Genomic DNA, 57,477 nt, shown 5'->3' on the forward strand with positions numbered 1-57,477 from the left:
CCAAAAACCAAGCCACTCCAAACCAAATGTTGAAAATACCATAAGCCGTAGCCCGCTGCTGGCTGCTGACTAAATGGGCAATGATTGCCCGCATGATCGACTCTTGGGCCCCCAGCCCAATCCCCCAAATTAACATTCCCAATAAAGAAAAGGCAAAACCGCCTAGAAACACAAGAGGGGGAAAAAGAAGGGATAAAAGCGTTGTGCCGATTAAGATGGATATGCCATAGCGATCGAAGAGATGACCGAAGAGGAAAGCCGAGAGTCCACCTATTCCCATGGCAGCAGCATAGAAAAGAGGGATCCATGACGAAGAGACAATGGCTTGTTTTTGAAAGTGATAGGCAATTAAGGGAAAATCCACATAGCCTGCCGCCAATAAACAAATAGCGGAAAGATACAGCCAATAAGACTTGCGAAAGTCACTCGAATCGAGAGAGGGATGAGCCACTTCCAGCTCTTGAGGCCTTGGGAAAAAAAATCGGGCCGCTGCCAACAACAAGAGAGAAAGAAGGGCGGGTATTAAAAGCCATTCAAATCCCCATGCGTAGCTGCCTTGGATAAATAAGATCCACGATATAAGCAAAGGGCCTAGAACAGCTCCTATTTGATCCATGGCTTCGTGCAATCCAAAACCCCAACCACGCCCTGTGGCATGGGTCGCATAAGACAGCATAGCGTCTTTAGAAGGACTGCGGATGGCTTTGCCAAACCTTTCGAGGATAATAAGTCCTGCCGCCGCAGGCCATGTTTGCGCAAACGCCAATAAGGGAACACTAAGCAGGTTAAGGGCGTATCCTATACCCGTCAATAGCCAGTATTTACCTGTTTTATCACTGAAGTATCCGGAAACTAAGCGCAAAGCATAGCCGATTAGTTCCCCTAGACCGGCTATTATACCGACAACTGTTGCCGATGCTCCTAAGAAGGCCAAATAAGGCCCTGTTATGCTTCTTGCCCCTTCATAGGTCATATCGGCAAAGAGACTGACGAGCCCCATCAACACCACAAACCGAATAGCTTTTTGTGTGGTTAAAGAAGAGGCTCGGTTTCCTAATTCTTTAGACATCCCTCTCGCCTTTAAATTTGCTAATGCGCTAATAAAAGCCTAGACATTCCAAGTTTTGAATAGTTCAAATTATCATTTATTTCAAGAGCCAGAGAAAAGCAAAGGCGCTTCAATGCATCGCTTTGCCTTTTATGATTCTTCTAGCCCTTTCAAATAATTGTAAATGCTGGCCCGAGAAAGTTTAAGATATTGGGCAACGGAAGGAATGGCATTTTTATAGTTAAAAATACCCTTTGCATATAGATATAGGACCATTTCTTTTTTTTGCTGCCGATTAAGATGGCTCAACGCCAAATGATGCTCATGCAAGTAATGCTGAATGAATTGCTGAATTTGTTCTTGGCTGTCCCCTCCAAAAAGCTCAATGGGATTTTCTCCTTCATCTTTCACGTTTAAAAAGACATTGAGAAGCTGGCGGGCTTCTTGAAAAAAACGCGTATCGACATTAAAACAAATTAAACCAATTGCTTCTTGTTGCTGGTCCCGAATCGTAATCGATGTGCATTTGAGCGGACGTCCATCCCAATTGCGTTTATAATAAGGCTCAAAATAAGCCGGAAACTGGCTTGTTTCAATCCGCAATTCCTGCAAAGGGGTAGGATCTCCTACTTTGCGCTGAGAAATATTATGGTAAAGAGCCACAATTTTTCCTGCTTTTAAATCATGGACGGCAACTTCCACAAAAGGATGAAAAAGCTTCACAAGTGCTTCAATCAGAGGCTGATAAATTCGAAGTTCTTGACTCAACTCTTGTTCTTTCATGCCCGGCCACTATTCTTTATTTTTAGATCAAAAGTATAATATAAACATCCTCTGAGAAGAAAGGAAAAAGGATTCTTTCCGAATAAGGATTCCTAAAGCGGCATGCCTTTTAGAAGCTCAATAAAGCTTTCTATAGGGGGATGCCTTGTTTTCGTCCGCGGGCTGATGACAGACATTTTATAATCCATTAAGGAGAAGGGAACCTGATATTCTTGAAGCCCTTTTCTTCCCCTAACCAAATAATCGGGAAGACAGCCAATTCCAACCCCTGCCTCTGTCAAGCTCCTAATGACTTCCCAACTTGAAAGCTCCGTGAAAATAGGCATGTCTTGCCCATAAAACTTTTGATAAGCCAACTTAATGTGATCCGTCTCTCGGCTCTTTTCATATAAAACAAACTGAAGTTGCTCGTTTTCTGTTTGCGAAAGAAGGGAAGATAGATAAAACCGATACATGCCCTGATCAATTTCTTGACAATCAAAAGCTGAAAAATCCTCTTGATTCAAAGCAATCCCAAAATCGACAGCCCCTTTTCTTATCCACTCTTTGATATCATTTGCCTCGCCGAGCTTAAACTTTATTTTCAAACGAGGCCAAAGCTTTCGGGCTTGAATGAGCCGATCGGGCAAAAAAGTGGAGGCAATACTCGGCTGGCAGGCAAAGTGGACTTGGCCTTGATAGACATCCTCAGTAAAAAGCGTTTGCTCAAGTTCGCGGATATGACGCAAAATTTCTTCGCCTTTTTCAAAAAGGATTTGGCCCTCTTCCGTCAATTTGAAGCGATGAGGATGATGGATAACCAATTCTTTACCGATCGCTCTTTCTAATTTAACAATTCCTTGGCTGATAGCGGACTGGCTTACAAAATTTTCTTTTGAAGAGGCCGAAAGGCTTCCCAACTTGACGGCATCGCAAAAATACTTAAGGTAAATTAAATTGAGAGGAAGCTTGAGCATGATTTCATCTAAAAAGTAAAAAGATTAATTTACTTATTCCTTAGAGGGTTTCTTAAGCCACTAATGACTGAGATGCGGGCTCTTTTCCAGTGGAAAAGAGCCCGCATCTCAGTCATTAGCAATCAGAGAATTGTTTCTTAAACTTAATAGAAGAGAAAGTTTTTTAGAAGAGCGAACATGACCAAGTATAGTTATACCAATGAAAATCACGCCAGATCATTTTTTAGATGACTGCTTGGATTTTTTAGCCTCTTTTCCTATGCAGCTAAAAAAACCAATGGCTGCGAAAAAGGCGTACGCCGACAAGTAAAAAATTTCTCATGCAGCATTCCACTTTAAACCCAATACACCCATCACAATGAGACCTATACAGACCAAACGCCATATATCGCTCGATTCCTGAAAGAAAAAAATGCCAGCCAAAGCGACTCCTAATGAACCAATTCCTGTCCAAACCGCATAAGCCGTCCCCATGGGAATAGTTTCTAAAGCTTGGGACAATAAGAAAAAACTCGCTGCCATCAGAGACAGTGTCAAAAGACTGGGGATAAGCTTTGAAAACCCCTCTGTATATCTCAATCCTATTGCCCATCCCACTTCCAGCAATCCTGCTAAAATCAACCAAATCCAAGCCATTTTACCTGTCCTTATTTTTTTGTTATTTCAAAAAAAAGTATCAAAAACACGCTTTTTTTAAGACTCGTTTCTTTATCTAATCCCTCTCCTAGTAACAAGCCTTTCTTTCAGAGACTATCGTCAGACTGTTAAGTGTCTGGATGCCCTCTTTTCCCTAAAAACCTCAGTCTCTCGCAATAAAAATTTATTTTCGGATTATTTTAATTAACAATAATAAATTAAAGTTAATTATTAATTTTACTAATCAATAAATAATTAGATAATAAAATTAATTAACTAACTGTTATAATTTAATTAGAGTTTATTATTGGTGTTTATATGCCTTTGCCTATATCTGACTCTACTCTTTCTCCTTCCCATCCCGTTATTTCTTCCGATGCCCCTGCTTTGGAGCAACCTCATAAGCAGGTGGAAATTAAAAACGGCCAACTAATCCTTCCCAATGGAGGATCTTATCAGGTCAGCAAACTGGTAATCGGGGGCAAACAAGTTGATTTAACAAAGGGATTGAGCGAATCGCAATTAAAAGCCATACAGACTTTCACCAATCAGCTTTTTAAGCAACTCAATGAATTGAATTTAAAAAGCAGAGACCTTCAAACGCTTACTTTTAAAGCTAAGCAAGAAAATATGGCAGAGGTCACAGCAAAATATAGTCAAGAATCCAAAACGCAAGCTGTTAATGTCAAACCATTTCAAAGTCAACTGGAAACAATAAAGCAGCAATTCGGATCGGCAGTCCAAAAAACAGAAAGAGAGGAATCATTATCCACAGAAGGCCCTCCCCCTTCTTCTCTACTCCACGAACCGACGCCCGATAAAGCAAACCGAATTGGTGTGCCTGTTATAAAAGCGGAGAGAACGGAGGAGGAAGAAGGCGAAGAGGACATTTCCTTGCCTTATGAAATCGTGGTTACAGGTCTGCCAGAGAACCCCTCCTTGCCCCATTCTCATTTAATAGGCGAAAAAGATCCAACTCAATCTAGTCAAATTTCGCATGCTTATGAAATAGATGGAAAAGTCATTGCCGAGCAAACCATTACACGCACAAATACGATTGACCAAGATATTCTTTTTTGTCAAAAAATGATCAAACATCTAACAGCTAAGCTAGAAGAGAGCAATCCTCCTTTAACAGAGCCTGAGCGCCAAAAGGTGCAAAATGATTTAGATTATTACGAGCAGGCTATGCAAAGGGCACAAAATTATCGCACGCAGGGAAAAGATTGGATTGGATCTAATGGTTTCCGAGATCTGATCGCCCATTCTCTCAGTTTTAATGATGCGGCGCGCGCTTATATTTCAGCGCCGGTCAATATGCGCTATCAAGAGTTGGATATTGAAGGAGAAAGGAAAGTCGGCTTCTATCGAATCGGGATCATGTCCGATATGCGGAACGGATGGGTCAGTTTAACCGATTTAAAAGCCATGAAAGACCAGCCGGAAAAAGTACAGGCCAAAATCAAAGAAATTCAGGAATATATCCTTCATCCCAAAGGCAAATCCACTCCCTTATCCGGAAATAAGCTGGAGTCGGCGCTTCATGCCCTTTATGAATTACAGACAATAGCCAATCATCCGGCTTATTTGGATAAAGTGATCGAAGAAAGAAGGCGTGCCATTGAACAGCAAATGATCCAGCTGATTGAAGGCCAAATCAGCCAAAATCCCGATAAAGCCTTAGAGGCCCTTAATGCGGGGCGGACATTTGATTTAGTCCATGTTTCTTTGCTCAACCAAAACAAGGTCGACTTAGATAAAACAGGCTGGATGCATAATGAACGCGTCGAAATGGAAGATATGAAGGAAATATTCGATGATTTCAAAGGGAAAAAATTAGTTTTTGACGGAAAAGGACCCTTTATTGATGGGGACACCATTCACTTATCCCATCAATTTGAAGGGCAGGGAATGGGAACCAAAGAAGTCGCCTTGAATACGTTTTTCTTTAATATATCCGTTCAGGGAAATGTACAAAATAAAGGGGCTCAATTAAGCATCAATACAGAACAACTTAACCATTTGCTGGAAGCGCATCCCCATATTTTAGATCAGTATCCTGAGATTAAAGAAGCCATCTTGAAAGGAAAGGAAACCGGTTATGATTTAGCCGAAGACTTTCTTTTTGCCCTTTTACAGGATAAATCCCTTTGCGCCTCGCTTGGCTGCCTAAGTGCAAAGGACCGCACGGGCTTTATCAGCGAGCGTTTAATGTTAAGGATGATGCAGCCACACTTGCCTAATCCTAAAGGCCGCAACCCCTTTGAAAAAGATATCTTTAAACCCGATAGCCCTGCCGTAAAAGTCGTCTCCGAAAACACCCCTCATTATCAAATTCTTAAAGTAAACCCTACATCCAAATTAAGGGGCTATAATATTTGGAATAAATTGGGAATTGCAACCGATTTGTTCTTTGCCGAAGTAACCCAAAAAGGGTCTCAAAAGAAAATTAAAGCCAAGCCGCTTACTCAAACGCTTCCTCTTGTTAAGAAGGCATTTTGAAAGGGGTAATGGTTTAAATCCAAATCTTTTCCCAAAAGCTAAGCCTGTATAAGTTTCATCTTTTGATCACTTCTTCATTCTTATTCCAAAATCAATTTTGTTGCGAAAACATGCTTGGCACGAGCGTGCAAGCGGACATTTAAAACCGGTTGCCGCTGGATTTCCATGTCTACAAAACCGGGACGATTCATAAAGTGCCCCTGTTCAGAAACTAAACGAACAGCGTCTGGAGCGATCATCTGATTGGCTAACAAATAAGCGGCCAATCCACCCTGCATAGACCCGGTAAAGGGATCTTCGGGCACTCCGACCAAGGGAGCAAATCCTCTGGCATGGACATGGTGTCTAGAATCGAAGGCATGAGGCGTCAAAGCGCAAAAAACAACAATCCCATCCCGCTTGGCAAATTCAATAGCCTTGGGAACATGAATGGTCATCTGTCCTAGTGTTTCTAAAGAGACCGCGCTAAAATAAAGATACTGATTCGTACGCTCCAGCATCAACGGTTTGGTCCAGTCAACGCATTCTCCAGGAATATCCAAAGCCTTTACAACTTCCTCCAATGAATAAGGAGCCGGTACCAAATCAATTTTAGGCGCATTAAAGGTATAGACAGGCTGCTCCAGATCGCTTAAATCCACTTCCATTGGTAATAGGCCGGCGTTGGTCTCTACGCGAAAGGCATACCTTTTTTTCTCCGTCATTCCCAACCTCTTCTCTTTTGCTAAGGCGCATAATGCCCCAATTGTCGCATGCCCGCAAAATTTAATTTCATTGCCGGGAGGAGTAAAAAAACGCAGCTTAAAATCCGCCTGCCGGCTAGGCAAAACAAAACCCGTTTCAGACAAATTCATTTCCTTTGCGATTTTTTTCATTTCCTCATCGCTTAATCTTTCGGCATTTAATACCGTTGCCGTTGGATTTCCTCCAAACAATTCGGCCGTAAAGGAATCGATATGGTGTAAGGAAAATTCTCTCATATACAACCTCTTTCATTGCTTATTAACCTGAGTTGCCTTCTTAAGGTTAAAAGGTTAGCTATTTTTATATTTTTTGTCAAATTTATACAAAATGTAAATATATATATAGCCAAAAGCTATTCAAATTAAGGTAGGCTTATTTCGCCCTTCTCTTTAAAATTGATGCCATTAAAGATGGAATAGGGGTTATATGTGGCGAGTGTTTCTTATGTATGCTCTTTTTGGCAGCATTTTTAGCGTCGGCAAGATAGGAGTGGCAGCCTCCCAGCCTTATTTTCTCACGGGAATGCGCATGTTCTTGGCCGGGGGGCTACTAATGGGCTATTACAGCTGGCGGCACGGCAAGAGGGTATTTTTTTCCAAGCAGGACTGGGTGCTGCTTGCTTTGGTCGCCTTCTTCAATGTTTTTATTACCAATGCCTTTGAATTTTGGGGGCTGCAATACATGAGTGCAGGCAAGACCTGTCTCATTTATAGTTTGTCGCCTTTTGCTGCCGCTTTCATTGCCTATTTTTTTGGGACGGAAAAGGTGTCCTTTAAAAAATGCTTAGGACTGGGAATTGGCATCCTCTCTTTTTGCCCTTTGATGCTGATCCCTTGGCTAGATGGCGGTCAAGACGTGCCATCCATGGAACTTTGGGCTGAAGGGGCCTTGACCATTTCTGCGATTACGGCAGTGATTGGATGGACCTTTGTCAAAAAGCTTACAGTAGAAAGAAAGATGCCTCATTCGATTGTTAATGGAGTGAGCTTTTTACTAGCCGGGGGCATGTGCTTGGCGACTTCACTTGCTATCGAGACATGGGATCCCCTGCCCGTTTTTGCTTGGACAGATTTTGCCATCAGTCTTTTTTACATTGTTGTCATTCACAATCTGATTTGCTATAGCATCTATGCGTCTGCTCTGCAGCGTTTTTCTGTGACCTTTATGGCCTTTGCCGGCTTAAGCAATCCCATATTCGCCGCTTTCTTTGGCTGGCTTTTTCTTGCAGAAAGCATCACAGCTGCATTTTGGCTGGCTTTTGCAGGCGTATTAGTTGGACTGTTCCTTTTTTATCAAGAAGAACAGCGGGCTATAGCCATCAATCAAGTTTAGCCGTTTCTAGTTCTCGAGGAGAATGCCATTGCCATAGGCCTGACGCATCCATTTTTTGAATGCATTTTAAATCAGGGAACGGCTTCCCTATGCCTTCTTGCAGGATTTGTAAGATTTGTAAAGTTCCCTCTACATGTTGGCTATCCTTTCCCATTTTATCGCGAACCATGACGCATTGAGGCAAGGGATGGCTTTGCCAAACCTGCTCGAGTCCCACGTGGAAAGCTAAATGGGCATGCTGATGCATGGGAAAGTCCACTAGCGTATCGCCAATTGTAACGATCAATGCTTCGGGAAAGCGGCGCAATTTATCCTCAATGTGCTTTTTAATAGTTAATCCCTTATTCGTCCTGCAAATCAAAAGAAAGTTGAATCCCCTATCGCCGCGCTTGGCCAATCCTGTTGAAATTTGCTTTTGTTCCACATGCAGTTCAGGCAGGAAAGAGGGCTGTTCACATGCCTGCCGAAACCAGGAAGAGGCCAAAGCGGCATGCCAAGGAGGATTAGACGTGTGGGTTTCAATTAAGGCCCCATTGCTAATCAGCCTAAAATCCGGATCCAGCCTTTGACGGATGGTCTCGGCAATTTGGCAAAATTCTTCGGGTGTTGCTGCTATACTTTGCCGTTTATTTTTCAGCTCTAATTCTTTGATTTCTGCTTGCAAAGAAACAGCAAGGGAAGACTGTTCATCCGTTCCATCCTGCAACACTTGTTTCAAGAAAGCCTGAAGGAGAAGCCTTCCAACTGCAAACGTTTGTTCAAGCGAATAGGTCTCTAATATTTCCCCCCCTCCCTTCTCTGTCATGCGTTGCCCGCCTAAAAGGCCATAAACAGCTGCTCGATTTTCTTTTAATTCTTGATCCAAAAAAGAACCAAAAACTTGACTAAGGGGAGTATTGCCGCGCCTCCACGGCTCTAAAGAGGGATCATTGAAAACAGGCGTACCGGAAATAAAAGCTGAGTCTATGGTTTGAGTTTGTAGAAGCGCTTTAATGGCAGAAAGAACTCTTGGATCGCCGACCGCTTCCGTACTGTCGCGTACAACCCCATCTACGTCTAAAATAAGAATGATCCGCTCAATGGGCCTTCCATCCCGAAAAGCCAGGGGGATAAATCCATTTTCCAATCGCAAGGCAGGAGGGAAAGTCTGCATCATAAAATGAATAAATAATTAAGGGTTTTTTAAAGGTTGGGAAATCAATTGAGCGATTAATCGGGCTGTGCGCTCGCCGGATTCAACAGCCGCCTCCATTGTTCCACCCACCTCAAATAGAATGGAAGTATGCTCTCCCGCAAAGAAGAGGGAATTGTCAATCGGAGCAAATAGCTTCCTTACTTTTTCTCCAGCCACTTCAACCAAAGAGCTCATGGCTTCTTCTTGCCCTGCCCCAATGCAAGAGTAAGATCCTTTTGCAAAGGGATCGTTCGGCCAGCTGTATCCGATTAAGCCCTTATAGCTGGCAAACGGCTGATCGGAGGCGAGGATGGGAGGAACCTCTATCTCAACTTCATAAGCACATTCAATAAAGGCAAAGTCTTGCTTCATTCTGGCTTTAAGCGACTCTTCTGTAAAATGCCCATATCCGCCAATGTAATAGAGGTTAAGTACATGTTCATTCCTGTTCATAAACGTGACAATGCGTCCATTCGTGTAGGCGCCTTTTTCTATATGCGAAGGCGAAACAGGCAGAATGACTTTGGCATTTGTTCCATATTCTACTCCCTCAATCGCCAATCGCCTGGAGGAAGGAATGACTTCTTCACCGATGCGCAAGGAGTCATAAACGGAGCATGGAAGGGCAAGGACCAAAAGATCTGCTTCAACCATATTTCCATTGGCAAAAGCCAGCCGATAAGCGCCAGACGCTGTTTTAGAAATAGTTTGAATAGAATGATTTAAATGAAGGCAGCTAGAAAGCTTATCGGCTAATTTTTCCGCAATTAAGCTATTCCCCCCTTCAACAACTAGTTGTTCAATAATGGGATTGGTTTCTTCCTTGCTTTGATGCGCAGCTGAAATTCCCCCCGTTAAAATGTGATAAAGCGTTTCAATATAGAGAGGGGACAGTTTTTCGGCAGGCGCTCCTTCATAGCCTGCCAACATAGTCCGGCAAATCTTATAAAGGGCATCTTCTTCTTTGAATAACGCCTGAAGGACCTCCTGCATGTTCTTGGCAGTTTGGCCGATGGATTGCAGCGCTGAGCCAAGCTCTTGGCGATCGAAGTGTCGGGCTTCCAGGATTTCTTTCATGTCCAAAATCTTTCCCTCTTCGACATAGCGAAGATGAGAAAGCAATTGTCTTCTCTCCGTTTTTAACCCCAGTTCTTCAATTAAGGCCAAGAGATGTTTGGCCTCCCCGCCATCGAGGATATTTTGGCCTCCCAGTTCTGCCAAATGTCCATCCACCTCAACAGTCAAAACACGCCCACCTACACGAGAGCGGGCCTCATAGAGGCCTACATGAAAGCCTTTTTCTTGGAGTCGGTAAGCAGCCGTTAATCCGGCCAAGCCAGCTCCGATGACGGCGACTTTGGGCTTTGATTCCGAATGAGCAAATAAAGAAGATGCTGTTAAGAGAGCCATAGTGAACAAGCACAATGAATTAAAAATCATAAAGTCAATCCGATTGAATGACAGAAAGCTTATTCATACTTGAATCGTCCTTTTCACGGCCATTCAAATCAAGCACCATAAGCGATCGCGCGGTTTATCGTCCATGCTCCTTTTCAATGACCGATTCTTAACCTGCGTTAGTAAGAAGCCATATTGAAATGCGGTGAATATGCATGCCTTTTCTAGCAGCTAAGAATAATAGACAGAAATTCTACACTAAATTGTCCTTGCTCTTGTATAGTCTATATAGGCTATTCAAGCCTATAAATTAGAGAAAGGCAATTGATCCATTGAATCGAGTTAAATATCTACTGTTTTTACTCATGGCAAAAAAAATATTCCGCTTTCTTCCTTTTCGCTCTTCCCGTTTATCCGCTCTTTTAATCGGGTTTGTCTTGGGAATCGCCAGTCAACGCATTCCCGAAGTCAAATCCTATACGGATCAAATTATGACTCAAATTGAAGATCATTTGGATTGGCATTATCTTCCCCTGCTTCTAAAAGGCAAAAAAAGCCGCTATATTAGCAAGGCGTCAATTTTCTAATAATTGCCACTCATGCCCCTGTTGATTGAGTAGACGATCAACAATAGGAGGTCCCCAAGAGCCTGCTTCATATTGAGGAATTTCGGAATCTGTAGAAGACTTCCAATAATCCAAAATAGGTGTAAGCAAGCGCCAGGCAGCCAGATGTTCCTCTGCTTGCGTATATAAGCTGTTATCCCCGTTTATACAATCATAGATCAGCTTTTCATAAGCTTCTGGAGAACGGGCTTTAAAATAAGCATCCGGGCAATAGCCAAATAAAATCGCTCTGACTTGCTTAACAAGAGTAGGGACTTTGGAAAGCGTGCGAAGGAAAATACCGGGGTTCGGCTGGATGCGAATGAAAAGCGCGTTAGAGGCTTGTTCCTTAAGACTAGCTTTCTTTTTAAAAATAATGGCGATTTCAGTTGTCTGTTTGGCAAGTCGTTTTCCACCGCGAATATAAAACGGGACTCCTTGCCAACGAGGATTGTCAATAAAGAGTTTGGCTGCCATAAAGGTTTCGGCAGTCGAAGTCTCAGATACGTCCGCTTCCTGTTTGTAGCCAGGAACGTTTTCTCCTCGAATTATTCCTGGGCCATATTGGCCACGAATGACGCTATGTTCCATTTCTTCTAATGTAAAGGGGCGGATAGCATTCAGCAGCTTAATTTTCTCTGCATGAATGTGATCGGAGCAAAGAAAGCGAGGGGGTTCCATCGCCACAATGGCGATAAGCTGCATTAAATGGTTTTGAAAAATATCGCGCAGCGCTCCTGTTTCTTCCCAAAAATGTGCCCGCGAGCCAATCCCGATCTCCTCGCTCAGTGTAATTTGAACATGGTCGATGTACTCAGCATTCCACATAGGTTCCAAAAGCCCGCTTTCAAACCTTAAAGTAAACAGGTTCTGTACCCCTTCTTTACCCAGATAGTGGTCGATTAAATAAACTTGGCTTTCATCTAGATAGCGCAACAGGTTTTGCTGCAGTTGGAAAGCCGATTCCAGATCGGTTCCAAAAGGCTTTTCAAAAATGATACGGGACCATTTTTCTTGGCCGTCGGGCTCATATAAAAGCCCATGCTCCTGTATTTTCTTAATAATGGTTGTAAAGTAGCGAGGAGAAGTGGCCAAATAGTAAAGGCGATTTCCAGGCACGCCTCTTTCCTTGTCGATTTGCTGCAGCAATTTTTGCAGGTTTGCATAGCCTTCATCTTGCTCCAAGTCTGCTTGATGATAAAATAAGCGCTCTTGGAAATCCTGCCAGAATAACTCTTCTTTAGGTTTTGCTCTAGAGAATTGATCGACCGCTTCTCCCATTAGCTTGCGAAAACTTTGATTGGTGTGTTCCTTCCTGGCAAAGCCGATAATGGCGGTCTGTTCGGAAAGATTGCCTTCATAAGCTAGATTGTAAAGGGCTGGCAATAGCTTGCGTGCAGTTAAATCTCCTGTGGCCCCAAAAATGACTATTGTGCAAGGAATTGGCTGCTGGCTTAAGCGGGCATAAACTTCATCTTCAATGGCTTGATTAGTTAAAAATTGAGCGGATGCCTGATTGAAAAAAAGACTGTTTCCCCCTACTAAAAATAATAGGAGAGATAATAACCTTCGTATAATTCCCGCACGACCACATACCATGAATATTTTCCTTTCTTAGCTTTCGATTATTCTTAAGTCTAATCAATTGAAGAGTTTCTTTGGTTTTTTATTTTTTTTACTATAAAAAGAAAATTTACTGCCGAAAGAGGAAAAAAAAGATAGACGAAAGAATTTAATCTTCATAATCATATAACTTTAAGGAAATCATGAATGTTTTAGGCATGAATAAAATTCTCAGCTGGATTTTAGCAGCTAACCTTTTATCCTTCCCTTTAGTTGCAGACGAGGGAGAAAATCTCAATAATGGATGTCTAGAGGAATGCCCGATTAGAGATTTTTATCTGATCACGCTTCCAAAATCGGGATCCCACCTTCTCATCAAAGCATTGGTCATGCTGACCGACCGCTATCCTTATGGCCTGCACCACTTAAGTCCCTTGCTTCCGGCCGTCAGCGATGAGCAATTTGAACAGGTCCTTCAGCTTTGCAAAGATGACAATCACTTTGCTTTCAACCATACAGGCGCTTTTGGAAATTTATTTGCGCATTTTTCGCAATCACATCCCGATTATTTAAAAATTTTGATGATCCGCGACCTGAGAGATGCTTTAGTTTCCTATGTCTATCACATTAGCCCCTCCTTGGAAGAGCAGTTTGGCTCATCTTTAAGTTTTGATGAGAAATTAGCGTTGGTATTAGATTTAGCCGGCTATGAAGTCGGAAAAGCATTTGAACGCGATGTGGTTGTTGCTATTGATTGGATGAGGGATCCCGATGTCTTAGTCAATCGCTTTGAAGACCTGGTCGGATCGATAGGCGGAGGCTCTTCGGAAAAACAGCAGGAGACGCTTTTTTCTCTATCTAAAGCCTTAGGAATAGCTCTACAAGACGACAAGCTTAGGGATATACAAGAACATCTCTTTGGAAATGATACGGGCCCAAAAGTTTCGGGGACTTTCCGCTCGGGGCAAATCGGCTCCTGGAAGTCGCACTTCCAGCCTCATCATATTGATCTTTTTAAGCAGTATTGGGGGCTGTACCAAATTCAAATGGGCTATCCTTTAGATTTTGAATAAATCCCCCTGCTTGCTTTATTTAAAACATTATTTTTCCTTCGTGATAGACAGAGCTTGTGCAAGCACAAACTCTGTCTGATCTTGCTATTTGAAAGGATTTAAGGAATCAAGCCTTCTTGGCGCAAATAATCTAGGATAAGCTCTACAGCATCTGATATGCTATAGCTAGCAGTATCGATGATCAATTCCGGATTTTGAGGTTCTTCATATGGGTCGCTAATTCCCGTGAACGCCGCCAGTTTACCTTCTCTAGCAAGTGCGTATAGTCCCTTGGTGTCCCTTCTTTCGCACTCTTCTAAAGGAGTCGAAAGATAAATTTCGATATAATTTCCCAAGCCGTTAATGAGCGATCTATTGTATTGGCGATCTGCTTCGTAAGGGGCAATTAAAGCACAGATGGCCGCCCCCCTATTCTTGGTAATTTCACTGGCTACAAAGCCCACACGACGGACATTGAGAGAGCGGTGATCTTTAGAAAATCCCAGCTCGCTGGATAAATGTTGGCGAATAATATCGCCGTCCAATACAGTCACAGCTCTTTGCTGAATTTCCATTAGCTTTATTCCCAAGGCATTGGCCAAGGTCGATTTTCCAGATCCGGAAAGGCCGGTAAAGAAAAGAGTAAAGCCTTGCTGTGCACGCGGTGGATAAACTTTTTTCAACTCTGCAACAATTTCTGAAAAGGTGAACCATTCGGGAATATCTTTTCCTTGCTGCAAAAGCTTTCTAAGCTGGGTTCCCGAAATAGATAAAATAGTTTTACCCGGCTCAATTTCATTTATAGGCTGATAGCTTTGGTCTTCTTCGACAAAAACCATTTCTTTAAAGGGAACGACTTCAATGCCAATCTCTTTTGAATAAGCCTTTACAAGCTCCTGGGCAGCATAAGGATCATAGAAATCTTTTCCTTGGCTGTCTTTGCCGGGTCCGGAGTGATCGCGTCCTACAATAAAATGCGTACATCCATAATTTTTTCGGATGATCGCATGCCATAGAGCTTCTCGAGGCCCGCCCATTCTCATCGCAATGGGCAATAGACTGAGCGTCGCCCCTCCTTCAGGATAGTAATTCATCAGCTTTTGATAGCATTTTACACGGGTAAAATAATCGACATCTCCCGGCTTTGTCATTCCAACGGCGGGATGGATGAGCAGATGGGCGCCGGCTGTTTGAGCAGCGCGTAAGGTCATTTCAAAATGAGCGCGATGCATAGGATTTCTAGTTTGGAAAGCGACAATTTGCCGGATTCCCTTTTCTTTAAAATAGGCTTTTAATTCTTGAGGAGTCCTGCGAAGGGCTGTAAAATCATAATGCCTCGGCATTTGGACTTTTTCAATTTTCCCTCCCACATAATAGTCTCCCGTTTGCTGAAAGAGATAGGCGACCCCTGGATGCTCTATATTTGTTGTTCCATACACTTTTTCTGCTTCGGTCTGCTTATTGGGCTTCCAAACATCAGACACGGTTAAAAAGGCCAGAACAAACCCTTCCTTATCTTTTAAAGCAATTTTTTGATTTTCCTCAATCATGGCCAATTTATTCTCGGGAATATCTAAAACAATGGGAATAGGCCAAAGCGATCCATCAGGAAGCCGCATGTCATGGACAACGCGATCATAGGTTTGACTATCCATAAATCCTTCTAGCGGAGCAAAACCGCCATTGAGCAAAAGCTCTAAATCGCAGAGTTGGCGCTGCGTAAGAGTGAGAGAAGGGGGATTGGCAAAAGATTGGCCAGGAAAAGCAATAATTAAACATAACAGCAACAACCAGCGAAAAGCTGCCGGTCGGTTTTTCTTCATTTGATGCTCAGTCATGATGATTCTCGATTTGAATTTATTTGATCATTAAAGCTTGTTTTCAAATTACTAATAGCCTAAATTTAAGTTCTTTCTAGTCGGATTGCAATGCGGATAGACAGGGCGATATTAAATCGATATAGCCCGTCCATCCGCATTGCAACCTGGCTGAGAAATAATCTTGAATATAGGCATTATGAATTTGAAGACAAGCTCTTAGCCTTATCTTAATACCTATCTTTGTTATTTGATTGAATCTTTATTTAACTTATCAGCTAAAAATTAAACAGACACTTATCTACCTGATATTTAGAAACTTCATCAGCAATTATTAAGCTCGAAAGACCTTGCAGATGGAGGATAGAGGTCTAAAGCAAAGAAACCGAACAAATTCGCTAAATTAGGAAGAAATAATGAGTATAGCTTCGTATTGCTCGCCTAAAACAGAAAGCCGGGAAAGCGCGATTGAAGGAAAGGGGCGCTTTGCTAAAGAAGCGATTAGCAGAGGGGAAATCATTGCCGTCCGCTCAGGGCATCTGGTAAATGGCAAGCAGCTCGAAGAATATGCAGATGTCATCGACGATGCCGAGCATCAAATTGCCGATGATTTTTATCTCATTCCTACATCCAAGAATGAGTTTGAAGATGTCATGTGTTTTATCAATCATTCCTGCACGCCAAATGTAGGAATTTTGGGAAATATTATTTTAATTGCCATTAGAGAGATAGAAGCAGAAGAAGAACTTTGCTTGGATTATGCGATGGTCTTTAACAATGAAAAGACTTTTTCCTGTAAGTGTGGAGAAGAAAATTGCCGCAAGACCATTACAGGAAAAGACTGGATGAATAAAGATTTGCAAAACAAGTATGGAGACTATTTTTCAAGCTATTTGCTGCAAAAGATTAAGCAGCAAAAGGCCCATTCTTGATCCGGCTGACCAAATTTTACAAATCAATGGTTTAAACGCGGTCTTCGACCAATTGCTGATTGGTTCTTACATTATCTCTCAGCCAAGGCCCCAGAAAATTTAGAAGGGCATCATTGACCGGATCCGGGCATTCCTCATGGGGGAGATGACCGCATTGAGGAATACTTATGCCTTGAACTTGGCTTGCCATCGTTTTCCAAATACCCAGAACATCGAACATTTGGCCGACCAAATCAAAATTTTCTCCCCATAAGGCCAATATGGGACATTGAATGAGAACATTCTCATCTTGTTTATCTTGCGCCACATCTTCTTCAGCCGCACGGTAATCGCTAAAGGCTCCCCTCAAGGCTCCGGGCTGAGAATAGGCATTGACATAAACGGCAATTTCCTCATCTGTAAACGTTTCGGGATTATAACACCAAGTCGTATAGAAATGACGCAACCAAATCTCTTCCCTTCCCTGGATTAAGGCTTCCGGAAGATCGGGAAGACGGTTAAAAATAAAAAACCAATGCCCTTTGGCAATTTTAGCATCCATCGATTCGAAAATAATGCGGGTGGGAACATTGTCCAGGACAGCAAGCCGATCAACGACATCAGGGAAATCTTTTGCAAATCTAGTCGCTACGCGTGCGCCCCGGTCATGGCCGATAAGAGCGATTTTTTGAATTCCCAAGGCCTGAAGCAGTTCATAAATATCTCTCGCCATTGTGCGCTTGTCATAGCCTGAAGCCGGCTTTTCGCTATACCCATATCCACGCAAATCAGGAACAATGACGCGAAATTTCTGAGCGAGGACGGGGATCTGCTTGCGCCAAGCAAACCACATCTCCGGAAATCCGTGCAAGAGCACAACAGGCGGTCCCTCTCCTACCTCAACATAATGCAGTTTAATTCCATTTACTTTACGCGTGTGATGACTAAGCATTCCCTCTTTCCTCCCTTTTTCTAGATCTTGCTACGCATAATAGCCTATAGATCTATCCATATCGCCCTTCGACTTGCGAGACAATGGTTATTTTAATTTTGAAGGAAGAATTTTTAATAACTTTAAGAGCTTGTCTTTTTTGCAGATCTATTTATAAATTTATTTTTATTTAATTCATTTTTTTGATTCAAATTAAATAAAAATGAATATTTGAAGACATAGAAGTCGCTGTGCTATACTTTCTTAATTAAATTATTTGAGCGGATGATCTATTGAGGCTATCGCATTGCCAATTATCTAGGAGAAAGAATTTTAATCTAGGCAATTAGCAATGTGACAATCTCTGATGAGGTGGCTCTACTTAACTTAGCTAAGTCAGTCCGTCAATGAAAAGGAGTATTAAATGAAAAAACTTATTCATGGCATTGTCGATTTTAGAAAGAATCTCACGGAAGAAAGCAGAGCCCTTTTTGCCAAGCTTGCCTTAGGACAAAAACCGGATGCGCTCTTCATTGCCTGCTCGGATAGCCGCGTTGTCCCCAATCTTTTTGCTTCTACTAACCCTGGAGATGTATTTGTTCTGCGAAACGTGGGGAATCTGATGCCCCCTTTTTCCGCTTCTCCTGGAGATGCAAGCGCTTCGGCCGCCCTTGAATTTTCCATTTTCTCTCTCAATGTATCTGACATTATTGTTTGCGGCCACTCGGAATGCGGGGCCATGCAAATGCTTGCCCAAGGCACCTATGATTCTTCCTGTCCCCACCTTCAAGCGTGGCTCCAATATGGAACGGAATCCCTAAATAAAGTCAGACAGGGATTTACAATTGATCCTTCTTTATCCGAGCACAATCAAATTTCTCAAATCAATGTTCTTCAACAAATCGATCATATTAAAAGTTATCCCTTTGTTCAGGAACGCATAGAAAAAAATAAACTTCACATTCATGGCTGGTGGTTTGATATTGCCCATGCGGACGTCTACTGTTATGAGCAAAGCCTCAATCAATTCGTTTTAATCGATGAAAACGAAGCCAAGCTTATCTTGGAAAGACTAGGATAATTGAATTTATCAATGAGTTGCTTTAAGTCTTTTCCAAGAAATGCTTTTACAGCCTATCTAATTCTAAATTAGGAAAAAGACTTGAAACGGAGTAGGTATCTGCTCAATCTGAAGGAGGGGTGGCTGGCTATTTCCCCTCCCCTATTCTTCCACGGCGCATAAGAAGCGGGCCTTCCTCTTTTCAAATAAGGAATAGACCTCTTATTTCTCATCCCTTTTTTATTCTTGTTAAACATTTTCTTATTTTTAGCGTATAGAAAATAGATGAAGCCCTATCAATCCATAAGGAGGTCGTATGCTGCCCTTAAATTTTGATGCAGTCGGCTCTAATCCCGGGGAGAAAGAGCCAGAAGAATATTTTTTAAGTGCCAAACACATTCCTTCCAATCAAAAATTTACGGTGGCCAGCTGGGATGGCGGAGGAGTAAGAGGCATAATACCTATCACAATCATCCAAGACATCTGTAAGAGGAGCGGCCTAGATCCCTACGAATTTATTGATATGGGCATTGGCACATCCACAGGCGGGCTTTTATGCGCCGCTTACCTAGGCCAAAAAAATGATCAACCTTTATTTAAAGCCTCCACGCTTTCAGATTTTTGGAAGGACAAGATTGGAGAAGTTTTTCGCAATCATACCTGGCTTGCGCGTCTTTTTCCTCTTTCCGATGGAATATTTTGGGTAAAATATTCTGCAGATGGATTAGAGAAAGTCATCGGAGAAATCGCAGATAATACAATGGACATTAAAGCCAATATGTCTGCGCCCACCATTTTTACCTCTTATGATGCCACGGTAGGAAAGCCTTTTTATTTTAGATCAACAGATGTGGAGAACAGTTTAGATAAAACAATCTATAAAGTGAAAAGCGTTTTAAGATGCACAACAGCAGCTCCTGGCTATTTGCCAGCCGCTAAGATAACCATCGATCAGGAAGACCATGCCTTTTTAGATGGCGGCCTTGCCAACAACAATCCGAGCTTGATAGGATATATAGAAGCGCAAAACTTGGCGGGCTCAAGACCCATTCAAGTGCTATCTTTTGGAACGGGAGAAGTGGATTATACTGTTTCTTACAATCGAATCGCTCGCGCAGGATTTCTTGGCGTTGCCCCTGTTGTTTTCAATGCCTTCTTTGCTGCCATGGAAAACCATCCTACACAAGAGTTAAGCAAAACATTAAAGGACAATTTTCACCGTTTCCAAGTATATGGCCTTCCTTCGGAACATTCCGGGCTGGATGATGTGTCTTCCGTTCCTTATTTGGAAGAAGTAGCGCGAGAGTGGATCGAAAAGAACAATGATCTGCTAGAAACCGTCGCGTCTTCTTTAAAGCCCAAACTAGATCCAAGTGACCCTTATGCCAAAACCATTGAATTTTAATGATCGCTTCAAATCGCCTGAAGAGAATACCTATTCTTGGGTATAGGTTTCCTTTCCTTCAGGCATCCTAAAAGCCACTTAATTTATAGCTTAAATTTTAAAGCCTCTCCTTTACTTTCTCTGCTCTCTACTAATCCAAAAGATTGGTAGAAATGAAAAGGGTATACCGTGCAAAAATTTTATTCTCTCTAAAAAATCCTTTAAGGATAAAACAACTAGACATTGACAAAATATTAATTAAAGAGCAAATTCATTAGCCAAATTTTTACTAAATCAATAATTTTTATTATTAAACAACCATTTTTGTTGAAATTTGTAAACATATAGAAAGGGAGTAATAATGAATATCGGTAGAACTAATAGTTTACTTGATTCCTATGTCCTGTTGGGATTTGAAGGAGATGGAGTAGCGACGAAAACAGCAAAGCTTCTTAATCGAAAGCTCATTTCGATTAAAAGCCGGCCTTTTAATGATACGTCATCCCATATCAAGATTGATATCGAAGAAAGACTAGGGCTTGAACATAAAAAAGTCTGTCTGATCGCCGGAAACTGCCAAAAGGAAGGCAAAACCATCAATGACACGACAATGGAAATTTGTTTTGCCATTAATGCCGCTAAGCAAGCGGGAGCTGCAAAAATTTATCTTTATCTTCCTTACTTAGGATATGCCCGCCAAGATAAAGTATCTCTGCCGGGAGAATCCCTGTCCGCCTCTCTTGTTTTGCAATTCTTTAGTATGGCTGGCGCGAACAAGATTACCGTGCTAGATATTCATAATGAGGCAATTTTTGGATCTCTTATGGGGACATCCGCTGTCGGAGTTAATCATTTTGCGATGCAAGAGTTTGCAAACAAATTTAAGGAGAAACAAGAAAGCGGAGTTCGCCTTGAAAACTTAGTCGTTGTCGCACCGGACCAAGGCGCAGTAGAGCGAGGAAAGCTTTTCTTGGGAGCCATGAAAACAGCTGGATTCGCCAATGTAGCGTTTGCTTCTTTTGATAAGAGCCGAGACTATTCTCAAAAAGGGCACGTCCAAGCCATGCATTTAAAAGAAGTAGAGCTTCCGACAGGCGAGATGCTTCAGTATGAAAATGCCCAGGATGCTCTCAAAGGAAAGACAGCGATTATTATTGATGATATCGTCGATACGGGCGGCACGCTATTAAAAGCCGTTTCTGAAAACATTGTAAAACGGTATGGAGCCGAAGGAGCTTATGCCGTCATTACACACGGCGTGCTCAGCGGAAATGCGTTGGAAAAGATAGCGGAGACAGAAGAACTCAAAGGCATGCTTATTACCGATTCGATTCCTTTGAGAAGAAGCGATGTGCCCTCCAAACTTGAAGTCATCAGCTGCGCTCCTGTATTTGCAGAAGCGATTCAGCAATCAATCGAAAGCGATTAGCACATATAAGATCTATCGGAAAAGGATTATCTCCTTTTCCGATGGAAAGAGTTCAAAATGCAGCTAAGGAACAAGCTGCAAAGCTTCTTCTGAAGAAATAAATTCTCGATGAAGGGGATCAAAAGGATTTCCCGGCCTATAGCCATTTCTTGCCAAACGATGCGGAGGAATATTATACAATTTAGCAACATCATTCATATTTTTAAATTTGATTCCCGTTTCCTCCAAAACGTCATCACGAATGAAAAATAAATTGACCGCGTTGGCATCTTGATAAACAAGCGAATAGCCAAGCACTCTTCCCAATCGATAAAGCGCAAGCATGCTCGCTCCATAATAATCTGAGATATCCCAAAATCCATCGGGATCATATTTGACGACTTTATCTTCGTCATAATTATGCGAACAATTAAACTCGATGACCACCACTCGTGGATGATAGCGGGAGCTAAGCGCCTTCCAAACATAAAAGTCGTTATAATCAATGTCGATAGAGATGAGATCAAATTCCGTGGGAACAGTGTATTTAGCAAAAATCTCGCAAATATTCTCAGCCGTAATAAATTCTCGATGCAAATTGAGCAGAGGATTGGGCTCGCAATCTGCATCTAACAGCAAGCCTCTCCATCCATCCATTTCGCGCAAGTACTTGGTATTTGAAATTAAGTTTCCATCGCCGGCTCCAAAATCCACATAGTATTTGCAGACGGGAGGAATCAAGCGAAAGATTTGTTCTAACACGCCATCTTCACCGTTTTGAGCATATACTCTTTTTTCATAAAGGCTCAGATCAACTTCTTGGGCAAATAAAGGAACGACTAAAAGGCTAAAAAGGCAAAATAAGCGCATTAAACTTTGCATGGTTTCCTCACCTTAAAATAAGTTTATTATCCATTCTAATTTCAAAATAAAAATTCAAATTATTTAGAGACTATTGTCGAATTGCTAATTGTCTAGATTATTTTCCGAATAAAGAGATCAATAGGAAAAGAATGTGAAGATAGATTCATTAAGAATTCGACGACAGTCTCTTAATAGGCATCCTATATTTGCATATTTAAAAATTAAAGAAAATTTTATATTGATTTTACCCCTTAAAATTAGCAGGATAAACCTATGTATAAAGTAAAAGCCTACTCTGCTGCCAGTGCGACATCGCCGCTGGGGCCAACAGAGATCAATCGTCGTGATTTAAAGGAACGTGACGTTCAAATCGAAATTCTTTTTTGCGGCATTTGCCACTCGGATCTTCATCAAGCGCGTAACGAGTGGATTCATACTATGCCCACCACGTATCCACTTGTTCCTGGCCATGAAATCGTTGGCCGCGTCACCAAGGTTGGTTCGGCAGTAACCAATTATAAACCCGGCGATCTCGCTGCAGTCGGCTGTATGGTTGATTCGGACAGGAGCTGCCCTCATTGCAAAGCAGGCCTTGAGCACTTCTGCCCAAATATGGTTCTTACCTTTAATGGCCCGGACAAGCATCTGGGAGGAGTCACTTATGGCGGCTATTCGACCAGCATTGTCGTCGATGAGCACTTTGTCTTACATGTTCCCCCCAACTTAGAACTTTCGGGAGTCGCTCCCCTTCTCTGCGCCGGCATTACCACCTACTCGCCTATGCGCCGCTGGAAAGTCGGCAAAGGCCAGAAAGTTGGCGTAGTAGGCCTCGGCGGGCTAGGCCACATGGGCGTCAAGTTTGCTCATGCGCTCGGAGCCCATGTCGTCGTCTTCACTACATCACCCGGAAAAAAGGAAGATGCGCTTCGACTTGGCGCTGATGAAGTCATTATTTCCAAAAACAATGAAGATATGCAAAAGCATGCGAGCAGCTTTGATTTCATCCTCGACACTATTTCCGCTGATCATGACATCAATGCCTATCTCAATCTACTTCACCGTGACGGCACTCTCACCCTTGTTGGAGCGCCTCCAAAGCCCCTCTCCGTGTCAGCATTCAGCCTCATTGTAGGACGCCGCAGTCTTTCCGGTTCCAACATCGGCAGCATCGCCGAGACTCAGGAAATGCTCGACTTTTGCGGCCAACATAATATTACCGCCGACGTCGAAGTCATTCCCATCCAGAAGGTCAACGAGGCCTATGAGCGACTGCTCAAGTCCGACGTGAAGTACCGCTTCTCCATTGACATGTCTTCTCTTAAAAATGCTTAGACAAAAGGCGGGAAAAGAGCCGAGCAAGAAAGGAACGATCTTTGTCTAAACAGATTGAGATCGTTCTAGCTATGAGGCTCTCCGAAGGCATTAAAAATTCAAATTCGAATAGCATGAATAAGAAAAAAAACTTTCATATTAAAAATTTGTGAGTTGCATCTTGATGCAAACGCCTTTTTCTTATCCATTTCACTAACAGGAAAACCATAGAATAAGCATCCCAAAGCTAACGCTTTAAGATGCTTATAGCCATGTTTAAAAGAGAAGCCGAACCTAAGATCTTCGGATGATGAATGCCATCTAATCCAACGGAACAACTTTATTCTTTACCAAGAGTTCGGTAAAAAATCAGTGAATCCAATAAAAAAGAAAAAAAATCTGTATGGCTTATAAAATGCTTTTGGCATTTTATTTTTGGAGAGACGACCCTTTCCATTGTCCTAATAATTGAACGCCTTTCTCCGTTTTTATAAACAAATACATATCCACCAAATTTGGATCTATGTCTTTAGAAGTCAAACTTTTTAATTTTTTATTCAAATCTGTAAAGAGAGTATTTAACAATTCTTTTTTTTGTGGGTCGGAATAATTCTCAAAGGATTGTTTTAAAAGGATAACGAACTCAACACGCGGAAGGTTTTTTCTTAAATTGATATTTACGATATTGGAGTAAGCGATGCCTATCAGGTCTTTTCCCTCATAATTCTGATAAGATTTTATTTCCTTTTCTAAGTTATGTTCAAATTCACTTAATTTGAATTCAGATACCGGAAAAGGGGTTTGCGAATTTTCATCCGGTGCTGCGATCAGACAAGAGGTGAATGATAAGCTAATAGCTGACAATACAAGCCTAATTTTTTTTGAAATCATAAATTTCCTTTAATTGAATATTTTTCCTATTGCCAGCTCTACAAAAATTATTCTTAATCGTTCTCTTAAACACAGTCTCTTCAGGTTTATAAGTCTTTCTTGTATGCCTCTACGCTGACATTAATCTTTGGAGAGCATTTTTAATGCTTTACCTAAAATGATAATATTCTCCAAGGAAATATTTTATTTATTACGCTTTATAAAGCCCAAAATAAGAGAAAGGCATTCCGGCTTTCTCTGTAAAATTATGTTTTCTACTTTGTAAAAAAATTATCTCTCCTTCAATTCTTTTCCCAAGTAAACGCGAATCTTGAATATAGACGGCAATTCAACAAAAAGCGCTTAAGCTCCAAGTTATCTAAGATATTAAAGAAATGTGGGAATCTAATCTTAGGATCACTTGAAATTGTGAAATAAGCAGAAAACTAATAGAGGCTAAGACTTAGCCTATTTGAAATTATAGGCTGACGCGCTAATTGCCGACCTGCTTTGCATAGGCGAGGAAATGATATAGGGCATCCCAGTCTGTTCCAGCTCACCCATAATCTACCTTTGGTGATTTATGACTATAACAATATCTGCAATAAGATGTGCTCTACAAGTGGCTCTTTTAGGAAGTATTACCCCAAATTTAAGAGCTATAAATGTTAATCTGAAAGAGAATGCTATTGTGTTATATTTTTATTATGAAAATCCACCTTCCGAAGAGGAAGAGAAACTTTCAGAAATAGTAGTAACGGAACTTTATGCTGATTTTATAGGTGTTGTTATAGAAATACATAAACTCGTTTTATCTTTATCACACCAAATTCCAGAGTTGGGGATAAGAATTTTTCATCGCAAAGAGTGATTAATGGGTCTGTCAAAAAAACTGTGTAAATAAACCTGAAGTAGATAACATTTTATCTTTTCCCTCAAGGCATGAAGCCTTGGCATATTTGAAGAAAATTCATATTTTTTATTGTATATTAATTCTTCAAGAACAAGTGAAATTGTTTTAAAAGCTGCTAAGAGCAAAAGAGATGTTATTCCAAAAGACTATTCAGAAACGTCTCGATACAATAGATTTACCTATGCCATAGTAAATGGAAACATCTTCTTCCTACAAATCCAGCAAATAAGAAGGGGGCTTGCCAACCAAGCATACAAAATCCTTGCTTCCAAAGAGCCGTCTTGAGAGCCGCTTTGTCAATAGAATATGTATTTTCGGATATTCTACATACCATCCATTGAGCCTGTTCTTGTGAAAACTCGTTGTAGCTACTTTCACCTTCTGGCTGGAAACCAGCATTTTCGTAAAGTCTACGTACAGATACATTTGTATCATTTACGCTAAGAGATAAGATATCAGGTTTAAACTTTTGAAGTGCCGTCTCCCTAATTGTTTCCAAATTTTTAATAAACTGCGCTTTGGGGTAGCTCGCACTTCGCACGCACAGCCAAATATGAAATATCTTCAAATTTTTTACTTCTGAAGTCATTACAGGGGTTTCAACAAGACTCCCTAGAGCAAAGCCCACAATCTTATTTGTTGTTTTATCACGAGCAAGAACGCATAGACTCTCACTTGATTGTAAAATTGCTTTATATGTTCTGCGTCCAAACGTCCAACCAAAGCCTTCATAGCTCAACATATCCATAGCTTCCGCTGCTTCATCCAATTTATTAGGCTCTATAACATTACAAAGCAGTTCAGGAAGCGTTCTTTCTTTGATGAAGTTGATAATCGGAATGAAATCCAAGTGCACAGGTGGAAAATATGTTCGCATAATTTCCATTGTAGGATGCTGTTCCAGAACCTCAACAATTCGATCCTTAAACTCTTTCTCAGCAGTCTGTGCTATTTTTATGAGAGCCATAGGCAATTGATAAATATCTTGTGTCGTTTGAGGACCATTATTGGGAAAAAGATGTGGTTGTTTCTCCAAAAGCCTTTGCTTTAATTCATTACAAAAAGTATCGAAAGGGCTAACTTGTAGCATATCTTACACTCCTATCCATAACATTTGTTAGAAACCCATAGCAGAAAGCAAACTAAAGCACAAGCAACTGCGTCCTTGCCAAAGCAAAGTGCATTAATTTCCAATTTCCAGGTTTTGCGTGTAATGCTAAAATTTGGCAGCATGCTTTTTTACAGACCTTTATCACAGCAAGCTGCCGAAACTAGAACAGACGCATTAAAATTCTCCAAGTAGACATCGCGTGCGAAAGCCTGCTGAGTAAGCAGCTTTTTTCATTTTCCAAATCAATCTCTTACTCGGATCTATTGCTTTAAGCAAAGAAAGGGTTATTTTCATTAAAGAATTAAATTACACGGTTTATTGTTGCAGCGTAATGTGTCTTTTTTGTGCTATTTTATTTGAAGAAAATTTTTAAGAATAAAAAAACGTTTTTAAAACGTTCATTTTAAGAAGATAGAGAGAGTGTCTAAAACAGGAGTCGAACCCGCGACCTTCGCATTACGAATGCCACGCATCTCTAAACTGACAGCAAAGAATAATATTTAACAATCTTATTCTTTGTGAGTTGCAATCCTACCAATGTTGCGGCTTTTTGCCCATTGTAGAATGCTTTAGAGGCTTGCTGTGAGAAAAGTGTGAAAATAGCAAAATGAATCTCAATGTATTAAGATATCAAATTTGGATGATGCTGATTCATCCAGTCAGCCACCTCTTGTTTAAATGAAGAGACTTCTTTTAGAAGTTCCTTTAATTCTGCTTCTGAGATCTCTCCAACACGATCATAATCTGTCACATTTCGTTTTGCTCGGCAGGCGTTGAAATAATCTGCTCGTCCTTTTTGACTTTTACCCATAACCTCAGGAAATGCGATTATTGTCACCCAATGATGGCCAGAAATAGCCTTCACGCGATAGCCAGCCGCAAGAAGTACTATCGTAGCAAGTTGAAGGGCAGCATTATAAGCTGTAGCAAAGCGTCTATCGGTAGATAATTGTTTAATTTTCGCATCTTTTAAGTCACGCTCAACCAACCTGAATAAATTTTCTATTTCCTCTTTACCTGTTGCATGTCGTTGCAGGCGTCCTTCATTGACCCATTTTTGCAAATTCACTTTCTTCTCCAATTAGCCAAATTTTCGGTTTGCTCATGATTTCTCTTATAAAGGTGTTTTTCTCTTTAATTTTTTTCTTAAATTCTTTCAAAGGATATACTGTTGGATTAATCTCTCGTCCTATCTCATGACCAACTACTCCAAGCAGACTCGCAACATCTCGCATGCCTAAATCACCAATGATAAATAAATCAATATCACTGTCAAAAGACTCTTCTCCTCGTGCTAAAGATCCATAGATGAAGCTAAATTGAATTTTATCTTTAACTGAATTTAGAGCTTTTTTTAGCAAGTCACCAAAAAGAACTGTTTTAAATAAAGCCTTCTTAATATCTTCAAAAGCTGGATGCCTTCGATTAGCTTTATAATAAATGCGATTGCCAGATTTGGTTTTAGTGATTAGACCAGTCTCTTCCAAACGTTTTAGGGCTCTTTGGACTTGAACTAAAGCGCATTTAGTCACTTCCACAATGCGTGATTGATAAATTTCCTCTTCAGGATGAGCCAAGAAAAGAGTCAGAACAGCCACAAAAGAAGGACTGGGAAATAATTTAATAAATGAATTCATTTTTACTACATCCTGTTGTGATTTCACAACAATTTGTAGTCGACACTAATTCAATTCCTAATTATTTTCTAGGGTATTCTTCATCTGCAAAGGCCATTTGCTTTACTCACCTTTTACTCGATGATAGCGTTATAGCTCATTTGCCTAAGAGAAATTAAAACTCTTATTAGAAATGAGCGACTTTTGTGTAGATTTTGGGAAAATCGATTCGTATAATCCTGACATTTTTCTGACATGGGGCTTTAACAAGGAGGCAAACAGAGACTTAAAGTATTGAAAAAGAAAATGCCTAAAACAGGAGTCGAACCCGCGATCTTCGCATTACGAATGCGCCCTATCAAGCAATATCACAGCATCTTACAGTAGCTGACAAGAGAGCAGAATAAACTATCTTTTCTTAAGAATCTATCGCAATTTAATGTAATTTCGATTGGCTTGTTGCCTCTATTTGGTCCAAGGTTGGTCCAAGGAATCATGAATTTTTAAATGAATGATGGGTAAGTGCCTCTAATGATTATTTGATCACATCCTCAACCAATAGAAAGTCCGTCACTTGTAAGCTATCTGAAAATAGCGTAATTGTTCCCGGACACCTTTCTGAACTGAAGCCTAAAGAAGCTATCTCCCTTAAATTTTGCGATAAGCATTTTAAGCGACGGACAACATCGTCTTTCTTGTCCATTGTAAGAATATTGACAACCTCTCCCTTTCTGCCAAGTAATGCATAATTGATCGAATCCGCGTCAGCCATATCATCCCATGTTCTTATCAAGGCGTCATATTTTTTTTCATCGGGGTTGGGTTGTTTAAAGCAATCTCCTAATCGATGTATCTCAGCAAACAGGCCTAAAGCACTATACTCAAAACCCATTCCCCGAAGTTCATAATAAACTCGGCATAAGCGACCCATTACTCCAGCCCAAAGCTGCATAGCTTTCAAACGATCACACTTTTTTATTTCTTTTATGTTAATAAACGGATAACGAAACACTGTGTCCAAAAAAATAGCTTTAGCAAAGGCATTGTAATGAGTGGTTTCTCGTAAATTTTTCGCCCATCGCTTTATTCTTGAGGATACAAAATGTGCATGTGCATGCGCCCGAAAATCTCTGAGAAATTCAACAGTAGCTTGTCGGTATACTTTATTTGCTGGTAAATTTGTTAATATATAAGAGCGCACTCGTTTTGCAATCACATCGCAAAATAGGCCGGTTGCATCTTCATGCTCTAACGTAATAAACTGCTCCCACTCTTTTGTACTCACTTGATTTTTGAGCTTAGTTTTTACTTGCCCCAAACCTATCAATTCAAGAAGTAATGCAGAAGTTACTATCCAAGTAAAGTCTGCGTCGACAAATGTAGGGTGATGCAAATCCATTTGATCAAGAAAATATTCATAATTCTTGATAACTTGAGATGACGGCTCCCCAGCCTTAGTAAAGGAGATAAGAGACAATATTGATGTATCAATATAAAAATTTTTCTTTGAAAACTTCATTAAAGTATTCTGATAAGAGATTGAAATGTAAGATACCCTATTTCCTCTAAAAAGACTATCGCCACTTGATGTAATTCTGATTAACTTATTGCCTCTGTTTGGTCCAAGACTGGCCCATGGAATTGAATCCATTGCTCTTGCATAAAATATGCTTATTTAGGCATAATTGAATTAGAATGATACAGGAATCAACGAATGAAACGACTTTTCTGGATTGGATCGAGCCTTGAGGACCTCAAGCAGTTCCCTCATGAAGTTCAAGACGAGATGGGACATGGCTTATATCTTGCTCAAATGGGTGATAGACATAACCATGCGAAAACTCTTAGCGGGTTAGGGAATGCCAAAGTCATTGAGCTTCGAGAAAATGATAGGTCGGGAACTTATCGAGTGGTTTATACAGTTGAAATGGCCGATTTCATTTTTGTGCTGCATGCCTTTCAGAAAAAATCAAAAAGCGGCATCGCAACGCCAAAACAAGACATTGATTTGGTTAAGCGCCGATTAAAAGAGGCTGAAGCCCTCTACAAAGAATTAAAAGGAGAGAAGGAGTTATGAAAAAAAAGATCGTATACGAAGAAAGCTCCGGAAACGTATTTGCTGATTTAGGTGTTGAAAATCCCGAAGAAGCCTTAGCAAAATCCGAGCTAGCTCGTCAAATTGCTAAACTGATTAAAAAGAAAAAACTCACTCAAAAACAAGCTGCTGAAATTTTAGGCATTGATCAACCCAAGATTTCTGCTTTGATTCGTGGAAGATTAAGAAGCTTTTCTTTAGAGCGTTTGATTCGTTTTCTAAACGAACTAGGACAAGACGTAAGTATTATGATCAGCCCTGCAAAGTCAACAGAACGTGGTAGCACCTGGATTGGTGAATCTCATTCTAATACTCGTATAGCTGCTTTAGGAAGGTAAATAAGGAAAGAAAATGACATCTGAAATTTTAAAAAACGAACAAATTGATCAAGTTAAACTTGTTAAAACTGCATACATCAAAAGTATTATTGGAAGTTTTGTTGTAGTATTCGTCGGATTGATCACTTCTACAATAATAAACCAATATTTCCCTTTAACCCCAATAACAATCAACTTACTGCAAGCCTTTAGCATCGTTCCTGGATCTGCAGCATTGTTTGGTGTGCAGGGATGGAATATTCAAACGTGGTGCGGAACAACACCTGCTGAAATCCTCAATCAAAAAATATTTCGATTCCTTTCTATTATTGGTTTATTTTTTGCCGTGGTGGCATTTTCACTTAGCTCAGAATCTACAAGGGAAACGCCTAATATTGAAAACGCGACCAGTTTAACTCAAACTTGAAAAAGGTATTTATAAGAGGTAAAAATAGATGTACAGAAATGCACAGCAGGAATACTTAGTACAACAACTAAAAGACTTTGCCATGATTAGGAGCGAGGATATGGACAAGTTCATGAACAATGACATACTCGCCAAGTTCTTTAGGAAGTTCTAAGAGCTCCGCATTAAGGATCATTCGACCTTTTGTGGAAATAGATCCCCATTTATTTTTAAGAAGGCGGATTTGAAGGCTAGGAAGCTTCACCCCCATTTTAATGGCCCAAGTCTTTACAGCTTCCCGCATTTCTTGCTCATCTTGCCAATGTAAGCCCTTTACAGAGCGAACTGCCATCTTTATACCCTTTGAAGTTTAAATAATTGATTTGCAACTTCAATGATATTATCTTTCCCAACTATTGAAATCAATTCTTTATAAAGAGCAGCTCTTAATTGGCTTTTTTCATGCTGATTCCATAAATGATTTGGGTAACGCTCAAAAATACTATTTACATGCTTGGCTTCTTGAGCTGATATCGTAGGCTTCGCATTTAAAATCACTTTGTAAATAGCAAAGCTATTGCCATCAAGGTTGAGTTGATTCCTCTCTTCTTCTACTACTACAGCTTCACTAGCTAGATTTAGAAATCGCTCTAAGGCTTCTTGTGTCGTTAGATGTCGATCTTCATAAGCTTCAGCTAATGCAGAAGCTTTTTCTCCAATTGATATTAAGAACGGCTTGGCAGAACCTTGCTCATTGACTAAGCGACCAAGCACTTTGCTTAAATTAAGAAACTTGGTTGTATTAGAAATGAGCGACTTTTGTGTAGATTGTGGGAAAACCGATTCGTATAATCCTGACATTTTTCTGACATGGGGCTTTAACAAGGAGGCAAACAGAGATTTAAAGTATTGAAAAAGAAAATGCCTAAAACAGGAGTCGAACCCGCGACCTTCGCATTACGAATGCGCTGCTCTACCAACTGAGCTATTTAGGCATAATAGGAAAAGAATAGTATCGCACGTTGCCCTATTTTCCGACAACTAGGTAAATGAAAAGCCTTAATCCTTAAAATTTTAGCTTTATTATAAAACTGTTGAATCCGTCCTTAAACGCTGCTCAATGCCGGATAAGCGCTGGCCCTGCTGGGAAATGGTCTTGTGAATCACAATATCCGATCCATAGACTTCCACATGCTTGCGAGCACGTGTGACCGCTGTATAAAACACCTCGCGTCCGAACAGCTCGGATCCTTCAGGCAAAACCAGCACAACGCGATCAAATTCGCTTCCTTGGCTTTTATGAACAGATAAGCAATAAGCATACTCGTATTTGGGCAGTAAAAGGGCCGACAAACGACGTACACTTCCTTCCTGAGCCCGAGAAGGAAATAAAGCATAGTCTTCTAGGCTGACTCCTCGCAATGGCAGCTTGCGCATAAGAACGCCCGTTTCCCCATTAAACAGATCCTGGCGGTAATCGTTCGTGACTATCAGAATGGGGATCGCCAGCCATCCTGATTGATAAGAGAGTTGGCCGACATGCTGCCAAAGCAATTGATTGATGGCATCCACTCCAAAGGAGCCTTTGCGCATGGGAGATAAAATACGAATGGCATTAAAAAGCTGCAGGACTTGTTCAGGATCTTGCCCAGCTTTCACAAGCGAAGGAAAATAACCCGATACATGATTTAAGAAAACTTTTTGCGATTCTTTTCTCTCGTTAGGCAGATTCAAGCGCGAAATACCTGGCATCGCTGTCTGATTGAGCAAGGCTAATGCCTGATCGGCTTGACCTTCATTAATAGTTTGCGCAAAAGCGATAATCGATCCGAGCTCAGCCCTTAAACAGACCTTTAGCTGAGTGCAAGGAATGGAAAGATCCGGATGCGTCCGATGCATATTAATCATATCGACAAAAACGCTGCCCGCTTCAACAGAGGGAAGCTGATGCTGGTCCCCTAAAAGGATTAAACGAGAACCTTTCTTAAGCACCTCAAAGAGGCTGGCCATCATTTTGACATCAACCATGGAGCTTTCATCGACAACAATCAGATCGGCTGTCAAACGATTAATCGAATCCTTGGCATATCCAGAATGGCTTTTTATTCCCAAAAGCGCATGCAAGGTTTTGGCTTGCAGAGCAGGAAATCCCTCTAGTTTAGCGGTCGCCTTGCTTAAGCTTCTTTGCAAGTTGGCAGCAGCTTTTCCTGTCGGTGCAGTTAAAACGATTTGGCATTTTTGCTTTTGCTCTTCGGACAAGCTGTTCCAAAAGATTTGAATGAGTTGCCCGGCAGTATAGGTTTTCCCAGTCCCCGGCCCGCCTGTAATTAAGGAAAGAGAATGCCTGCAGCCTTTAAAAATGGCTTGCGCTTGCTCCTCAAGCAGGACGCCTTCTTGGCAAAGTTGGCTTAATTGTTTTTGGATTTTCTCTTGATCAATTGCCAGAACAGGTTGGACATGAAAATGCCGTTTGAGATGCTGAATAAATAGCGTCTCGAAAATCCAATGCCTTTGCAGATAAAAACAATTCTGATAGGAGCAAAGCGGTGTATGGGGCAGCTGCTCCGCTTGTCCGACTTGCAAAGATGTGACTAAAGCTGTAGGAATGGCCTTAGCGCCTGCAATCATCATCTGCGTCAATTTTTGCAACTCCTCTTCTGATAAAGGATGATCGCCTTCATCAATCCAGAGTTGATGGACGGCAGGGAAAAGCTGCTGCTGCTCGATTTTAACGCATAAGTGTCCTTCTTTAGCTGCCATAATAAGATGGCAAAGAAAGAGCGCTGTTTCTTGATTGACCGACTGATCGCGCAAAAGGCGAATGACAAGGACATAATCTAAATAAGCTAAGCGATTTTGCTTGAGAAGCTCATCCAAAAGCGGCCAAGGAGAGGGGCTTTTTTTCTCTGCTTCCAACCAGGGCGAGCGGCCATGGGCTTCCAAAAAAAGCGTTTTTGCCAATCCTGGTTGCATGCGTGTGCCTTCAATAATCGTATAAACAAATTTAAAAATTTTATAAGGCTCCCCACATTAGCAGAAAAGAGGATTTGAATAAAATATTTATCTATCCTTTTGAATATTAATAATTAAAAAATTATAGTCTCCTTGCTTTTTAACAAGGAGACTTCGCATGAGAAAAACATTATCTCTAATTTTGATCGTTCTGGCATGTGTGATAGACTTTCAAGCAAGCGCTCAGATTGTGGCCTCTTCTCTTCATCGCCCTCCTATTTTGACAACGACTGCGATTATTGAGGTATATGACCAAAACCAACTAAAGGGAATCGTTCTCATTGAGAGGGGCAAAGCGCCTTTTGGCAAAGCTCTTCCCGGGGGAAAAGTCGAATATGGCGAAACTGTTGAACAAGCTGTACGCCGCGAAATGCAAGAGGAAGTTGGATTGGAACTAAAGGATCTAAAGCAATTTCACGTTTATTCTGATCCCAACCGTGATTTCCGCCACCATTCCGTTGAAGTCACTCATCTGGCAAAAAGCGACCGCACGCCCCAAGCTGGCGATGATGCGGCCCAAGCTTGGATCGTTCCTCTTGATCAAATTCCTTGGGATCAAATGGCTTTCGACCATGCTCAAATTCTGAAAGACTATCTGGCTTATCGGCAAGGACAGCAAGACAAAATGATGCTCAACCCCTGATGGGTTACATTCGTTTGCAGAGGGTGTTTTGAATGACTCGAATTTAAGCTATTCTGAATTTCAGAATCCCCTCTTACCTCATTTGAAAGCACTCATCATTGAAACACTTTTTTTGCCGATCTTCTTTCTTTTATTGATGAAGACACCTGGCTATTAGTCGATTTAGATAATAACCTGAATTAATATGCTATTTGAAGGTAAGCAGGATTATGGCCATGCAAACCATTTCTATGATGAAATGGAAAAGCGATTAAATAAAGGCATGAGCAATAAGGCTGCTTTGCTCCTCATGGAACATGGTCTAGAATAAGGGATAAGGAAGATGCCTGCTCTGTCCTTGTCTGTTCAATCTGTCGATGCGGATGGAATGCATAAATCCCCGTCTGCTTGCCAGGCTGCATGCCCCTTAAAAAGAGATAAATGGCTCCTCCAAAGCAGGTTTCAAAAGGCCGCGGATCGACTATTTTCAAGTACCGCTTGAGGGCTTCGGCATAAATCTTAGCCTGCACAAAATAGTTGTGCTCTTGCATAGCCGCATAAAGCTGATCTGGTTGATAAGCCTCGTCATGGCTGCCAAGCCAATTGCTTTTCCAATCCAAGATATAGTAACTGCCTTGATGCATGAAAATCAAATCCACAATCCCTTTGATCAATCCTTCTTGATAGGCCACTCCTTCCAAGGGAAAGCTTTTCTCATAGGGAAATAAAAAAGGCATTTCGCGATAGTAATGCCAAGGCTCTAAATCGCATAGGCAAAAGGGGCTGGAATCAATTTTCAGATCAGTTTTCAATGTATTAAAAACAAGAGAAGCTAGAGCTTCTTCCCATTCCTTAAAAAGCGTCTTTTGAATAAAGGGCCGTACCAGTGGCAAAGCCATTTGACTATGCGCTAAGCCTCGAAAGTCCCGGAAAGAAATTTTTTCTAAGATTTGATGAATAACAACACCCGTATCGCTGCTTGCCGGAAGGGTATGAACATGCTTGACGGCATGATCAAAGTCATGAGGAGCTGGCTGATGGCTGCGCTCATGGGGAGCATCAGGATGGCTCAGGCTCGAAAAGGAAGTCATGAATAAGCTTGGGCTAGACACGGTAAGCGAGCGCGGAGCAAGCAATTGGGCCGAAAAGGCTTGCTGCTTTTTTGGGGCCTCTGGAGTAATTTCCTGATGGAGGGAATAGGTAATGTGATGCGTTTTTCCAACGGTCTCTAAAAAGTCAATCAACACTCTGCCATCGTAGTGCTTAATTCTTTCATACAGCGTTTGGTAAGCGCAGGCCGGCTGCCATAATCGGCTGAGAAAAAGATCAATGGGAGAGGCATCGCCAAATTTTAAATGGTCTGCATTTAGATGCAGGGCAATGGGAATATAGAGCTGATACTTTGCGCGCGTCATGGCAACATAGAGCTGGCGCATTTTCTCTGCATCGCTTTCTTCACAGAAATGATGATGCTCCGGGCAATCTTCAGCCAACGGAGTGAGGTAAAGCTGTCCTTCTTTTTCAACGGGAATGAGCTCTTCTTTAATACCGGTGCGATAAGCCAATCCCAAGGCAAAGACAATGTCAAACTCAAGCCCTTTACTAAAATGCAAAGTCAATATGCGCACACCATCTTTGGACGGATCTTGAAAGCGTTTAATGCGTTCATCTTCGTTTTCATTCCAAATTTGGAATTTATCCAAAAAGGGAATAAGGCCTTCAGGGCCATTCCATTCACGGTATTGGTAGTCGATAACCAAATCGGAAATTTGCTGCAGGTCATGATAAAACTCTAATCCTCCCTCACGGGCAAGCAAGCGCTCAAGCACCGTCAAACCACCCGTTTGCCAACGGCTCTTCAGCATTTCCTGAAAGAAAAAGGCAAATCCCTTGTCAAACAGGCATTGCCGTAGGTATTGAACGATGGCTAAGATGGATTCAAGTTGATCAAGCGCTTTCAGCTCTTCATGCGCCCATCCCAATAAAGGCGTGCCCAAGGCTGTTTTGATCGCTCCGCGGTCTTGCGGATGCAAAATGGCGCGCATAAGATCGATGAGGGCGGCCAAGGCGGGCGATTCAGCCAAACTAGTTCCACGCTGATTGAGATAGGGAATTTTTTGCGAGTCCAAATATTCGGCCAATCGCAGCGCCTGGTGGCGATCGCGCACCAAAACGGCAAATTGGCGGAAACCAAATTGCTTTTGCTGGCGCAGGCGATGAATTTCTTGAACGATAAAGGGAAAGAAAACCCGAGCTTCCATATCCGCCCATTTGACCCGCTTAAACGCACTCCCATCTCCAATAAAGAAGTGAACGGCCCCTTTTTCGTCTTGGAAGATTGCGTCTTTTCCTATCTGAGATGCTTGAACGGGTTGATAGGGAACATATAAATCTTTCTTTGGCAAGGGGATAAAATGCGGTAGATGTTCCGGCGCAAATAAAGCATTGAGCGCTTTGACCAACTGAGGTTGGGAACGGTAGTTGACATCCAAGGAAAAGCAATGGCTTTCTCCCAATGCCTGAGCCGCCGATAAGTATGTATAAATATCGGCTTGCCTAAAAGAATAAATCGATTGCTTGGGATCGCCGACAAGATAGAGATAGCCCGTCCAGGCATACTCTTGCGAAAGGAATAAGCGCCTGAAAATTTGCCACTGTACAGGGTCCGTATCTTGAAATTCGTCAATAATAGCGGCTTGGTAATTGGCTTGGACCTGCGTTAAAAAGTTGGGTTGATTTAGCGCCCATTCCATTTTGCGCAGAAGGTCATCGGGAGAAAGCTTCTCTTCTTCCCTTTGATAGCGGCGCAGTAGCTGCTGGCAATCGCGCGCCAGCCTGGCCAGCAGAACAGAAAAATCGCCGGCCGTTTGTACTAACGCTTCCAGATGCTGCTTTAGATGTTTGGTAAAATCTGGATAGGACAGCCCTGCCGGCGTTGCGGCTCGGCTTTTGAGCAGCTTGGGATCCAAGGCCAGTGTCCAAACAAGTCCATCGCTGATAAGCCTATCGAACTCCTCAACCGTCCAGTCTTCTTGATCGAAGAGGGCTGCAAAGCGCATAACTTTATCAAGCGTCTCTGCCTTCGTCTCTCCGCTTTTATAATTGCGATAGGCTTGGCTTTGCGCCCTGAAATCCTCGATCAAGTTTTCTGCCGTAGGATTGAACGCCTTTTTAAGCGCCTGCATCGCCTTGACAAACTGCAAATAAAGCTGCTTAAAAGACGGCATATCGGCAAATTCATAGCCACTTTGGATGGCCTTTAGCAGTTTTCTTTGGTCTGGATCCGCTTTTAAAACGATGTCCAGCTGAGCGGGGCTGTAGGATTCAATCCGTACTTCTGTCCGGAAAAAGTCCCGAATGACAGCCATCACTTCCGATTGGGGTAAAGGCTCTTCCCCATACATGGCATGAAATCCCATGTCGCTTTCAATGGCATATTGCCGAAGCATACGGGCGCAAAATGAATGAATGGTAAAAATTTGGGCTTGTTCAAAGGCAAATAACGCCTGCTGCAAGCGTTTTTTTGCACGCAAAACCGCCTCTTGCCCTTTTTCTAAAAAAGCTTTCAGATAATCAGGGATATTTTCTTCAACAGGAGTATCGCTCAACCAATCATTCAGGTGGGCAAGTGCTTGCTCAATATTGGCGCGTATGCGCAGTCTTAAGTCGCGTGTCGCTGCCCGGGTAAACGTAACCACCAAAATTTTGCTTAAGGGCAGCGGCTCTCCTCCTTGTTGGCTTTCAATCAACAGACGGACAACGATGTTTTGAATGGAAAATGTCTTCCCTGTCCCGGCCGAAGCTTCGAGAAGATAATGCTGGTGAAGGGCCAGCCGGCGATCAAGCACATTAAATTTTTTCATGATTCCTCAGAAACGCTAAGCTGCTTAGGAGGATACCAAAAACGGATTAAATCCCCCAATAGGGATTCGGCTTGGGCTTTCCAGTTATAAATAATTGTTTCCGCATGCGGCAAGCAGTCTTTATTGAGAATCCAGCGCAAGTCGGGGCTTTGATAACTGCCAAATGAGTCCGAAAAGAGCTGGCGCATCTTTTCTTGCAAACCGCCTGCATCTCCCTCCAAAATGAAAGGCACCCAATCGGGAAGCAAAGGAGAAAAGTTTTTAAGACAAAGTCCGTAGTAATTTACAAACTGCTTAAGATACGGTTCGGCCTCTTCAAAAAAAGCTTTTTTAGGCTGGGAAGTGTAGGTCAAGATCAGCTGTCGCTCAAGCCCGCCCGGATAAGCTTTAGCGGCATAGTCGTATAAAAGAAACTGCGGCCAAGCCTTCCAAGCATCAGACAAGGTTCCCTTGCTGATGACAACCAACCCCTTAGAGGTGACATGGGAAAGCTTGCCAATGATCGATAGCTTATAGCCATCAGGATAAGAGAGCGAAATAGCAGGCATAAGCCAGCGGCCGTCTTCTTGCAGCGCAGGCTCTGTGCAGCTCGTGCAAAATTCGATTTGAAAAATATCCCGTGGATGGATTTTGTGCTTCTGCAATCGCTCCTGCAGCTCATAGACATCTTCTTTCAAGCGCCTTGTGGCAACTGTTTTAAATAGCCCTAAAGGCATTTTCCCTTCTTTTTCTGCCCGTTCAAGAACGGCTTCAATGGGCTCTTTTAAGGCGACTTGCTTAAGAAGATGCTTATCCAAAGCGGATAAGGCCAGGTCTTCTTCATTTTTAAGTTTGCGGTCTTCTTCGCTTTGCAAATAAATATCCAAGACCCGATTGAGATAAAATTTGACCGGATTGCGCGCGACTTCGCTTAGCTGCTTAAGGTCTAAGACGCTGTTAGATGGAATCAGCTCGGATTGAGGATGAGCAGAAAATGCAAAGTTTGCCAGAAAGCGGTGCGGCGGGCTTTTTTGCGGCTTGTAATAAGCTTGCGCAGACCGAAAATCGTTCAAAGAAAAATTGGCCAGCCGCGTTTGCGGCTGAAAATACGCCGCATCGAAGGAATCAAAGGGATGTTTAAAAACGCAAACATCCGACACTTTTTTCCCTTCCAACGTATAGTACTTGTCTAGATAGGAGAAGAGTTCTTCGATGACCAAGCTGGGCTGCAGTTCTTTGTTATCTTGTTGGCTGTAGCCTTGATAGCTGATCAACAAATACTCTTGGGCCGAGTGCAAAGCCTCCAAAAACAGATAGCGATCATAATCGGTCGGCAAAGGACAGTAATCCACATTTTCTTGGCCCAGCATCAAGTTCAGGGAAGAATGAAAATTCGTGCGCGGAAATGCGCCTTCTTGCATGCCCATTAATGCGATCACTTTGGCAGGGATCGAGCGCAAAGGCATAAGCGAGCAAAAGCGGACGGATTGCAGATGGCTCTCGCGATAAGTAATTCCACGATGCTGCAATAGAGCATTTAAATGTGTTCTAACAGACTGAAATGAAAAACGCGTCTCTTTAAACGCACGGGTTGCAGCCTGCAATCCATCAAATTGGGCTTTCAGCTCCTCATAGTCTTCAATAGACTGGCAGTCATCAAAATCTGGCTGAAAATAATTCTCAAGCAGACAGCGCAAGTAATGGGCCCAATCTTCCATGGTCATTTGCGTGCGGTCTTGCAAAGGAGAGAGATCATCGCGCAGAGAATGAAGCAAGCGAATCCATTTGCCCATCAATTCGGTCTGAGAAAAATCGACAGATTCACAAGGAAGCGTTTCCAAAGAAGAGGGAACCTTTGACTTTAATACAGTTGTTAAGCCCATCAGGAGGCGAGAGAGGCCAAAGTCCCAAGTCCCCACGGCAGTCTCTTCTACCATTCCTTGCTGGCAATGCCTGCGCTGAAGCAATTCATTGCGGTGCAGCCAATCGTCTCCCCAGCGAATTCCAGCTTGCTCTACCCACTCTTGAATTGTGTAATAATCGCTTATGTTCATCTGATGGCGACGCTGAAAAGAGCGATGCTCGAATAGCTGAAGCAAATGTTTGGTGTCCCAACGGCTTTCGCTTAAAGACAGAAGCTGCAAGAATCCTTGCACGATTTCGCTTTGGCTCTGCATTCCCAGATCTAGAATTTGAAAATCGAGCTGGCTGTCGGGCGATCCAAATATACTTTGAATATAGGGCACATAGTCCGTAATCTGAGGAGCCATAATTATCATATCGCAAGGGCTAATGTCGGGCTGTCTTTCAATCAAAGCCAATAAATTATGGTAGAGAATTTCCACTTCCCTTCTTTTTGTTGACGCCATATGCAATTGGATCGAACGGTCTTGGCTTGAGCATGCGAAGGATGGCTTGCCCTGTGGATTGCGCATAAGCAGCATATCTGCCTGAATGGCATGCAGCAAAGAAAGAGGCTCGGCAGTTTCGGCGAAATAAAGGTCTTCGTGAAGGCACAAATCTTCTTCTAATGAGCTGACGTGACTGGGAAGAAGATAATGAGCGTGCGTTTGCACCAGACTCTCTTCGATTTGATAAGCCATTTCGCGTCCCAAGCGACCAAAGTTGGCCAACAGTGGATTGCGATCGCGCAGCAGCTCTTCAAGCTTCAAGACTTGCGGAGAAAAAGGACCAAGCTTTTGCTGCCAATAGGTCTGAAGATAAGCGTTTTCTTTATCGGAGCGTATATCGCTCCAAAAGACAGCGCAAGGAGAAAGAAGATAATAATAGACTTGGCAAAAGTTCGCCAATTTATGCAGGAAGTCAAATTCGGCATGTGAGACAAAGCTGATGGAGAAAAAGTGAACTTCGCAATTGGGCATGGAATGCAATACTTGGCGGAAAGCTCGAAGAGGATATGTCCATCCTGTTTTCTCATTAAACAAGCTAAGCCATAGGCGCGCCTGCCAGTTGGATACTGCCTCTGCCTCCCATTTGGCGATCAAAGAGCCGGCATAACGCCCGTAATCTTGAAAAAGACGTGCTATTTGCTGGCTTAAGCCAATTAAGCGCTTTTCCATCTTTCTGGATAACTTAAGAGCTGGACCGACTATGGCGGGGTTCAATTTCAAATAATCAAGCAAAGGCATCCAGTCGCGCTGCACCATGCCGTCAAGAGAAGGGAATGCCTGCAAAAGAGAATGGATTTCTTTTTCGATGGCCAAGGCCAATTCAAGTTGAGAAGGGATATAAAAAGAAGATGGTTGGAATAATTTAAGCAAGTAATCAAAGGCTTGATTGAGATAAACAAATTCCACGCCGGCAGCCACTTCCAATTCTGGATCTTGGGCCATTTTTAACGTTAGCCAAGACTTCATGGCAGGACCATAAACAATGACAAGACGCCGCTTAAAAGGGGCGGAGGAACAGCCAAATAACTTGCTTTTTAACTGTTGATAAAGAAAGGTTAAATGATTGCTAAAAAATACATCTAAAGCTTTTGACATAACGTTTATTCAATCCCGCTGTCGAATGAATTCGCACATTCACCCGCTTTTTCTCTTCCCATCGAAGCTACTTAGAAGATAAAGGAATAGATTTATTTAATGTTCTCTAAGAGAATGTCTTAAAACTGCTAACGCCTTTTCGGATAATCAGATAATTAGGCGTGCAATGCTTGTCATTTCCCTTAGGCTCCATTAAATCCCGCTAAGCTAGCAAAAGCCCAAAAGCTTGTGCGGCATAAAAGCTTAATGGCTTGTTTTGCTGACAGGGAAATTTTGGCTATCGCTTGCACCTATGGCCCATGCATACCGCTTAACAAGGAATTATTTACAGCTCTTATGATCCCTTATGAAATCTAAGCTCTGGGAAAGCATTCTAACAAGACCTCTTTAAATCGTACAGAATCAACTTGCTTCCCTCTTATTTTTTCTCTTGCTTTTAATGAATTTAAAGTTTTCCCATTAATTTAATAATAAATTTTAAAAATTCTATTTAATCAATGAATACACATTCTTCCCAATCTAATTTATTCAATAAAAATAAATTAGATTGTTATGTCTTTAACAATTTTTTCTAATCCATCTACGTCTTCTCTTTTAGATAATTTGATTTCCAAAAAACCCTTTCAGTGGTGCTTTGCATCGATTAGGGCAATACTGCTCCTTGGGAAGCGAGGGTAGTTTGCTTAAGCGATTATCATTATGATTTCTTCAAAAATTTATTCGCTTCCGTCCCATTCAAGACCTTCTGCATTTGTCCAAACGGGGAAAAGCAGCTTTACCAATGATAGGGAAAAAATGAAGGCTTTGGATATCAAGCAAACGATTGAGGCGGGAGACAATCCTTTATCACCTGGTTTAAAAGATGTAAAGCCTTGCATCCTTTCTCTTCACAGCCTTCGCTCAGTTGAGGATTTAGAAGCCACCTTGGAAGTAAATCTGCGTTTAAGGAACCTAATCCAATAATATTAGCTTGAGTTTTTACCCTTTAGATGGTGTCAAAACCGCAAATATGAATAAACGACAAGCAAGTCAATAATAAGAGCCAGTCATTTTTCATCTATGCATGCTTCCGCTTTGGTCTAGAAGGTAAAAACTCAAAGCTTAGGTGATTAAGGCTGCATTGCAAAATTAAAATTTGTTCTTTATCTCTATAAAAAAAAGTCTTGAGGCTAAAGGCTTAACCCTTCATACTCTAAATTAAAGAAAAAGAATCTTTAATAAATTAAGATAAAAGCTTTTCCAAGCCATTATGTTTAAAGAGAGTGATTTGTTTATTCTATACGCCAAATAAAGTTATTTTATGATTTCTTCTTTTTTCCAGCGCTTTTCTTCCTTTACCTATTTGAATGCCACGCAATTCTTGGGCGCTTTAAACGACAATATTTATAAACTATTGATTGTTTACTTCTTCATTCAAATAGAGGGGATTGAATATAGCCATCAAATTTTAGCGACAACGGGAGCCACCTTTGTCATTCCCTTTCTCCTTTTTTCTGCTCTTTCCGGCACGCTGGCCGATCGTTTTAGCAAGCGCGATATCATTGTCACAACGAAAATTTTAGAACTGCTTATCATGGGATTTGGGGTATGCGCCTTTGCCTTTCAAAGCAAGTGGGGATCTTATGCCATTCTCTTTTTACTAGCTACGCAGAGCGCCATTTTTGGCCCCTCTAAGTATGGCATTGTGCCCGAGCTTGTGGGAAAAGATAAAATTTCTAAGGCAAACGGCTTGATGACCTCTTTTACTTTTTTAGCCATTATCTTAGGAACCTTTCTTTCCTCTTTCATTATTCAAATCACAGGGCGCAATTTCATTATTTCGGCTATTTTTTGCACTTTCATCGCCCTTATTGGAGTTGTCACGAGTTTTTGCATTGAACATACTCCGCCGGCCGGCTCTTCTAAAAAGTTTCAATTCTTTTTTATCGGAGAAATCTACCAAACGCTTAAATCGGCCCGCCAAGAGATCTCCTTGCTTCCAGCCATTTTGGGATCCGCTTATTTCCTTTTTGTAGGCGCTTTTACCCAGCTCAACATTATTCCTTTTGCCGTTCAATCGCTGCACTTGTCCGACATCCAAGGAGGATATCTTTTCTTTTTAACAGCTATAGGAATTGGAACAGGAGCTTTAATAGCCGGGAAAATTTCAGGACGCATCGTCGAACTGGGATTGGTTCCCATTGGAGCATTGGGCATTTCGCTGTGCTCCTTCCTTTTAGATTTATTTTCAGATAATATTTGGCTGGTCATCCCCACTGTTACTTTTCTTGGCGTCTTTGGAGGAATTTTTGAAATTCCGCTCGATTCTTACATTCAAGTTGCCAGCCCAAAAAAGCTACGCGGTCAAATGGTCGCTGCAACCAATTTCTTGAGCTTTACGGGAGTTCTTTGCGCTTCAGGCCTCATTTATTTAAATTCCGAAATCTTGGGCATTGCTGCAGATAAGGGATTTACGCTTATGGGTTTCTTAACTTTAATTATTCTCTTTGCTTATACTTTCCAGTTCTTCGATTATCTAACCCGCTTTATTGCTTCTATCCTATCTAAATTGCATTTTAGAACAATTTTCAGAGGAAAAGAAAACATACCGGATTGTCCTGCCATTTATGTCTGCACCCATACAGCATGGAATGATACCCTTTTGCTAATGGGATCTCAACGCCGCCGCATGCGCTTTTTCATTGAACAGGAACAAGACCACTCCTCCCGCTGGATGCAGTATCTTTATCGGCTGCTAAGAGTGGTCTTTATTCCCGATATTGAGCCTCTAGAGAAAAACCAAGCCTGCTTAATGGCCATTCAAAATACGCTTAAAAAAGGCATTTCCGTCTGCATTTTTATTCAAAGCTGGGATATTTATTCCGAGGCAGAAAAGCTCCATCAAGCCGCTCCCTTTAATGGAATTATCGAAGGAGCTGACTATCCCATTATTCCCGTCCGCATTGAAAAGGGCATTAAACATCCCCGCTTCCAGCTTCTCAAACGGCTATTGGAAAAATACCATGTTCCAGCCTCCATAGCCTTTGGCCGCATGGTCTATACAGGACATCAATCTCTGCTAGAAACTCGCCATGAACATGAATTAGTTTTTGAAGATTAAATCTCTTCCCTTACCATTCATTTCTCTCTATTGCTGAGGAGGAAGAGGCGGCAAATCAGAAGAGGGATAAGGGACATATTGGGTTCCTTGTCCTTCAATCACGGTTGTTGAGCCTGAACCGCCTTCCCATGCTCCCACATTTCGATGCCCATATTGATTTTCATATCCATGATGATCATAGTCGCGGTGATTATCATAGCCGCGGGCCGTATCATGCTGAAAGCCTTCTCGACCTTGAGCAGAATGATGCTCTCCGCCGCGTTCTTCTCCCCTTGCAATCAAGGTCGTCTCATCGGGCAAACTAACCGACCAGATGGGCGACGCTGAATAAGCTAACAGAGCAATAGACGAATAAAGAGCAAGACGTGAAAAGAAAGGTGTTAAACGCATATATCCTCCTTGATTAAGGTGAATAAGAAGGGCCTAAGCTTTATTTTTATTATATATTTCAATTAATTATAAAAAAATTAATTTATTTTTATTTATTAATTAATCATTTTAATAAACATTAATTTTTACTATAATAAAATATAGAAGATCTATAATTAAGGAGTTTTTATGAGCTCCATACAAAGCAGCCTTCCAGCCACACAGACAACAACAACTGCATTTCAGCCCGAAACCCAATTTAAATCACAGACAACTAAAGAGTTAAAACAACAAGCCGGTACTCTTCAGGCTAAAGTCAATCAAGCCGTGATTGACATTCAAAAGGGATTAAATGGAGCAGGTCTTATTGACCGCGCAGATACAGCTAAAGCCGAAACATTAACTTTAAAAAAAGACATTTCGGCCACGGTTAAACTTTTGGATGAAAAAATTAATAAAAGAGCCTCTTCCTTTTTCTCATTTATTTATAAAAAAGAAATTGCCGATCTTCGACAACAGAAAAACGAACTACTCACTGCCAATAATGAATTAAACGTCTTAGGACATCAAATCTACGGCACCAAAGTCGCCCATGAAAAGCAATGGACAGGCGGTCTGGAAGCCTATAAAGCCGACGGCAATCTTGCCAATTTAGAAAAAGCCTTAGGTCGCTATCTGGAAGGGACAAGCCAGCCAAGCGTTAGGCTGCTCAATGATTTGGTAAAAGAACTCCCAACCCCGGAAGCAAAAGCCCTTCTTTTTAAAAATTATCCGGACGGTATTTCACAGGCGATCAAAGGTTATTTGGAAGCTTTGCCTAAGGAAGCGGGAGAAAAAGATCTGGAACCCATTATGAACTTATTTAAGGAGTTGAAGGCTGATTCTAAAGAGCAGGTCTTTTTTCAAGCCCTTGCGAAAATTGAGCCTGGCAGCAAAGATAAAGTGGCTAATTTACTTGTTGCTAAAGGAGGCTCAAATGCCTTACCTATCGTAAATGGCATGATCCGCCATGAAATTGATGTTCACTTAAGCCAATTAGGCGAGCAAAAAACAGAAGAGGCCAAGAAGAAATTCTTGGAAGAAAAAGAAGGAACATTATTTCGAAGCAATTCCCTAGCAACAAAAATGCTGACCCAGCTCCATAAACGAGAAATGACAAGCTATGCTCAAACGCATTTTTCTTCTTGCGTTCAGCAATTAAATGGAGCGCAATCCTGCGAAGTTGATCCAAATAAATTGCAAAAAGGCAGCATAGAAGAAAATCAGAAGAATTTGACCCGCTTAACGGAAACGATGCTTTCAGACATTACTCACGCCGTTTCCGAGCATCAGCTGCCCGATTCCATTAGAGACGCTTATAAAAATCTTTACGATGCCCTTAAAGAAAAATGGGGGGCGGAAATAGCAGAGAAGCATGTGATGACGACGCTGTTTTTACGTTTTATCTGTCCCGCTCTTACATCGCCCAGCAAAGATAAGGGCTTTGGCATTATTGATGGAGAGCATTCTAAAGATGGATTGCGCAATGCCGTTCTGGTCACAAAAATCATGCAGAATTTGGCAAATAATGTTCAATTTGGCCAAAAAGAAGAATTTATGGCCGCTTTTGCTAATTCCATGATTAATGAAAAGAACCGAGATTTAATTAAAGGACTTGTTCCCCACTTAATTCAATAATCCATTTCTTTAATGAGGGCGATAAACAGGCTTTTTCGCCTTTTTTCTTTCCCTTTTAAAAAAGCGCCCTAACGGGACTTTTTTCCTATTCTTCTTATTTTAGAATTTTTTTTCACCTCGGCATTTCAATTAAACGTCAAAAGAATTATTTTTTATTTTAAAGAACTGTCGTCAAATTCAAGATTATTTTCCTTAGAGAATGATTAAAGCTCATAATGGCCTAGATTTGAGATGATTGTCTTCCCAGGAGAAGGCCCGAATAAGGGAGTATATTGAATCTAATATGCTCTTTCATAGGAAAAGAACGCGAATCTAGGTCTTAGCGGGTTTTAATGCACTCTAATTCAACTTATTAACCAGGGTATTTAGGCTATGGTCACAAAAACAGTCGAGCCCCACAAGGAAACAAAAACCTTGAACAGGGAATTGCTCCACAAGATGGATGCCTATTGGCGCGCCGCCAATTATCTCTCTGTCGGACAAATTTATTTAATGGACAATCCCCTACTCAGAGAGCCATTACGGCTTGAGCACATCAAGCCTCGTTTATTAGGTCACTGGGGAACGACTCCTGGCCTGAACTTTATTTACGTGCATCTCAATCGCCTGATTAAGACTTACCATTTAGATATGATTTATATTATTGGTCCGGGTCATGGAGGGCCGGGAATTGTGGCCAATACTTATTTAGAAGGCACTTATAGCGAATACTACCCCAATATTTCTCAAGATGTGGAGGGCATGCGCAAGCTGTTCAAGCAATTTTCTTTTCCCGGCGGAATCCCCAGCCACGTAGCGCCGGAAATTCCAGGCTCGATTCACGAAGGCGGAGAGCTTGGCTATTCCCTCTCGCATGCTTTTGGCGCTGCTTTTGACAACCCCAACTTAATCGTTTCGTGCATCGTAGGCGATGGGGAAGCAGAGACCGGACCCTTGGCAACCGCTTGGCATTGCAATAAATTTCTCAATCCTGCCATCGATGGAGCGGTCCTGCCCATTCTTCATTTGAACGGATATAAGATTGCCAACCCAACTATTTTAGCCCGCATTAGCCGCGAAGAATTGGAAAGCCTATTTATTGGTTATGGCTATAAGCCTTATTTTGTAGAAGGATCGGATCCAGAAAAAATGCACCTTTTAATGGCCGAGACGCTAGATACCGTCATTCAGGAAATCAAGGCTATTCAAGCCGATGCGCGCGAAAACGGAGTGACCGAAAGGCCCATTTGGCCCATGATCATCCTGCGTACTCCCAAAGGATGGACAGGCCCTAAAGAAGTCGATGGCAAAAAAACGGAGAACTTCTGGCGCTCGCATCAAGTTCCTTTTTCCGATATGCAGCCCGATCACATTCACCTGCTTGAAAAGTGGATGAAAAGCTATCGGCCTGAAGAACTATTCAATGAAGAAGGAAGGCTTATTCCCGAACTGGCCGAACTGGCCCCCAAAGGCAAGCATCGAATGGGGGATAATCCGCACGCGAATGGGGGCCTTTTGCGCCGCGATTTGAGAATGCCTGATTTCCGTTCTTATGCCGTTGAAGTGGCCAAGCCCGGCACTATTTCAGTGGAATCAACGCGCATCATGGGAGAATTTTTACGCGATGTCATGAAATTGAATATGCACAATTTTCTGGTCATGGGACCGGATGAAACCGCTTCCAATAGGCTGAATGCCCTTTTTGAAGTGACCAAACGACGCTGGATGGCCGATTTTCTGCCAGAAGATAAAGACGGCGGAAATCTAGCGCCCGATGGGCGTGTGCTTGAAATCTTAAGTGAGCACACTTGCCTGGGCTGGCTGGAGGGCTATGTCTTAACGGGAAGGCACGGCTTCTTCAATACTTATGAAGCCTTTGCCCATATCATCGACTCCATGTTTAATCAACATGCCAAATGGCTGCACACCACGCGCGAAATTCCTTGGCGCGCGCCCATCGCCTCCATCAACATTTTGCTCAGCTCGCATGTTTGGAGACAAGACCATAATGGCTTTTCCCATCAAGATCCTGGATTTATCGACCATGTTGTCAACAAGAAGGCGGAAGTTGTACGCGTCTATCTACCGCCAGACGCCAATACTCTGCTTTCCGTCACCAATCACTGCCTGCGCAGCCTTAACTATGTCAACGTCATTGTGGCTGGCAAACAACCGGCCCTGCAATACTTGGACATGGAATCTGCCATTAAGCATTGCACGGCAGGAATTGGAATATGGGAATGGGCCAGCAATGACAAGGGAAGCGATCCCGATGTCGTCATGGCGTGTGCCGGGGACATTCCGACTCTAGAGACATTGGCTGCAGTCGATCTGCTGCGCCAGGGCATTCCTGATCTCAAAATACGCGTCATCAATGTGGTCGATCTAATGACTCTGCAGCCGCATGATGAACATCCGCATGGCTTGAGCCAAAAAGATTTTGACGAAATGTTCACCGTCGATAAGCCCATCATCTTTGCTTATCACGGCTATCCATGGCTGATTCACCGGCTTACTTACCGCCGCAACGGCCATCCGAACCTGCACGTGCGCGGCTATAAGGAAGAAGGAACCACAACAACACCTTTTGACATGGTTGTCCGCAATGAAATGGATCGCTTTCACCTTGTAGGAGATGTCATCGACCGCGTTCCAAGGCTGGGACATTTAGCCGCCTATACTAAGCAGGAAATGCGCCATCGCTTGATTGAGCATAAAGAGTATATTGTGAAGTTTGGCGAGGATATGCCGATGGTCAGGGACTGGAAATGGCCTTATTGAGTAAAAAAAAAGCACAATCCCTAAAGGGATTGTGCTTTTTTTGGCAAAGAGAAATTAGAATGCGTAGACCATTTCGATTTCGAAGTCAGAATAGTAGTGTGGTCCGCCGATTTTCTTGTCTATTTCGTTACTAAATTCGTAAATCGTATCGATTGACAAGTTGTCGGTAATGGCATATAAGAACTCAAATCTCCATCCCTTAAAGTTGGCGTTTCCACGGCGTGGAAAATAGCCGTAAAGTGCCGACGTTGGGATGCTGTCATAATAAGAGCTTAATGAGGCGCTGGAAAGGAACTGCTCATCTAAAATATCCGTAAGGTTCTCATTAAAAATGTTGCCACGTCCAATGCTTCCTACGTCAAAATCAGAAACAGCTTGTGCTTGAACATAGATATACTCGATATCCATTGCCCAGTCGCCTTTCTTGTCTACTTCACCAATATAAAGACCGGCATAAGCGCCTAAGTTTGCTTTCTTATGGCGTGTAAACACATTCTTTTTAGCAGCATGGTTGATCAAGAAACCACTATAGAACTCGAGAGGAATTTTCTGGCAGTAGATTTCTGGAGCAATGCGGTAAGTTAATGTAATTTGGGAGTTTTGGAATCTTGTTCCAGCCGGATTGCGGATAAAGCAGCGGTTTCTTCCCCTTTTCTTCCAATCGATAAAGGAATACTTCACATCCAAGCCCGTATCAAAAACATTCAAGAAACCAATTTCCGTTGCATAGCCGAAATGATTGACGCGCTCGTCAATGATAAACGCACCGGCAGTCCAATACCAATCGGCAACTTCGTCAATGGCGCTTGCAAACTTTAACAACACACCATCAAAGCGGCTAGAAAATTGAATTTCGGAATCAAAAATATCATCCATTTTGCGGCGGCCGAATTCAATGTCCAAACGATGCTTGCCGTCTGCCCAGATATTGTAACCCATATAGGCGCGCTTTAAGTTGATGGCAAACGCATCTCCACTTCCTTTTCCGGAACGGCGTCTATCACGTGAAATAACCTCTTCTACTTCTGTACCGTCTTCATTAAAAACAACATATGTATCAGAGCAGTCGTTGAATCCGCGGATACCGGCTGGATTGTCGAATTGAAGCTGAGCCATCATCCAAGCGCGCTCGAATGAATACTTAATTTTTAAGTTGAATTCTACGTCGAAGTCATTATGAGAAATGGGAATTCCCCCTCTATCAACATAGTGTCCACCGCGCAAACCGCGATATTTTTTATGAAAAGAAGTGGATTCTGCAGAATCAGCGCTTCCGCTTGATTCACTGCTGCTGCTGCTTTCGCGATAAAGAACAATTCCTTTCTCTTGGATTGTGCGCCACTCAAAACGGACATCACCGCTGATATCTAGGTTGTTCGCTTTTTCTTTAACATCAATATTTTCTTTAGATTCGACAAATTCGCGAAGGGGTTGATCGTCGCGTTCTCTTAATTGGCGGTCAAAAGCTGTTTCCTGCCCAATCGATTGAGCAAATATGTCTGCGGATGTAAATCCTGCTGCCACCAATAAAGGCATCAGATACTTTACAAGTTTCATGGTGACTCCATTTATTTGTTAGAGAGTAGAAAGTTAAAAGCAAGATTCAATCTTGTTCTAATTTTTAGAAATTTATGAAATGAGTAAATTGGCGTCTAAATTAACGAGGAATTCCACTTTTTTGATCTTAATTCACAATTTCGCTAATGGTTTTAATCTCTTTCAGGCTTAAAGTCAACAATAAGTTCTGGCTTAAACCCTATCTAGACATATGCGTGAATGATAAGATGTTTGCTATGAGTAATTTATAAAATTACAATCTTTATTGTTTAAAGAAAGCTTTACCATCAGATAATTAAGTGGAAAACTTTAAAAGGAAAAGAGTTTGATCAAATAAATGGGATTGTTTCCATTCCCATTTATTTAACTAATTAAAGAGGCTCTTGCTGGCTTAAGCAATGGAAGCTTCCCAATCCCCAAATGATATCGCGGGAATTCAGACCAATGACTTTGCGGTCTTTAAAACATTCCGATAAAATTTGAAGCGCTGCATCATCCTGTGGATCTTCAAAGATGGGGACAATGACAGCTGCATTGCTGATATAAAAGTTCGCATAGCTGCAAGGGAGTGGCTGCCCTTGTTCGAAATAAGGGGCGGGCATGGGAAGCTCGATGACATTGAGAGCCTTTCCATTCAACAAACGCATTTTATTAAGCGCTTTTACATTCTGCTGAAGCGGCCGATAATTGGCTTGATTGCGGTCTTTTTCGACGACGGTGACAACGGTATCTTCGTTGACAAAGCGGGTCAAATCATCGATATGGCCGTCTGTATCATCGCCCTCAATGCCCTCTTCAAGCCATAAAACTTGTTCAACGCCGTAATATTGAATTAAATACTTTTCAATCTCTTCCCGGCTTAAATGCGGATTGCGATTGGGATTGAGCAAGCAAGAAGCGGTAGTCAGCACGGTCCCTTTGCCGTTGAATTCAACCGATCCGCCTTCCATGACAATACCGGGCTTAAAGCAAGGTAAATTCAAACTGTGGGCAATGCGCGTAGGAATTTCATCATCCCAATCATAAGGGGGGTATTTTCCTCCCCAGGCATTGTAACCCCAATCGACGATGGCCTTTCGATCCACATCTCCTGCGCGAAGCAAAAAGGCCGGGCCATGATCGCGGCACCAGGCGTCGTTAGTTGGATGGAAGAAAAATTGCACGCGGCTTAAATCGGCGCCAGCGGCTTTTAAATGCTGCTCAGCCTGCAAACGCATGGCCTCGTCATTGACATTGATGCAGACCCATTCGCCTTCTGTCAACACGCGGACAAACTGCGCATAAATAGGGTAAATGGACTGCAGCTTTCCTGGCCAAGACGCTTCCTTGTGCGGCCAGCTTAACCAAGTTGCGCGGTGGGGCCTCCATTCAGCGGGAAAGGAGTAGCCCAATTCTTTCGGAGTTTTATCTGTCATAGGATCAATCATCAATGAAGCGTTTAGTCAAGGGTTGATAGCTTTCGATTCTTCTGTCTCTTAAAAAGGGCCAATGTGTGCGGTAATAGTCTGATTGGGACAAGTCCACTTCTTGAACGATAATCTCTTCTTGAATATGCGGCGCCTGGCAAACCAAAGATCCGAAGGGATTCGCAATGAAAGAGCCACCCCAAAACTGCATGTCTCCCTCTTTTCCTGTTCGGTTGACGGAAGCCACATGGACGCCATTGGCAATGGCATGCGAGCGCTGAATCATCTGCCAAGCTTGATACTGCTCCTGATTAGTCTTCTCGTCCTGGCTGGACGCCCATCCGATCGCTGTGGGGAAAAAGAGAATATCTGCTCCCATTAAAGCAGTAATGCGCGCCCCTTCCGGATACCATTGATCCCAGCAAATCAGCACGCCGATTTTGGCAAACCGCGTTTCAAATACCTTATATCCCAAATCTCCGGGGGTAAAATAAAATTTCTCATAATAACCCGGATCGTCGGGAATATGCATTTTACGGTATTTGCCCAGATACGTTCCATCAGCGTCAATCACCGCCGTTGTATTGTGGTAAAGCCCTTGCGCACGCTTTTCAAAAAGCGAGGCGATAATGACCACGCCCAATTCGGCAGCTAAAGCCGAAAAACGCTCGGTCGATGGGCCAGGAATAGGCTCTGCCAATTGAAAATTGTCGTGATCTTCAACGTCGCAAAAATAAAGGCTGCGAAATAGCTCTGGCAAGCAAATGACCTGAGCCTGCTTTGCCGCCGCTTCTCTAATTTTGCGCTCTGCATTTTCAAAATTTTTAATGGGATCGGAAGAGCAGGTTAACTGAATAAGACCGATCTTCACCTTTTGTGCACTCATTTTATCTATCTCTTTAAGAATTAGACTTAATTATGTTTAAAGATAACTTATCCATTATACAAAAAGGACTATAATTGGAATAGGATCAATTTGCCTTATAAAATTAAATTAAACTTGTCCATATTCAGGAGGTTTGATGTAAATTCCCCACTTCAAATCCGGACGGGAGCCATTGACCCATTCTTTCCAGCTCGTCATGGGATAACCGAGGGAGCCGGTATAATCCAAACGCCATAATTCCAGCTGTCCTGTCCCGGGATTTACAACAAAGCCAAATTCATCTTTCACCCAATTGGTATCGGCAAAAATGACCGGCGTAGGCATGGCAAAGCCCAATTTTTGAGCTGCCAGGCTAATTTGAAGATGGTAATTATACACGACAGTGGTGTTGAATTCGCTTAAACATAAAAGCGCCTTGCAAATATCCTGGAGTTGATTGGCGCTAATGCAGCGCGTACTTCTAGACAAGGGAATGCGTTCAAATAAGTCTAAGATTGAATCGATCCTCTCTGTATTCAATCCAGGCAGAAGGATAAAAATTTTACGCAAGCGGTCTTTCAGCTCATGGATAGGAAAAAGCGGTAAGCGAGAATAAAGCAAGCTATCGATTTCTTCGGTTGCCAAAATGGGGCGTCTGCCAAAGCGAAGACCGCGGTCTTCTTCCATCGTATTAACTAAATGCTGGCGAAAGAAAATGGGATTAAGGGGGCTTGAAATGGACCCAAAAGCCTCCTTAAAGCGCGGTTGAAAATTTTCCGGTACTTTTTCTAACAGTTCTTGCACCAAGAAATACAGCATATCATCGTTTAGCAAAATCCTTTCCACAAACATTTCTGCCGGTTTGATAAAATGATCGCGAACAAACGTATAGGTAAATTCATCATTAGTCCATGTTTCTCTAAAAGGATTTTGCATGGGTTTAAGCAAAAAGGCATGCGTAGGGGACTGCATCAGCATAGCTGAGCGGTTGCCCTTGAGGAAAGGCTCCATCAAATTCGGTGAAATATGCTTGAGCGTATCGGCTAAAAAAACTAGCAGTTCTGTTTCATTCTCTACCCATTTGGCCGCTTCTTTGGGCTTGTCCTCAATGCGATAATAGCAACTGACTAAGGTATTCATCGTTCCGCCTGACGTATAGACCCAAGGCTTTTTTTCAACTTGATCCAGATGTTGCAAAGGGTCTTTGACAAGCGGGACATGATGCGCAGCGGCCATACGATAAAAGGCCGTTTCTAAAAACTCTTTTGTTTTGACGTGATTAATAATGGCCGTAACAACATCGGCCAAGTCTTTTTCAATGCCACGCCCTTCCAAGGACGATGCAATCTGCGGCTCTGTTGCCACAAAGAAAGAGGCCAAGGCATCGATAAAGTCATTCTGATTTTTAATTCTCGTCCATTGAGAGGTATTGCTTCTTCCGTGTTTATAAAGAAGGCGAAAGCCGGCGGGGCTGTCGTCAAAAGGTCCGGTTGTCACCTCTTGCATATCGGCATCGTAGACTTCTTGGAAATAGTCCTTGAATAACTCTAAATAAAGCTTATAAAGCGTGTCATATAAATTGACCAGTGCGGCCGCTTGCCCTTGCGCCGCGTCGCGCTGCTCTTCCAAAAAATAGAATTCATTCGTCCGGCTTTGATATTCAATTTTAAGCCACTGGACTTCCTTCTCCGTCGAAGCATGCCGCATGCGCGACTCAAGCGTTTTGACTTGAGTATAGACCATTTCATATTCATATTGGATATCCTGCACCTTGCGATTGACCTCATCCAACTTGTTCTGAATATTATGTTGGATGCACTGTCCGATTCCTCCCGGTTCGCTGGTGCCCATTCCCAAACTGGCATATAAATTCCACGTAGTAAATTCCAATTTAGTTTCAGAAAAAGAGGCCAGCGTGAATTCCCATGTTTTGAGTAATGCATTGTCAGCAAGTGCTTTAAAAGCATTTTTGGCCGCTTCAAATTGATAAAGAAAATTGGCGCAACGTTCGCCGATTCCTCCCTGGCTTTTTCCATTGGGCGGCATCTGCATGAGAAGGCTGCTTTGCACCATTCCTCTTGGCCGGTTTTCATATTCCTTGATTTGCTGTTCGGACAATCCCATGACTTGCAGTAGAACCCATTTCAGAATGTCCTCTGCTGTAATGATGCTATAAATAGAGCGATTGGCATGATGAATGATGAGGGGCTCGATCCATTCCTTGATTTGTTTGGTCCGTTCTTTTATCCCCTGCTCTTTCTCGAATAGCCCGGCAGCTTCAAAAGCCACCATTAGACCTGGGGAATACCAGATTTCCGGGGCCATTCCTTTAGTGGAGAGCTGGATTAATAGCGGTTTTTTAAGGTCTCCGCTGCCCCAGCTGGCGCTGATGGGGACCGAATACTCAATTCCTCCAAAGGTACGCTTAAGCCGGCCTGTCGCTAAAAGATCGGACATGTCTTGCAGAAAAAGCTCGGGTTGCTCGTCATGGACCACTTCTGCCGGCGCCGTTGCAAAGCAAGATCCCACATTTTGCCTCAGGTAGCATAACCAAGCAGACAAAACCGCGCGCTTAGCATGCGCATCCGTAAGAACCGTATTGAGCGGCAACTGAAGCGTATGCTTGATTACCTCCTCAGCCAGCCTATTCGATAAAGGCCTGCTGATCTTTTTCAGCAAACGAACGGCTTCTTTATTAGTAGCCAAAAGCTGCAGAACCTTTAAAATATGCTCTTGCCGTTTGGAATCGTACTGCCGATAAGGGCCTAAAGAATGCAAATGGGCCTTCAACTGCTCTATCAAAGCTGGCAAAATGTCGGCATTCAGCTCGCCCTTCTCATCAATCAATAAGGTAGCCAAATGGCGCGAACGCAAAATATTGCGCACCGAGCAGCTCTCTTGAATTTGCGAGCGATCCAAGCGGCGGGACAATTCTTCGTATTCTTCCGCAACCGTCTGGTAAAGCTTATTTGCACTTTTCGAACGAGAAAAGCGCAAGCTCTTAGATGCCAAAGCAAAAACGCGAGGATAAAAAAGGGGATGGTTTAAAGGCGCTTTAACTGCATTAAGAATGTGATCAATATCTTCTGGTCGCACAAGAGGCTACTCTTTAAAGCTAAATAACATTACTTCTTCGCTTGCTAGCTAGAAAAGACTAAACGGAAGAGCTTACTAATAACTAATGGAGACATACCTTTATTTTACACGAAAATGAAATCGGCAGCTAGTCTCCATTTTTAAAATTTAAATTGACATTTTTTTACCTAGAAGGAGGGAACTATAGCAAAGCACCATCTATTTTATTCAATAGAAGCGGCAAAAGAGGCCGAGATTAGAGAAGACCTTCTAAACGTCTAATACAGACATGCTCTTGTGTCTCGTTTTTGGTTCTTTTAAAAGCGAACAAACGGGAATGAAGCGCCTCTGAACGGGTGCGATAATATCCTTTGGTTTGCAAAGAAAGCGGATGTGCACCTGCCTGGCGGTCTACAGCGGTAAATTCGCCAGCATTCAATTCAATCCATATTTTTTTAATCTGTCCGATCAGAGGAAAAAGCGAGGCCTTGACCGGCTTCTCTTCCCTGACAAGAGTGATCGATTCGGCTGCGGCTTTAAGGGAGGCTGTTTAGAGATAAACTTATATTCAGGGTGTTCTCTTGTTAAGATAAATAAAAACTAAAATACTCATATTTAAATGGTTTTTAATTTATAAAGTCATAGATTTTAAATAGAAAATTTATATAATTTTTGGTAGTTCCCAACAAGTAATGCTAAAAAGAGCTTGAAATAAGAACAAATACCAGCTTTCCTAGATAGAAAATTTATCAAGGAAATGAAAATGAATCTAAATTGTCCAAGCTGTAACTCTGAATGTATAAAGAAAAATGGACATATTCATAATGGAAAACAGAATCATAGATGTTTGACTTGTGGTAGGCAATTTGTAGAAAAGAA

General features: G+C 42.1%; 47 protein-coding genes and 1 tRNA gene (1 of these 48 only partly in view). 20 read left to right on the plus strand and 28 right to left on the minus strand.

The annotated features are described in order from the left end of the window. The 4 genes from BN3769_RS14055 to BN3769_RS14070 form a co-directional block, all read right to left on the minus strand. A protein-coding gene (locus BN3769_RS14055; protein WP_068471459.1) for an MFS transporter crosses the window boundary here: on the minus strand, window positions 1–1,069 show its 5' portion. Its footprint begins 125 nt before the window's first position; the window shows 1,069 of its 1,194 coding nt (coding positions 1–1,069); it begins with the start codon at window positions 1,067–1,069; the stop codon falls past the left edge of the window. Between the two features lie 129 nt (window positions 1,070–1,198). Continuing rightward, the gene (locus BN3769_RS14060; RefSeq protein WP_068471460.1) at window positions 1,199–1,831 is read right to left on the minus strand and encodes a helix-turn-helix transcriptional regulator; all 633 of its coding nucleotides are present in this window, start codon (window positions 1,829–1,831) and stop codon (window positions 1,199–1,201) included. Between the two features lie 92 nt (window positions 1,832–1,923). After that, window positions 1,924–2,787 (minus strand): LysR family transcriptional regulator, encoded by an 864-nt coding sequence (locus BN3769_RS14065; protein ID WP_068471461.1) that lies wholly within the window; start codon window positions 2,785–2,787, stop codon window positions 1,924–1,926. A gap of 318 nt (window positions 2,788–3,105) precedes the next feature. Next, entirely contained in the window at window positions 3,106–3,423 is a 318-nt protein-coding gene (locus tag BN3769_RS14070; protein WP_068471462.1) for a DMT family transporter, read from the minus strand. 318 nt (window positions 3,424–3,741) lie between these two features. Between BN3769_RS14070 and BN3769_RS14075 the strand changes: the two genes are divergently transcribed. Further along, entirely contained in the window at window positions 3,742–5,925 is a 2,184-nt protein-coding gene (locus tag BN3769_RS14075; RefSeq protein WP_068471463.1) for a hypothetical protein, read from the plus strand. A gap of 80 nt (window positions 5,926–6,005) precedes the next feature. Here the strand turns inward: BN3769_RS14075 and BN3769_RS14080 are convergent, their stop codons facing one another. Beyond that, complete coding sequence (locus BN3769_RS14080) at window positions 6,006–6,905, minus strand: PhzF family phenazine biosynthesis protein (RefSeq protein ID WP_068471464.1); 900 nt, start codon at window positions 6,903–6,905, stop codon at window positions 6,006–6,008. A 190-nt stretch (window positions 6,906–7,095) separates the two neighbouring features. On the opposite strand from BN3769_RS14080, the gene BN3769_RS14085 reads away from it, so the two are divergent. Next, complete coding sequence (locus tag BN3769_RS14085; RefSeq protein ID WP_079989578.1) at window positions 7,096–8,001, plus strand: DMT family transporter; 906 nt, start codon at window positions 7,096–7,098, stop codon at window positions 7,999–8,001. Here BN3769_RS14085 and BN3769_RS14090 read toward each other — a convergent pair. Together BN3769_RS14090 and BN3769_RS14095 are read right to left on the minus strand one after the other, a co-directional pair. After that, on the minus strand, window positions 7,988–9,157 hold the full coding sequence (locus BN3769_RS14090) for a hypothetical protein (protein ID WP_154017942.1): 1,170 nt from the start codon (window positions 9,155–9,157) through the stop codon (window positions 7,988–7,990). The two genes, BN3769_RS14085 and BN3769_RS14090, sit on opposite strands and share 14 nt — an antisense overlap. Before the next feature lie 15 nt (window positions 9,158–9,172). Beyond that, window positions 9,173–10,615 (minus strand): flavin monoamine oxidase family protein, encoded by a 1,443-nt coding sequence (locus tag BN3769_RS14095; protein WP_068471467.1) that lies wholly within the window; start codon window positions 10,613–10,615, stop codon window positions 9,173–9,175. A gap of 323 nt (window positions 10,616–10,938) precedes the next feature. On the opposite strand from BN3769_RS14095, the gene BN3769_RS14100 reads away from it, so the two are divergent. Then, window positions 10,939–11,160 (plus strand): hypothetical protein, encoded by a 222-nt coding sequence (locus BN3769_RS14100; RefSeq protein WP_068471468.1) that lies wholly within the window; start codon window positions 10,939–10,941, stop codon window positions 11,158–11,160. On the opposite strand, the gene zwf is transcribed toward BN3769_RS14100, so the two are convergent. Beyond that, a complete protein-coding gene (gene zwf, locus BN3769_RS14105; protein WP_079989579.1) occupies window positions 11,149–12,777 on the minus strand; it encodes a glucose-6-phosphate dehydrogenase in 1,629 nt (542 codons plus the stop codon). The two genes, BN3769_RS14100 and zwf, sit on opposite strands and share 12 nt — an antisense overlap. A 167-nt stretch (window positions 12,778–12,944) precedes the next feature. Between zwf and BN3769_RS14110 the strand changes: the two genes are divergently transcribed. Then, window positions 12,945–13,814 carry a sulfotransferase domain-containing protein gene (locus BN3769_RS14110; protein ID WP_068471469.1) on the plus strand — a complete coding sequence of 290 codons (870 nt, stop codon included), beginning with the start codon at window positions 12,945–12,947 and terminating at the stop codon, window positions 13,812–13,814. 98 nt (window positions 13,815–13,912) lie between these two features. On the opposite strand, the gene BN3769_RS14115 is transcribed toward BN3769_RS14110, so the two are convergent. Beyond that, window positions 13,913–15,631 carry a bifunctional sulfate adenylyltransferase/adenylylsulfate kinase gene (locus tag BN3769_RS14115; protein WP_068471470.1) on the minus strand — a complete coding sequence of 573 codons (1,719 nt, stop codon included), beginning with the start codon at window positions 15,629–15,631 and terminating at the stop codon, window positions 13,913–13,915. Between the two features lie 395 nt (window positions 15,632–16,026). Here BN3769_RS14115 and BN3769_RS14120 point away from each other — a divergent pair, with 395 nt between their 5' ends. Continuing rightward, the gene (locus tag BN3769_RS14120; RefSeq protein WP_068471471.1) at window positions 16,027–16,542 is read left to right on the plus strand and encodes an SET domain-containing protein-lysine N-methyltransferase; all 516 of its coding nucleotides are present in this window, start codon (window positions 16,027–16,029) and stop codon (window positions 16,540–16,542) included. Between the two features lie 31 nt (window positions 16,543–16,573). Here the strand turns inward: BN3769_RS14120 and BN3769_RS14125 are convergent, their stop codons facing one another. Beyond that, the gene (locus BN3769_RS14125; protein WP_068471472.1) at window positions 16,574–17,473 is read right to left on the minus strand and encodes an alpha/beta fold hydrolase; all 900 of its coding nucleotides are present in this window, start codon (window positions 17,471–17,473) and stop codon (window positions 16,574–16,576) included. Window positions 17,474–17,876: 403 nt separating this feature from the next. Here BN3769_RS14125 and BN3769_RS14130 point away from each other — a divergent pair, with 403 nt between their 5' ends. The 3 genes from BN3769_RS14130 (at window position 17,877) to BN3769_RS14140 (ending at window position 21,325) form a co-directional block, all read left to right on the plus strand. After that, entirely contained in the window at window positions 17,877–18,533 is a 657-nt protein-coding gene (locus tag BN3769_RS14130) for a carbonic anhydrase (protein WP_068471473.1), read from the plus strand. Between the two features lie 295 nt (window positions 18,534–18,828). Further along, window positions 18,829–19,917 (plus strand): patatin-like phospholipase family protein, encoded by a 1,089-nt coding sequence (locus BN3769_RS14135; protein ID WP_068471474.1) that lies wholly within the window; start codon window positions 18,829–18,831, stop codon window positions 19,915–19,917. Window positions 19,918–20,257: 340 nt separating this feature from the next. Further along, window positions 20,258–21,325, plus strand: a complete 1,068-nt coding sequence (locus BN3769_RS14140; RefSeq protein ID WP_068471475.1) for a ribose-phosphate diphosphokinase — start codon at window positions 20,258–20,260, stop codon at window positions 21,323–21,325. 63 nt (window positions 21,326–21,388) lie between these two features. Here BN3769_RS14140 and BN3769_RS14145 read toward each other — a convergent pair whose 3' ends face one another. Continuing rightward, complete coding sequence (locus tag BN3769_RS14145; protein ID WP_068471476.1) at window positions 21,389–22,186, minus strand: hypothetical protein; 798 nt, start codon at window positions 22,184–22,186, stop codon at window positions 21,389–21,391. Window positions 22,187–22,441: 255 nt separating this feature from the next. Here BN3769_RS14145 and BN3769_RS14150 point away from each other — a divergent pair, with 255 nt between their 5' ends. Then, window positions 22,442–23,500 (plus strand): NAD(P)-dependent alcohol dehydrogenase, encoded by a 1,059-nt coding sequence (locus BN3769_RS14150; protein ID WP_068471477.1) that lies wholly within the window; start codon window positions 22,442–22,444, stop codon window positions 23,498–23,500. A 408-nt stretch (window positions 23,501–23,908) separates the two neighbouring features. Here BN3769_RS14150 and BN3769_RS14155 read toward each other — a convergent pair whose 3' ends face one another. Continuing rightward, window positions 23,909–24,370 (minus strand): hypothetical protein, encoded by a 462-nt coding sequence (locus BN3769_RS14155; RefSeq protein WP_068471478.1) that lies wholly within the window; start codon window positions 24,368–24,370, stop codon window positions 23,909–23,911. A gap of 562 nt (window positions 24,371–24,932) precedes the next feature. On the opposite strand from BN3769_RS14155, the gene BN3769_RS14160 reads away from it, so the two are divergent. Further along, on the plus strand, window positions 24,933–25,220 hold the full coding sequence (locus tag BN3769_RS14160; RefSeq protein WP_068471479.1) for a MafI2 family immunity protein: 288 nt from the start codon (window positions 24,933–24,935) through the stop codon (window positions 25,218–25,220). 217 nt (window positions 25,221–25,437) lie between these two features. Here BN3769_RS14160 and BN3769_RS14165 read toward each other — a convergent pair whose 3' ends face one another. The 4 genes from BN3769_RS14165 to BN3769_RS14180 form a co-directional block, all read right to left on the minus strand. Continuing rightward, window positions 25,438–26,352: a hypothetical protein gene (locus tag BN3769_RS14165; protein ID WP_068471480.1), complete on the minus strand. Its 915-nt coding sequence runs from the start codon at window positions 26,350–26,352 to the stop codon at window positions 25,438–25,440. A 643-nt stretch (window positions 26,353–26,995) separates the two neighbouring features. Then, window positions 26,996–27,442, minus strand: coding sequence for a hypothetical protein (locus tag BN3769_RS14170; RefSeq protein ID WP_068471481.1), 447 nt, complete (start codon window positions 27,440–27,442; stop codon window positions 26,996–26,998). After that, window positions 27,417–28,010 (minus strand): nucleotidyltransferase domain-containing protein, encoded by a 594-nt coding sequence (locus BN3769_RS14175; RefSeq protein WP_068471482.1) that lies wholly within the window; start codon window positions 28,008–28,010, stop codon window positions 27,417–27,419. Before BN3769_RS14175 ends, BN3769_RS14170 begins: the two co-directional genes overlap by 26 nt. 514 nt (window positions 28,011–28,524) lie before the next feature. Then, entirely contained in the window at window positions 28,525–29,640 is a 1,116-nt protein-coding gene (locus BN3769_RS14180) for an ECF transporter S component family protein (RefSeq protein WP_068471483.1), read from the minus strand. Between the two features lie 63 nt (window positions 29,641–29,703). Here BN3769_RS14180 and BN3769_RS14185 point away from each other — a divergent pair, with 63 nt between their 5' ends. The 3 genes from BN3769_RS14185 to BN3769_RS14195 are packed head-to-tail and all read left to right on the plus strand — an operon-like array spanning window position 29,704 to window position 30,828. Further along, a complete protein-coding gene (locus BN3769_RS14185; RefSeq protein ID WP_068471484.1) occupies window positions 29,704–30,066 on the plus strand; it encodes a type II toxin-antitoxin system RelE/ParE family toxin in 363 nt (120 codons plus the stop codon). Then, window positions 30,063–30,422 (plus strand): helix-turn-helix domain-containing protein, encoded by a 360-nt coding sequence (locus tag BN3769_RS14190; RefSeq protein WP_068471485.1) that lies wholly within the window; start codon window positions 30,063–30,065, stop codon window positions 30,420–30,422. The genes BN3769_RS14185 and BN3769_RS14190 overlap by 4 nt, the downstream gene beginning before the upstream one ends. Window positions 30,423–30,435: 13 nt before the next feature. Continuing rightward, entirely contained in the window at window positions 30,436–30,828 is a 393-nt protein-coding gene (locus BN3769_RS14195) for a hypothetical protein (RefSeq protein WP_068471486.1), read from the plus strand. A gap of 67 nt (window positions 30,829–30,895) precedes the next feature. Here BN3769_RS14195 and BN3769_RS14200 read toward each other — a convergent pair whose 3' ends face one another. The 4 genes from BN3769_RS14200 to recD form a co-directional block, all read right to left on the minus strand. Continuing rightward, on the minus strand, window positions 30,896–31,159 hold the full coding sequence (locus BN3769_RS14200) for a M48 metallopeptidase family protein (protein WP_068471487.1): 264 nt from the start codon (window positions 31,157–31,159) through the stop codon (window positions 30,896–30,898). A 2-nt stretch (window positions 31,160–31,161) separates the two neighbouring features. Beyond that, on the minus strand, window positions 31,162–31,668 hold the full coding sequence (locus BN3769_RS14205) for a hypothetical protein (protein ID WP_068471488.1): 507 nt from the start codon (window positions 31,666–31,668) through the stop codon (window positions 31,162–31,164). Between the two features lie 61 nt (window positions 31,669–31,729). After that, window positions 31,730–31,802 (minus strand) — tRNA-Thr (locus BN3769_RS14210). Between the two features lie 88 nt (window positions 31,803–31,890). Then, window positions 31,891–33,780 carry an exodeoxyribonuclease V subunit alpha gene (gene recD, locus BN3769_RS14215; RefSeq protein ID WP_068471489.1) on the minus strand — a complete coding sequence of 630 codons (1,890 nt, stop codon included), beginning with the start codon at window positions 33,778–33,780 and terminating at the stop codon, window positions 31,891–31,893. Between the two features lie 157 nt (window positions 33,781–33,937). Between recD and BN3769_RS14220 the strand changes: the two genes are divergently transcribed. Then, a complete protein-coding gene (locus tag BN3769_RS14220) occupies window positions 33,938–34,462 on the plus strand; it encodes an NUDIX domain-containing protein (RefSeq protein ID WP_079989580.1) in 525 nt (174 codons plus the stop codon). Between the two features lie 184 nt (window positions 34,463–34,646). Further along, on the plus strand, window positions 34,647–34,772 hold the full coding sequence (locus tag BN3769_RS15175; RefSeq protein ID WP_255354209.1) for a hypothetical protein: 126 nt from the start codon (window positions 34,647–34,649) through the stop codon (window positions 34,770–34,772). Here BN3769_RS15175 and BN3769_RS14225 read toward each other — a convergent pair. Together BN3769_RS14225 and BN3769_RS14230 are read right to left on the minus strand one after the other, a co-directional pair. Then, window positions 34,750–38,304, minus strand: a complete 3,555-nt coding sequence (locus BN3769_RS14225; RefSeq protein ID WP_068471490.1) for a UvrD-helicase domain-containing protein — start codon at window positions 38,302–38,304, stop codon at window positions 34,750–34,752. The two genes, BN3769_RS15175 and BN3769_RS14225, sit on opposite strands and share 23 nt — an antisense overlap. Continuing rightward, window positions 38,301–41,789: an exodeoxyribonuclease V subunit gamma gene (locus BN3769_RS14230; protein ID WP_068471491.1), complete on the minus strand. Its 3,489-nt coding sequence runs from the start codon at window positions 41,787–41,789 to the stop codon at window positions 38,301–38,303. Before BN3769_RS14230 ends, BN3769_RS14225 begins: the two co-directional genes overlap by 4 nt. Window positions 41,790–42,488: 699 nt before the next feature. Here BN3769_RS14230 and BN3769_RS14235 point away from each other — a divergent pair. Further along, window positions 42,489–42,752 (plus strand): hypothetical protein, encoded by a 264-nt coding sequence (locus BN3769_RS14235; protein WP_068471492.1) that lies wholly within the window; start codon window positions 42,489–42,491, stop codon window positions 42,750–42,752. Between the two features lie 337 nt (window positions 42,753–43,089). Then, entirely contained in the window at window positions 43,090–44,889 is a 1,800-nt protein-coding gene (locus BN3769_RS14240) for an MFS transporter (RefSeq protein WP_079989581.1), read from the plus strand. A 27-nt stretch (window positions 44,890–44,916) separates the two neighbouring features. On the opposite strand, the gene BN3769_RS14245 is transcribed toward BN3769_RS14240, so the two are convergent. After that, window positions 44,917–45,279, minus strand: a complete 363-nt coding sequence (locus tag BN3769_RS14245) for a hypothetical protein (RefSeq protein ID WP_068471493.1) — start codon at window positions 45,277–45,279, stop codon at window positions 44,917–44,919. A 168-nt stretch (window positions 45,280–45,447) separates the two neighbouring features. Here BN3769_RS14245 and BN3769_RS14250 point away from each other — a divergent pair, with 168 nt between their 5' ends. Further along, the gene (locus tag BN3769_RS14250) at window positions 45,448–46,935 is read left to right on the plus strand and encodes a RasGAP domain-containing protein (protein ID WP_068471494.1); all 1,488 of its coding nucleotides are present in this window, start codon (window positions 45,448–45,450) and stop codon (window positions 46,933–46,935) included. Window positions 46,936–47,307: 372 nt separating this feature from the next. Then, window positions 47,308–49,695 (plus strand): phosphoketolase family protein, encoded by a 2,388-nt coding sequence (locus BN3769_RS14255; protein ID WP_068471495.1) that lies wholly within the window; start codon window positions 47,308–47,310, stop codon window positions 49,693–49,695. 54 nt (window positions 49,696–49,749) lie between these two features. Here the strand turns inward: BN3769_RS14255 and BN3769_RS14260 are convergent, their stop codons facing one another. From BN3769_RS14260 to BN3769_RS14280, 5 genes are all read right to left on the minus strand, one after another. Then, window positions 49,750–51,252 carry a hypothetical protein gene (locus BN3769_RS14260; protein WP_068471496.1) on the minus strand — a complete coding sequence of 501 codons (1,503 nt, stop codon included), beginning with the start codon at window positions 51,250–51,252 and terminating at the stop codon, window positions 49,750–49,752. A gap of 371 nt (window positions 51,253–51,623) precedes the next feature. Further along, the gene (locus BN3769_RS14265) at window positions 51,624–52,667 is read right to left on the minus strand and encodes an agmatine deiminase family protein (RefSeq protein ID WP_068471520.1); all 1,044 of its coding nucleotides are present in this window, start codon (window positions 52,665–52,667) and stop codon (window positions 51,624–51,626) included. Window positions 52,668–52,671: 4 nt separating this feature from the next. Further along, complete coding sequence (locus tag BN3769_RS14270; protein WP_068471497.1) at window positions 52,672–53,544, minus strand: carbon-nitrogen hydrolase; 873 nt, start codon at window positions 53,542–53,544, stop codon at window positions 52,672–52,674. A 108-nt stretch (window positions 53,545–53,652) separates the two neighbouring features. Continuing rightward, on the minus strand, window positions 53,653–56,619 hold the full coding sequence (locus BN3769_RS14275; RefSeq protein WP_068471498.1) for a hypothetical protein: 2,967 nt from the start codon (window positions 56,617–56,619) through the stop codon (window positions 53,653–53,655). 235 nt (window positions 56,620–56,854) lie between these two features. Then, window positions 56,855–57,037, minus strand: a complete 183-nt coding sequence (locus tag BN3769_RS14280) for a hypothetical protein (protein WP_068471499.1) — start codon at window positions 57,035–57,037, stop codon at window positions 56,855–56,857. 324 nt (window positions 57,038–57,361) lie between these two features. Between BN3769_RS14280 and BN3769_RS15105 the strand changes: the two genes are divergently transcribed. Further along, window positions 57,362–57,477, plus strand: a 116-nt coding sequence (locus tag BN3769_RS15105; protein WP_420885327.1) for an IS1/IS1595 family N-terminal zinc-binding domain-containing protein, incomplete at its 3' end; no start/stop codon positions are given.

It is taken from the genome of Candidatus Protochlamydia phocaeensis (assembly GCF_001545115.1).
GTDB lineage: Bacteria > Chlamydiota > Chlamydiia > Chlamydiales > Parachlamydiaceae > Protochlamydia_A > Protochlamydia_A phocaeensis.

What these genes read in the sequence shown, in the direction of transcription:
- BN3769_RS14060 (WP_068471460.1), bottom strand. Translation starts at nt 1,831, where the DNA reads ATGAAAGAACAAGAGTTGAGTCAAGAACTTCGAATTTATCAGCCTCTG.
- BN3769_RS14065 (WP_068471461.1), bottom strand. Translation starts at nt 2,787, where the DNA reads ATGCTCAAGCTTCCTCTCAATTTAATTTACCTTAAGTATTTTTGCGAT.
- BN3769_RS14070 (WP_068471462.1), bottom strand. Translation starts at nt 3,423, where the DNA reads ATGGCTTGGATTTGGTTGATTTTAGCAGGATTGCTGGAAGTGGGATGG.
- BN3769_RS14075 (WP_068471463.1), top strand. Translation starts at nt 3,742, where the DNA reads ATGCCTTTGCCTATATCTGACTCTACTCTTTCTCCTTCCCATCCCGTT.
- BN3769_RS14080 (WP_068471464.1), bottom strand. Translation starts at nt 6,905, where the DNA reads ATGAGAGAATTTTCCTTACACCATATCGATTCCTTTACGGCCGAATTG.
- BN3769_RS14085 (WP_079989578.1), top strand. Translation starts at nt 7,096, where the DNA reads ATGTGGCGAGTGTTTCTTATGTATGCTCTTTTTGGCAGCATTTTTAGC.
- BN3769_RS14090 (WP_154017942.1), bottom strand. Translation starts at nt 9,157, where the DNA reads ATGATGCAGACTTTCCCTCCTGCCTTGCGATTGGAAAATGGATTTATC.
- BN3769_RS14095 (WP_068471467.1), bottom strand. Translation starts at nt 10,615, where the DNA reads ATGATTTTTAATTCATTGTGCTTGTTCACTATGGCTCTCTTAACAGCA.
- BN3769_RS14100 (WP_068471468.1), top strand. Translation starts at nt 10,939, where the DNA reads ATGGCAAAAAAAATATTCCGCTTTCTTCCTTTTCGCTCTTCCCGTTTA.
- zwf (WP_079989579.1), bottom strand. Translation starts at nt 12,777, where the DNA reads ATGGTATGTGGTCGTGCGGGAATTATACGAAGGTTATTATCTCTCCTA.
- BN3769_RS14110 (WP_068471469.1), top strand. Translation starts at nt 12,945, where the DNA reads ATGAATGTTTTAGGCATGAATAAAATTCTCAGCTGGATTTTAGCAGCT.
- BN3769_RS14115 (WP_068471470.1), bottom strand. Translation starts at nt 15,631, where the DNA reads ATGACTGAGCATCAAATGAAGAAAAACCGACCGGCAGCTTTTCGCTGG.
- BN3769_RS14120 (WP_068471471.1), top strand. Translation starts at nt 16,027, where the DNA reads ATGAGTATAGCTTCGTATTGCTCGCCTAAAACAGAAAGCCGGGAAAGC.
- BN3769_RS14125 (WP_068471472.1), bottom strand. Translation starts at nt 17,473, where the DNA reads ATGCTTAGTCATCACACGCGTAAAGTAAATGGAATTAAACTGCATTAT.
- BN3769_RS14130 (WP_068471473.1), top strand. Translation starts at nt 17,877, where the DNA reads ATGAAAAAACTTATTCATGGCATTGTCGATTTTAGAAAGAATCTCACG.
- BN3769_RS14135 (WP_068471474.1), top strand. Translation starts at nt 18,829, where the DNA reads ATGCTGCCCTTAAATTTTGATGCAGTCGGCTCTAATCCCGGGGAGAAA.
- BN3769_RS14140 (WP_068471475.1), top strand. Translation starts at nt 20,258, where the DNA reads ATGAATATCGGTAGAACTAATAGTTTACTTGATTCCTATGTCCTGTTG.
- BN3769_RS14145 (WP_068471476.1), bottom strand. Translation starts at nt 22,186, where the DNA reads ATGCAAAGTTTAATGCGCTTATTTTGCCTTTTTAGCCTTTTAGTCGTT.
- BN3769_RS14150 (WP_068471477.1), top strand. Translation starts at nt 22,442, where the DNA reads ATGTATAAAGTAAAAGCCTACTCTGCTGCCAGTGCGACATCGCCGCTG.
- BN3769_RS14155 (WP_068471478.1), bottom strand. Translation starts at nt 24,370, where the DNA reads ATGATTTCAAAAAAAATTAGGCTTGTATTGTCAGCTATTAGCTTATCA.
- BN3769_RS14160 (WP_068471479.1), top strand. Translation starts at nt 24,933, where the DNA reads ATGACTATAACAATATCTGCAATAAGATGTGCTCTACAAGTGGCTCTT.
- BN3769_RS14165 (WP_068471480.1), bottom strand. Translation starts at nt 26,352, where the DNA reads ATGCTACAAGTTAGCCCTTTCGATACTTTTTGTAATGAATTAAAGCAA.
- BN3769_RS14175 (WP_068471482.1), bottom strand. Translation starts at nt 28,010, where the DNA reads ATGAATTCATTTATTAAATTATTTCCCAGTCCTTCTTTTGTGGCTGTT.
- BN3769_RS14180 (WP_068471483.1), bottom strand. Translation starts at nt 29,640, where the DNA reads ATGGATTCAATTCCATGGGCCAGTCTTGGACCAAACAGAGGCAATAAG.
- BN3769_RS14185 (WP_068471484.1), top strand. Translation starts at nt 29,704, where the DNA reads ATGAAACGACTTTTCTGGATTGGATCGAGCCTTGAGGACCTCAAGCAG.
- BN3769_RS14190 (WP_068471485.1), top strand. Translation starts at nt 30,063, where the DNA reads ATGAAAAAAAAGATCGTATACGAAGAAAGCTCCGGAAACGTATTTGCT.
- BN3769_RS14195 (WP_068471486.1), top strand. Translation starts at nt 30,436, where the DNA reads ATGACATCTGAAATTTTAAAAAACGAACAAATTGATCAAGTTAAACTT.
- BN3769_RS14200 (WP_068471487.1), bottom strand. Translation starts at nt 31,159, where the DNA reads ATGGCAGTTCGCTCTGTAAAGGGCTTACATTGGCAAGATGAGCAAGAA.
- BN3769_RS14205 (WP_068471488.1), bottom strand. Translation starts at nt 31,668, where the DNA reads ATGTCAGGATTATACGAATCGGTTTTCCCACAATCTACACAAAAGTCG.
- recD (WP_068471489.1), bottom strand. Translation starts at nt 33,780, where the DNA reads ATGCAACCAGGATTGGCAAAAACGCTTTTTTTGGAAGCCCATGGCCGC.
- BN3769_RS14220 (WP_079989580.1), top strand. Translation starts at nt 33,938, where the DNA reads ATGAGAAAAACATTATCTCTAATTTTGATCGTTCTGGCATGTGTGATA.
- BN3769_RS15175 (WP_255354209.1), top strand. Translation starts at nt 34,647, where the DNA reads ATGCTATTTGAAGGTAAGCAGGATTATGGCCATGCAAACCATTTCTAT.
- BN3769_RS14225 (WP_068471490.1), bottom strand. Translation starts at nt 38,304, where the DNA reads ATGAAAAAATTTAATGTGCTTGATCGCCGGCTGGCCCTTCACCAGCAT.
- BN3769_RS14230 (WP_068471491.1), bottom strand. Translation starts at nt 41,789, where the DNA reads ATGTCAAAAGCTTTAGATGTATTTTTTAGCAATCATTTAACCTTTCTT.
- BN3769_RS14235 (WP_068471492.1), top strand. Translation starts at nt 42,489, where the DNA reads ATGATTTCTTCAAAAATTTATTCGCTTCCGTCCCATTCAAGACCTTCT.
- BN3769_RS14240 (WP_079989581.1), top strand. Translation starts at nt 43,090, where the DNA reads ATGATTTCTTCTTTTTTCCAGCGCTTTTCTTCCTTTACCTATTTGAAT.
- BN3769_RS14245 (WP_068471493.1), bottom strand. Translation starts at nt 45,279, where the DNA reads ATGCGTTTAACACCTTTCTTTTCACGTCTTGCTCTTTATTCGTCTATT.
- BN3769_RS14250 (WP_068471494.1), top strand. Translation starts at nt 45,448, where the DNA reads ATGAGCTCCATACAAAGCAGCCTTCCAGCCACACAGACAACAACAACT.
- BN3769_RS14255 (WP_068471495.1), top strand. Translation starts at nt 47,308, where the DNA reads ATGGTCACAAAAACAGTCGAGCCCCACAAGGAAACAAAAACCTTGAAC.
- BN3769_RS14260 (WP_068471496.1), bottom strand. Translation starts at nt 51,252, where the DNA reads ATGAAACTTGTAAAGTATCTGATGCCTTTATTGGTGGCAGCAGGATTT.
- BN3769_RS14265 (WP_068471520.1), bottom strand. Translation starts at nt 52,667, where the DNA reads ATGACAGATAAAACTCCGAAAGAATTGGGCTACTCCTTTCCCGCTGAA.
- BN3769_RS14270 (WP_068471497.1), bottom strand. Translation starts at nt 53,544, where the DNA reads ATGAGTGCACAAAAGGTGAAGATCGGTCTTATTCAGTTAACCTGCTCT.